At 59.3% G+C, this 57,671-nt stretch carries 49 protein-coding genes (2 of these 49 only partly in view); 23 read left to right on the forward strand and 26 right to left on the reverse strand.

From position 1 onward, the window contains the following. Positions 1-169, forward strand: partial view of an AMP-binding protein gene (locus AC07N8_RS20960; protein ID WP_483842725.1) — the end only. The gene continues 1,529 nt to the left of window position 1, outside the view; the window shows 169 of its 1,698 coding nt (coding positions 1,530-1,698); its start codon lies off the left edge, out of view; it ends in the stop codon at positions 167-169. 675 nt (positions 170-844) lie between these two features. On the opposite strand, the gene AC07N8_RS20965 is transcribed toward AC07N8_RS20960, so the two are convergent. From AC07N8_RS20965 to AC07N8_RS20975, 3 genes are all read right to left on the reverse strand, one after another. Beyond that, positions 845-1,744, reverse strand: coding sequence for a hydroxymethylglutaryl-CoA lyase (locus tag AC07N8_RS20965; RefSeq protein WP_493145350.1), 900 nt, complete (start codon positions 1,742-1,744; stop codon positions 845-847). 59 nt (positions 1,745-1,803) lie between these two features. Next, positions 1,804-2,205, reverse strand: coding sequence for a MerR family transcriptional regulator (locus AC07N8_RS20970; protein WP_027925069.1), 402 nt, complete (start codon positions 2,203-2,205; stop codon positions 1,804-1,806). A 116-nt stretch (positions 2,206-2,321) separates the two neighbouring features. After that, entirely contained in the window at positions 2,322-3,251 is a 930-nt protein-coding gene (locus AC07N8_RS20975) for a LysR family transcriptional regulator (RefSeq protein ID WP_046032527.1), read from the reverse strand. A 153-nt stretch (positions 3,252-3,404) separates the two neighbouring features. Here AC07N8_RS20975 and AC07N8_RS20980 point away from each other — a divergent pair, with 153 nt between their 5' ends. Then, on the forward strand, positions 3,405-4,634 hold the full coding sequence (locus AC07N8_RS20980) for an acyl-CoA dehydrogenase (protein ID WP_123432547.1): 1,230 nt from the start codon (positions 3,405-3,407) through the stop codon (positions 4,632-4,634). 119 nt (positions 4,635-4,753) lie between these two features. Here AC07N8_RS20980 and AC07N8_RS20985 read toward each other — a convergent pair whose 3' ends face one another. Both AC07N8_RS20985 and xthA read right to left on the reverse strand, forming a co-directional pair. Continuing rightward, entirely contained in the window at positions 4,754-6,094 is a 1,341-nt protein-coding gene (locus tag AC07N8_RS20985) for a substrate-binding domain-containing protein (RefSeq protein ID WP_493145353.1), read from the reverse strand. A gap of 142 nt (positions 6,095-6,236) precedes the next feature. After that, positions 6,237-7,049 carry an exodeoxyribonuclease III gene (xthA, locus tag AC07N8_RS20990; RefSeq protein WP_493145355.1) on the reverse strand — a complete coding sequence of 271 codons (813 nt, stop codon included), beginning with the start codon at positions 7,047-7,049 and terminating at the stop codon, positions 6,237-6,239. Between the two features lie 295 nt (positions 7,050-7,344). Between xthA and AC07N8_RS20995 the strand changes: the two genes are divergently transcribed. The 7 genes from AC07N8_RS20995 (at position 7,345) to AC07N8_RS21025 (ending at position 18,456) form a co-directional block, all read left to right on the forward strand. After that, complete coding sequence (locus AC07N8_RS20995) at positions 7,345-7,995, forward strand: GNAT family N-acetyltransferase (RefSeq protein ID WP_010458800.1); 651 nt, start codon at positions 7,345-7,347, stop codon at positions 7,993-7,995. A 66-nt stretch (positions 7,996-8,061) separates the two neighbouring features. Then, entirely contained in the window at positions 8,062-9,789 is a 1,728-nt protein-coding gene (locus AC07N8_RS21000) for an autotransporter assembly complex protein TamA (RefSeq protein ID WP_493145358.1), read from the forward strand. Continuing rightward, the gene (locus AC07N8_RS21005) at positions 9,786-13,454 is read left to right on the forward strand and encodes a translocation/assembly module TamB domain-containing protein (protein WP_493145360.1); all 3,669 of its coding nucleotides are present in this window, start codon (positions 9,786-9,788) and stop codon (positions 13,452-13,454) included. The genes AC07N8_RS21000 and AC07N8_RS21005 overlap by 4 nt, the downstream gene beginning before the upstream one ends. Positions 13,455-13,692: 238 nt before the next feature. Beyond that, a complete protein-coding gene (locus AC07N8_RS21010; protein WP_493145362.1) occupies positions 13,693-14,166 on the forward strand; it encodes a MarR family winged helix-turn-helix transcriptional regulator in 474 nt (157 codons plus the stop codon). Continuing rightward, positions 14,163-15,632 (forward strand): efflux transporter outer membrane subunit, encoded by a 1,470-nt coding sequence (locus AC07N8_RS21015; RefSeq protein WP_493145364.1) that lies wholly within the window; start codon positions 14,163-14,165, stop codon positions 15,630-15,632. Before AC07N8_RS21010 ends, AC07N8_RS21015 begins: the two co-directional genes overlap by 4 nt. Before the next feature lie 15 nt (positions 15,633-15,647). Beyond that, complete coding sequence (locus AC07N8_RS21020; protein ID WP_493145366.1) at positions 15,648-16,865, forward strand: HlyD family secretion protein; 1,218 nt, start codon at positions 15,648-15,650, stop codon at positions 16,863-16,865. Positions 16,866-16,926: 61 nt separating this feature from the next. Then, entirely contained in the window at positions 16,927-18,456 is a 1,530-nt protein-coding gene (locus AC07N8_RS21025; protein ID WP_493145368.1) for a DHA2 family efflux MFS transporter permease subunit, read from the forward strand. A gap of 126 nt (positions 18,457-18,582) precedes the next feature. Here AC07N8_RS21025 and lpxH read toward each other — a convergent pair whose 3' ends face one another. Next, positions 18,583-19,335, reverse strand: a complete 753-nt coding sequence (gene lpxH, locus AC07N8_RS21030) for a UDP-2,3-diacylglucosamine diphosphatase (protein WP_493145370.1) — start codon at positions 19,333-19,335, stop codon at positions 18,583-18,585. Then, the gene (locus AC07N8_RS21035; RefSeq protein ID WP_483842736.1) at positions 19,332-19,835 is read right to left on the reverse strand and encodes a peptidylprolyl isomerase; all 504 of its coding nucleotides are present in this window, start codon (positions 19,833-19,835) and stop codon (positions 19,332-19,334) included. The genes lpxH and AC07N8_RS21035 overlap by 4 nt, the downstream gene beginning before the upstream one ends. A gap of 248 nt (positions 19,836-20,083) precedes the next feature. Between AC07N8_RS21035 and AC07N8_RS21040 the strand changes: the two genes are divergently transcribed. Both AC07N8_RS21040 and cysS read left to right on the forward strand, forming a co-directional pair. Next, complete coding sequence (locus AC07N8_RS21040) at positions 20,084-21,784, forward strand: glutamine--tRNA ligase/YqeY domain fusion protein (protein ID WP_493145372.1); 1,701 nt, start codon at positions 20,084-20,086, stop codon at positions 21,782-21,784. 18 nt (positions 21,785-21,802) lie between these two features. Then, the gene (gene cysS, locus AC07N8_RS21045) at positions 21,803-23,185 is read left to right on the forward strand and encodes a cysteine--tRNA ligase (protein ID WP_483842738.1); all 1,383 of its coding nucleotides are present in this window, start codon (positions 21,803-21,805) and stop codon (positions 23,183-23,185) included. 202 nt (positions 23,186-23,387) lie between these two features. Here the strand turns inward: cysS and AC07N8_RS21050 are convergent, their stop codons facing one another. Beyond that, positions 23,388-25,223, reverse strand: coding sequence for a sigma-54-dependent Fis family transcriptional regulator (locus AC07N8_RS21050; RefSeq protein WP_493145374.1), 1,836 nt, complete (start codon positions 25,221-25,223; stop codon positions 23,388-23,390). Positions 25,224-25,641: 418 nt separating this feature from the next. Here AC07N8_RS21050 and AC07N8_RS21055 point away from each other — a divergent pair, with 418 nt between their 5' ends. The 6 genes from AC07N8_RS21055 to AC07N8_RS21080 are packed head-to-tail and all read left to right on the forward strand — an operon-like array spanning position 25,642 to position 31,596. Beyond that, complete coding sequence (locus AC07N8_RS21055; RefSeq protein ID WP_027925087.1) at positions 25,642-26,736, forward strand: ABC transporter ATP-binding protein; 1,095 nt, start codon at positions 25,642-25,644, stop codon at positions 26,734-26,736. Then, entirely contained in the window at positions 26,736-27,851 is a 1,116-nt protein-coding gene (locus AC07N8_RS21060; RefSeq protein ID WP_483842741.1) for an ABC transporter ATP-binding protein, read from the forward strand. The genes AC07N8_RS21055 and AC07N8_RS21060 overlap by 1 nt, the downstream gene beginning before the upstream one ends. Continuing rightward, on the forward strand, positions 27,848-28,714 hold the full coding sequence (locus AC07N8_RS21065) for a carbohydrate ABC transporter permease (RefSeq protein WP_027925089.1): 867 nt from the start codon (positions 27,848-27,850) through the stop codon (positions 28,712-28,714). The genes AC07N8_RS21060 and AC07N8_RS21065 overlap by 4 nt, the downstream gene beginning before the upstream one ends. 8 nt (positions 28,715-28,722) lie before the next feature. After that, positions 28,723-29,523 (forward strand): carbohydrate ABC transporter permease, encoded by an 801-nt coding sequence (locus tag AC07N8_RS21070; RefSeq protein ID WP_027925090.1) that lies wholly within the window; start codon positions 28,723-28,725, stop codon positions 29,521-29,523. Positions 29,524-29,533: 10 nt separating this feature from the next. Next, positions 29,534-29,806, forward strand: coding sequence for a DUF2160 domain-containing protein (locus AC07N8_RS21075; RefSeq protein WP_027925091.1), 273 nt, complete (start codon positions 29,534-29,536; stop codon positions 29,804-29,806). A 47-nt stretch (positions 29,807-29,853) separates the two neighbouring features. Then, the gene (locus AC07N8_RS21080; protein ID WP_483842742.1) at positions 29,854-31,596 is read left to right on the forward strand and encodes an ABC transporter substrate-binding protein; all 1,743 of its coding nucleotides are present in this window, start codon (positions 29,854-29,856) and stop codon (positions 31,594-31,596) included. A gap of 198 nt (positions 31,597-31,794) precedes the next feature. On the opposite strand, the gene AC07N8_RS21085 is transcribed toward AC07N8_RS21080, so the two are convergent. Together AC07N8_RS21085 and AC07N8_RS21090 are read right to left on the reverse strand one after the other, a co-directional pair. Next, the gene (locus AC07N8_RS21085; RefSeq protein ID WP_493145379.1) at positions 31,795-33,204 is read right to left on the reverse strand and encodes a heavy metal sensor histidine kinase; all 1,410 of its coding nucleotides are present in this window, start codon (positions 33,202-33,204) and stop codon (positions 31,795-31,797) included. Further along, complete coding sequence (locus AC07N8_RS21090) at positions 33,201-33,875, reverse strand: heavy metal response regulator transcription factor (RefSeq protein ID WP_493145381.1); 675 nt, start codon at positions 33,873-33,875, stop codon at positions 33,201-33,203. Before AC07N8_RS21090 ends, AC07N8_RS21085 begins: the two co-directional genes overlap by 4 nt. 479 nt (positions 33,876-34,354) lie before the next feature. On the opposite strand from AC07N8_RS21090, the gene AC07N8_RS21095 reads away from it, so the two are divergent. The 5 genes from AC07N8_RS21095 to AC07N8_RS21115 all read left to right on the forward strand — a co-directional run bounded on the left by AC07N8_RS21095 (position 34,355) and on the right by AC07N8_RS21115 (position 40,882). Then, positions 34,355-35,626, forward strand: coding sequence for a TolC family protein (locus tag AC07N8_RS21095; protein ID WP_493145383.1), 1,272 nt, complete (start codon positions 34,355-34,357; stop codon positions 35,624-35,626). 49 nt (positions 35,627-35,675) lie between these two features. Beyond that, entirely contained in the window at positions 35,676-36,875 is a 1,200-nt protein-coding gene (locus AC07N8_RS21100) for an efflux RND transporter periplasmic adaptor subunit (RefSeq protein WP_483842746.1), read from the forward strand. 52 nt (positions 36,876-36,927) lie between these two features. Continuing rightward, complete coding sequence (locus AC07N8_RS21105; protein WP_483842747.1) at positions 36,928-40,080, forward strand: CusA/CzcA family heavy metal efflux RND transporter; 3,153 nt, start codon at positions 36,928-36,930, stop codon at positions 40,078-40,080. Positions 40,081-40,281: 201 nt separating this feature from the next. Continuing rightward, positions 40,282-40,482 (forward strand): co-regulatory protein PtrA N-terminal domain-containing protein, encoded by a 201-nt coding sequence (locus tag AC07N8_RS21110; RefSeq protein WP_483842748.1) that lies wholly within the window; start codon positions 40,282-40,284, stop codon positions 40,480-40,482. A 67-nt stretch (positions 40,483-40,549) separates the two neighbouring features. Further along, complete coding sequence (locus AC07N8_RS21115; protein WP_493145386.1) at positions 40,550-40,882, forward strand: DUF2790 domain-containing protein; 333 nt, start codon at positions 40,550-40,552, stop codon at positions 40,880-40,882. A 319-nt stretch (positions 40,883-41,201) separates the two neighbouring features. Here AC07N8_RS21115 and AC07N8_RS21120 read toward each other — a convergent pair whose 3' ends face one another. From AC07N8_RS21120 to AC07N8_RS21150, 7 genes are all read right to left on the reverse strand, one after another. Next, a complete protein-coding gene (locus AC07N8_RS21120; RefSeq protein ID WP_493145388.1) occupies positions 41,202-42,527 on the reverse strand; it encodes an OprD family porin in 1,326 nt (441 codons plus the stop codon). 146 nt (positions 42,528-42,673) lie between these two features. Further along, entirely contained in the window at positions 42,674-43,552 is an 879-nt protein-coding gene (locus tag AC07N8_RS21125; protein ID WP_493145390.1) for an alpha/beta fold hydrolase, read from the reverse strand. Next, positions 43,552-44,496: a class I SAM-dependent methyltransferase gene (locus AC07N8_RS21130; protein WP_493145392.1), complete on the reverse strand. Its 945-nt coding sequence runs from the start codon at positions 44,494-44,496 to the stop codon at positions 43,552-43,554. Before AC07N8_RS21130 ends, AC07N8_RS21125 begins: the two co-directional genes overlap by 1 nt. After that, positions 44,493-45,728, reverse strand: a complete 1,236-nt coding sequence (locus AC07N8_RS21135) for a YcaO-like family protein (protein WP_493145396.1) — start codon at positions 45,726-45,728, stop codon at positions 44,493-44,495. Before AC07N8_RS21135 ends, AC07N8_RS21130 begins: the two co-directional genes overlap by 4 nt. A gap of 43 nt (positions 45,729-45,771) precedes the next feature. After that, positions 45,772-45,900 carry a hypothetical protein gene (locus AC07N8_RS21140; RefSeq protein ID WP_483842754.1) on the reverse strand — a complete coding sequence of 43 codons (129 nt, stop codon included), beginning with the start codon at positions 45,898-45,900 and terminating at the stop codon, positions 45,772-45,774. A 422-nt stretch (positions 45,901-46,322) separates the two neighbouring features. Then, on the reverse strand, positions 46,323-46,637 hold the full coding sequence (locus AC07N8_RS21145) for a helix-turn-helix domain-containing protein (protein WP_483842755.1): 315 nt from the start codon (positions 46,635-46,637) through the stop codon (positions 46,323-46,325). Beyond that, on the reverse strand, positions 46,627-46,977 hold the full coding sequence (locus AC07N8_RS21150) for a toxin (RefSeq protein ID WP_483842768.1): 351 nt from the start codon (positions 46,975-46,977) through the stop codon (positions 46,627-46,629). Before AC07N8_RS21150 ends, AC07N8_RS21145 begins: the two co-directional genes overlap by 11 nt. 593 nt (positions 46,978-47,570) lie before the next feature. Between AC07N8_RS21150 and AC07N8_RS21155 the strand changes: the two genes are divergently transcribed. Then, the gene (locus AC07N8_RS21155; protein ID WP_493145399.1) at positions 47,571-47,951 is read left to right on the forward strand and encodes a DUF6124 family protein; all 381 of its coding nucleotides are present in this window, start codon (positions 47,571-47,573) and stop codon (positions 47,949-47,951) included. Between the two features lie 85 nt (positions 47,952-48,036). Here AC07N8_RS21155 and AC07N8_RS21160 read toward each other — a convergent pair whose 3' ends face one another. The 9 genes from AC07N8_RS21160 to nuoH form a co-directional block, all read right to left on the reverse strand. Continuing rightward, positions 48,037-48,831 carry a hypothetical protein gene (locus tag AC07N8_RS21160; RefSeq protein WP_493145401.1) on the reverse strand — a complete coding sequence of 265 codons (795 nt, stop codon included), beginning with the start codon at positions 48,829-48,831 and terminating at the stop codon, positions 48,037-48,039. A gap of 108 nt (positions 48,832-48,939) precedes the next feature. After that, positions 48,940-50,277, reverse strand: a complete 1,338-nt coding sequence (locus tag AC07N8_RS21165; RefSeq protein WP_493145402.1) for a hypothetical protein — start codon at positions 50,275-50,277, stop codon at positions 48,940-48,942. A 294-nt stretch (positions 50,278-50,571) separates the two neighbouring features. Next, on the reverse strand, positions 50,572-52,035 hold the full coding sequence (gene nuoN, locus AC07N8_RS21170; protein ID WP_027925104.1) for an NADH-quinone oxidoreductase subunit NuoN: 1,464 nt from the start codon (positions 52,033-52,035) through the stop codon (positions 50,572-50,574). 7 nt (positions 52,036-52,042) lie between these two features. Then, entirely contained in the window at positions 52,043-53,575 is a 1,533-nt protein-coding gene (gene nuoM / locus AC07N8_RS21175; RefSeq protein WP_483842756.1) for an NADH-quinone oxidoreductase subunit M, read from the reverse strand. A 40-nt stretch (positions 53,576-53,615) separates the two neighbouring features. Further along, the gene (gene nuoL, locus AC07N8_RS21180; RefSeq protein ID WP_483842757.1) at positions 53,616-55,469 is read right to left on the reverse strand and encodes an NADH-quinone oxidoreductase subunit L; all 1,854 of its coding nucleotides are present in this window, start codon (positions 55,467-55,469) and stop codon (positions 53,616-53,618) included. Next, positions 55,466-55,774, reverse strand: coding sequence for an NADH-quinone oxidoreductase subunit NuoK (gene nuoK / locus AC07N8_RS21185; RefSeq protein WP_493145405.1), 309 nt, complete (start codon positions 55,772-55,774; stop codon positions 55,466-55,468). Before nuoK ends, nuoL begins: the two co-directional genes overlap by 4 nt. Before the next feature lie 2 nt (positions 55,775-55,776). Next, positions 55,777-56,280 carry an NADH-quinone oxidoreductase subunit J gene (gene nuoJ, locus AC07N8_RS21190; protein ID WP_348058466.1) on the reverse strand — a complete coding sequence of 168 codons (504 nt, stop codon included), beginning with the start codon at positions 56,278-56,280 and terminating at the stop codon, positions 55,777-55,779. A 9-nt stretch (positions 56,281-56,289) separates the two neighbouring features. Further along, positions 56,290-56,835: an NADH-quinone oxidoreductase subunit NuoI gene (gene nuoI, locus AC07N8_RS21195; RefSeq protein WP_007946418.1), complete on the reverse strand. Its 546-nt coding sequence runs from the start codon at positions 56,833-56,835 to the stop codon at positions 56,290-56,292. A gap of 12 nt (positions 56,836-56,847) precedes the next feature. Then, positions 56,848-57,671, reverse strand: partial view of an NADH-quinone oxidoreductase subunit NuoH gene (gene nuoH / locus AC07N8_RS21200; RefSeq protein WP_218439445.1) — the 3' portion only. Its footprint extends 184 nt past the window's final position; only the last 824 of its 1,008 coding nucleotides appear in the window; the start codon falls outside the window, past its right edge — the gene reads right to left on this strand; the stop codon is at positions 56,848-56,850.

Genomic DNA, 57,671 nt, shown 5'->3' on the forward strand with positions numbered 1-57,671 from the left:
CGCCACCGAGCAAGAACTGCAAGCCTGGTGCAAAGAGCGCATTGCGCACTTCAAGACGCCGCGTTACTTCAAGTTTGTGGAGGAATTTCCGATGACCGTGACCGGCAAGATCCAGAAATTCCGGATGCGCGAGATCAGTATCGAAGAACTGCGCGGTAACCAAGACTGACCACAAACCACTGTGGGAGCGAGCCTGCTCGCGAAAGCGGTAGTTCAGTCAATACATGCGTTGACTGACACGCCGCCTTCGCGAGCAGGCTCGCTCCCACATTTCTAATCGAGGAAAACCTGAATGCCAGACAGCACAAAGGGGAGCCGAAGCTCCCCTTTAATTTTGTCGTTGCGCGTGCTCTTTTTTATTATTGAGGGGCGGTCTGTTTTTGTTTTTGGTGACCGTGACCCTTTACCGCTGTTTTTGTCGATCCCCATCCGGGATCAAGAGCAAACGTATTTTTTTGAGCGCTGATCTACTTTTTCGCTGAGCGATCCAACCAGTTCGGGAGCTACCTGAAGGTAGTTTTATTGTTCTCTGCCCGGTTGCGGGTGACTCCGAAAAGCACCCTGAAAAGCACATCCTCTCCAAAAAAATCTGTTAGCTGCGTCTCTGCCGTGTTGTTTTTGTTATGTCAGAGTCGTTACGTCTTATTTTTATTAGGGCTTGCTGCTTTTTTTGTTCTTGTTATGCAGTAGAGATAGCAGAAGCCGTGCCAACTTTTAAAAATCCTTTAAAATCAATGCTTTGTGATTTTGTAGGGTTTTTCGCATCAGGGAAAACCCTGGAATCTGTTTCCGTGTTACTCGCTCGCGCCCACCTTGGCGACCGTGCGGTAACACCCCGACACACTCACTGTGCGCTGCGAGCCTTGGCCACGCGCGAACCGGTTGGACGCCCCAGCACCGTGCAAATCTGTTGGCCGGCGAGGATCAATGCATCCAGGTCGATACCGGTCTCGATGCCCAAGCCATTGAGCAGGTAAACCACGTCTTCAGTGGCAACGTTACCGCTGGCGCCCTTGGCGTACGGGCAGCCGCCGAGGCCGGCGATGGAGCTGTCGAACACCGAGATCCCTTCCAGCAGGCTGGCGTAGATGTTGGCCATGGCCTGGCCGTAGGTGTCGTGGAAGTGTCCGGCGAGTTTTTCACGGGGCACGTCGGCCGCGACCACCTCGAACATCTTGCGCGTGGCGCCAGCGGTGCCGGTGCCGATCGTGTCGCCCAGCGACACTTCGTAACAGCCCATGGCATAGAGCTCGCGCGCCACCCGGGCGACTTGCTCGGGGGCGACGTTACCTTCGTAAGGGCAACCCAGCACACAGGACACATAACCGCGAACGCTCACGCCGTGTTGTTTGGCGGCGTCCATGATCGGCACGAAACGCTCCAGGCTTTCGCTGATCGAGCAATTGATGTTGCGTTGGGAAAAGGCTTCAGACGCGGCGGCAAACACCGCGACTTCCTTGACTCCGGCGGCCATCGCATCTTCAAACCCTCGCAGGTTGGGGGCGAGTGCGCCATAGGTCACGCCGGGTTTGCGCTGGATTTGCGCGAAGACCTCAGCGGAACCGGCCATTTGCGGCACCCACTTGGGCGAGACGAAACTGCCGACTTCTATATAGCCGAGGCCGGCGGCGGTCAGGGCGTCGACCAGTTGAACCTTGTCGGCAACGCTGATCGGCTGGGCTTCGTTTTGCAGACCGTCGCGGGGGCCGACTTCGACCATGCGTACGTGGGTGGGTAGAGACATGGGAATCGACCTGTGCTGATTGTCTGAATGTTCAAAAAACCCTGTAGGAGTGTGTTGCCCTATTGAATGACCTTCTGGTTCTGGATTGTCTGTTCCAGCGCCTGAGTGCAGCGTTCCTGCGCGGTATCCAGTTCAAGCTTCATCTGCTCGATGTCGAGCATCTGCTGTTCCAGCTGTTCGCGACGCTCGGCGATCTTGCTCAACATGGTTTGCAGTTGTTTTTGATTGCCGCCGGTGGGGTCATACAGCTCGATCAGCTCGCGGCACTCGGCCAGGGAAAAGCCGATGCGCTTGCCGCGAAGGATCAGCTTCAGGCTGACTTTGTCGCGGGGCGAGTAGATACGTTCCTGGCCGCGACGCTCGGGGCTGAGCAGGCCTTGCTCTTCATAAAAGCGGATGGCCCGCGTCGTGATGTCGAGCTCGCGGGCGAGATCGGAAATGCTATAGGTCTGGCTGCTCATGGAAGCGCTCGAAAAAGGTCATGGCGCTAAGCTAATGGCAGGTTGACGTTTACGTCAAGGGGCTGGGGTCTTCTGTGTCGTTACTGGCCCCTTCGCGAGCACCTCGGTATCAAGTCCTACACCTTTTCAAGCTTCTTCTCATGCGCAGTCACCTGCTGGCACAACTCGATCATCTGCTCGCGCATCCAGCGGTTCGCCGGGTCCTGGTCGGTGCTTTCGTGCCAGTAAAGGTGAGTTTCCACCGGCGGCACGTCGTTGACCGGCAGGCTGAAGGCGTGCAAATCATTGCGACGGGCAAAGCGCTCCGGCACGGTCATGACCATGTCGGTCTGCTGCAGCACTTGCGAGGCCATCAGGTAATGCTGGGAACGCAGGGCGATCTTGCGCTGAATACCCATTTTCCCCAGTGCCAGGTCGACATGGCCCAGACCGCTGCGGCGGCTGGAAATATGGATATGGGTCAGCGACAGGTAATCATCGAGGGTAAATTTCTCTTTGCCCGCCAGCGGATGGCCCTTGCGCATGGCACACACGTAACGGTCTTCCATCAACTTGACGTGGCGCACCTGCGGATCGGTATTGAGCGGCGCATCCACGGCGAAATCGAGACGGCCAGCCGCCAGTTCCTTGGTGGTTTCGCGGCGTTTGGACAGGAAACTTTCGATGATCACCGTCGGCGCGAGGCGTCGCAGGCGCTGGAACAGCGGCGGCAGGATCACGGCTTCGGTGAGGTCAGTCATGCTGATGCGGTAGGTTTTGACCGCTTGCAGCGGGTTGAAAATGCGGCTTTCCTGCACTGACACCCGCAGCAGGGAGAGGGCGTTACGCACCGGTCCGATGATGTTCTGGGCCATGGGCGTCGGCACCATGCCTTGGGCGGTGCGCACAAACAACGGATCGTTGAACGTCTCGCGCAGGCGAGCCAGAGCGTTCGAGACCGCTGGCTGGGTAATGCCGACAATCTGCCCGGCACGGGTCAGGTTGGCTTCGGTGTAGATCGCGTCGAAGACGATGAAAAGGTTGAGGTCGACCTTGCTCAGATTCATTGCGCTGCACTCTTATTGTTGGTTCTCAATCACCCGATCATATATCGGTGATGAATGTTAATACACGCCGAGAATAGGCTAGGTAAATTATCAGCGCTGTTCTAGCATCGATACATGACCAAAAACAACCTCTGCCCAAGAAGGTAAATGCTCATGGATTTCGCTTATTCGCCCAAGGTCCAGGAACTGCGTGAGCGCGTGACTGCGTTCATGGACACTTACGTTTATCCCGCCGAAGCGGTGTTCGAGCGCCAGGTTGCCGAAGGCGATCGCTGGCAGCCGACCGCGATCATGGAAGAACTCAAACTCAAGGCCAAGGCCGAAGGCCTGTGGAATTTGTTTCTGCCTGAGTCTGAACTCGGCGCCGGCCTGACCAACCTCGAATACGCGCCGCTGGCCGAAATCATGGGCCGCTCGCTGCTGGGCCCGGAGCCGTTCAACTGCTCCGCGCCAGATACCGGCAACATGGAAGTGCTGGTGCGCTACGCCAACGAAGAACAGAAACAACGCTGGCTCGAACCGCTGTTGCGCGGCGAGATCCGCTCGGCATTCGCCATGACCGAGCCGGACGTAGCCTCTTCGGACGCCACCAACATGGCCGCACGGGCCGTGCGTGATGGCGATCAATGGGTCATCAACGGCAAAAAATGGTGGACCTCAGGCGCCTGCGATCCACGCTGCAAGATTCTGATTTTCATGGGCCTGAGCGACCCGGATGCGCCGCGCCACGCCCAGCACTCGATGATTCTGGTGCCGGTGGATACCCCGGGCGTGAAGATCGTGCGTCCGTTGCCGGTGTTCGGTTATGACGACGCGCCGCACGGCCACGCCGAAGTGCTGTTCGAAAACGTCCGCGTGCCGTACGAAAACGTCCTGCTGGGCGAAGGACGCGGCTTCGAAATCGCTCAGGGTCGTCTTGGCCCAGGCCGGATTCACCACTGCATGCGTTCGATCGGCATGGCGGAGCGGGCGCTGGAATTGATGTGCAAACGTTCGGTCAGCCGTACCGCGTTCGGCAAGCCGTTGGCACGTCTGGGCGGCAACATCGACAAGATCGCCGACTCGCGGATGGAAATCGACATGGCCCGCCTGCTGACGTTGAAAGCGGCGTACATGATGGACACCGTGGGCAACAAAGTGGCGAAGAGCGAAATCGCGCAGATCAAGGTAGTCGCGCCGAACGTGGCTCTGCGCGTTATCGACCGGGCGATCCAGATCCACGGTGGGGCAGGGGTTTCCAACGATTTCCCGCTGGCCTACATGTATGCCATGCAGCGCACCCTGCGCCTGGCCGACGGCCCGGACGAGGTGCACCGCGCAGCGATCGGCAAATTCGAGATCGGCAAGTATGTGCCGAAAGAGATGATGCGTAGCGGGCAGTAAGTCAGACCGCGTTATCGTTCATCGCGGCCAAGCCCGGGTCCTACAGGTACAGCGTGATCCCTGTGGGAGCCGAGCTTGCTCGCGATAGCGTCAGCCGATCCACCGCATCGACATTTGACTCAATACACCCAAACCTCAACCCGCCGATTCTTGATCCGCCCCTCATCCGCACTGTTCGCCGCTACCGGCATTTCCGCGCCAAAGCCACGAATCTCGCGAAACACCACGCCGCTTTTCACCAGTTCCCGCCGCACCGCCATCGCCCTCAGCTTCGACAGCAGATCGGCGCGGGCCGGGTCGCTCTTGGCATCGCCAAACCCGACCAGCGTGACGTCACGATTGGTTTTGCCATGCTGCTTTATATAGTCGAGCACCCGCGTCAGGTCCTGCTGCGCCTTGTTGTCGAGCGTCGCGCTGCCTTCTTCAAAACGGAAATTCACCGACAGCCGCTGCGCATGACGACTGAGTGCCTGATAGCCCTCGGGCATCAACGCATTCGGTATGACCGTGATGGCCTGGACCGTCTGGGCGATAAAACCGTTGGCCGCGACAATCGCCTGGCCTTTGCTGCTTTGCGCGAACACCGCCAAGGCCTCGGCCCAAGGATTTTTCCCATGCGGCGGCAGGTAGAAAAACAGTCGGCGCGACAACGGATAATCTTCCGTGGCGATCAGGCTGTTCAGCGGCAGCATCGCCTGGGATTGGCCATCGACGATTGCCACGGCTTTGGCCTGGCGCACGTAGGGCAGGCCGATGAAACCGATACCTTGCGGGTCGAGGCTGACGGCATCGGACAATTGTTCGCTGGATTCGAAGCGTTTCGCGGCGCTGTTCAGGGTTTTCCCACGACGGCTGAGGACTAATTCCTTGAACGTGTCGTAAGTGCCCGACTGGTCATCCCGCGCATATAAATGAATCGCGCCACCGTTGCCGCCGAGTTCTTCCCAGGTTCTGGCTTCGCCACTGAAAATTCGCGCCAGTTGTTCGGTGTTGAGCTGGTTCAGTGGGTTCTGCGGGTGAAGGATGATGGCGAGGCCATCGATGGCGATGACTTGTTCGGCGTCGGGGCTTTTGAAGTCGCCCAAGGGTTCGAGGTCCACCACTTCGCTGTCCTTGATCGGACGCGAGGAGGCGGCGAGGTCGGCCGTGGCATTTTTCAGCGCGGTGAAACCGGTGCTGGAACCATGCGCCGCCACTTCCACCACGACGCGACGGCCCTGTGGCGTTTCGCCGACGATGCGCAATTCGTTCGCGGTGTCCGGTGCTTCGCTGTGAACCTTGAGCAGGCCCTGTTCGCGCAACAGCCCTTCGACCAACGCCGGGCCCAATGCCGCACCGATGGTGTTGGAGCCCTGAATGCGCAGCACCGGGCCATTGGCGGGTGTCGGTAAATCAGCGGCCGCTGCCGTCAAGGGCAGGCCGGCGCACAGCATCCATAGAAACAAAACGCGCAGCGTCATGCCCGCACCTTAAAAAACCAAAGAAAGTGCGGGGAGAATAAGTCAGTAAGATTTCCGAAAGATGACAGTTGTTTATAACTGTGGGAGCGAGCCGTGGCGAGGGGGCTCACTCCTACAGGGGAATTGTGTTTAGTTTTGGAAATCAGCTCAATTCAAGCCAGATCGGCGCATGATCGGAGGGTTTTTCCATTCCACGCAGGTCGTAATCCACGCCCGCATCCTTGACTCGTGGCAACAAGCCATGAGACGCCATGATCACGTCGATGCGCAGCCCGCGCTTGGGTTCGTCTTCAAAGCCGCGGCTACGGTAGTCGAACCAGCTGAAACGGTCGGTCACGTCCGGGTTCAGGTGACGGAAACTGTCCACCAGGCCCCAGTTTTTCAGGCGGGCCATCCACTCGCGTTCTTCCGGCAGGAAGCTGCACTTGCCGGTTTTCAGCCAGCGTTTCATGTTGTCCGGCCCGATGCCGATGTCGCAGTCTTCCGGGGAAATATTCACGTCACCCATGACGACCACCGGCTGATCGTTGCTGAACTGGCTTTCCAGCAGTTGCTGCAGGTCGCTGTAGAAACGTTGCTTGGCCGGGAACTTGGTCGGGTGGTCGCGGCTTTCGCCCTGTGGGAAATAGCCGTTCATGATCGTCACCGGCACGCCATTGGCGTCGGCGAACGTGCCCCAGATGAAGCGGCGCTGAGCGTCTTCTTCATCGGTGGCGAAGCCTTTGTGCAGGGCCAGTGGTTCTTTGCGCGAGAGCAGGGCGACGCCGTAATGGCCTTTCTGCCCATGAAAATAAACGTGATAGCCCAGCGCCTGAACCTCAGCCAGCGGGAACTGGTCGTCGTGAACCTTGGTTTCCTGGAGGCCGATGACGTCTGGCTGGTGTTTTTCGATCAGCGCCGCCAGCTGATGCGGGCGAGCGCGCAGCCCGTTGATGTTGAAGGAGACGATCTTCATGGTCGGCAGTCCTGGCAAAAGGGCGATGCTAGCTGACATGTAGGAATCGGGCCAGTGTGGGGTGAGGGGATTCGTGTCCGGCGGTAGGTCTTTCATCGCCAATGCGGGCCTCATCGTCGGAACGCCGCCCGGAGCAAGCTCACTCCTCCAGTGCCAGTCTGGTCTATACCTTTGTGGGAGCCTGCTGGTGATCGCGCCAATACTGATATCGATCAGTAGGGAACTGTGTCAGCACCGATAGGCTCGTACCAAGAAGAGCACAGCCATTTGAGCTGTACCGGGGAGATCAACCGTTATGCCTGAAACCTCGACCGCAATCGCCGACATTCACATGCTCGACAGCGGCTATGCCCATGAAGCGCGCTCCCTGCTGTACCACGCCTACCGGCACGAACCGACCTTCGGTTACCTGTTCGAGGCCGAACGTCCCGGTTATGAACATCGTGTGCGGGCCACTGTGCGTGAATTGGTCAAACAGCATTTCCTTCAGGATTTGCCAGCCATCGGCCTGCTGGTCAACGACCGGTTGATCGGCATCGCACTGATTGCGCCGCCGCAACGACGCCTGGGTATCACTGAAAGTTGGGCCTGGCGTTTGCGCATGGTGCTCAGCGCCGGTTTTCGCTGCACCCGTCGCTACCTCGATTACCACGCCGCCGTCGCGGCCTGCGTGCCGAGTGATTCGGTTCATGTGCTGCCGCTGTTGGGGATTCACCCGCAGTTCCAGGGCAAACACTTCGGCGAACAACTGCTGCAAGCGGTGCATAACTGGTGCGCAGTCGATGAAACCTCCCAGGGCGTGATCCTCGACACGGGGAATCCTCGCTATCTGGAGTTCTATAAGCGTCAAGGTTATGAGGAAATCGGCGAGGTTGCCGTAGGACCGATTCGCGAACACGTGTTTTTTCACGCCAATCCGCAGGTGCTGCAAACCGCAACGGCATAATCCGTAGAACTTTAACGCCAAGCGAGGCTCTATCACGCTCCCAAGCTCGTGATAGCATCCGCGCCTATGAAATTTCCAGGACGAATTACCAGTGGCGCGTTGATGCTGATCACCAGCTGCGCGGCGCTGGCGCAAAGTGAATTGGATGTGCGGATAAAACCGTCCAACGATGAACTGAAAGCCAATATAGAGGGCTATATCGGCAACCTCGGCGATCGTGACGAAGAAGCGTTGTTGCGCTTCAGTCGTGGCGCCGAGGAACAAGCGCGCAAGGCCGCCCAGGCCTTGGGTTATTACCAGCCGCAGATCGACAGCGATGTGAAGGGTGGCAAGACGCCGCGCCTGGTGGTCAATATCGACCCCGGCGAGCCCGTACACCTGCGCAATGTCATGATTCGCGTCGACGGCCCGGCGGCTTCCCTCAAATCTTTTCGTGTGCCCCAAGGCGCGTCGCTGAAAACCGGCGCGGTGCTCAATCATGGTCATTACGAAGACGCCAAGCGCCTGATCCAGAATCAGGCCTCGCGCTTCGGTTTTTTCAGTGGTCACTTCACCAGTCAGAAATTATCGGTGGACCCGCGTGCCGGCGTGGCTGATATCGAACTGATCTACGACAGCGGCCCGCGCTATGCCCTGGGCAAAGTCAGTTTCGAAGGCGACACACCGTTCGACGAAGACCTGCTGCAACGCATGGTGCCGTTCAAGGAAGGCGCCCCTTACGACTCCGAACTCATTGCCGAACTCAACCAGGCGCTGCAATCGAGTGGTTATTTCGAAGGCGTACGCGTCGATGCGGCACCGACGGCGTCCAAGAACGACGTGATCCCGGTGGACGTTAAACTCGAAACGCGCAAGCCGCGAACCATGGGCCTGGGCCTGGGGTATTCCACGGACGTCGGTCCCCGGGTCAAGGCCAACTGGACCCGACACTGGGTCAATCCGCAGGGGCACAGTTATGGCTGGGAAGCCGAGTTGTCGGCGCCGCGGCAAAACGTCGGGCTGTTCTACGACATCCCGCTGGACCCGCCGCTGACCGACAAACTGCGCTTTGCCGGTGGTTACCAGAACGAAGACATTGCCGGCACCGACACCCACAGCAAGCTGCTGACCATCGGCCCGGAATGGCACAGCAAATTGCCCAGTGGCTGGCAGCGCGTGGTGTCGTTGAAATGGCAGCGCGAGGATTACTCCCTGGGTGACGACTCGGGTTTGAGTACATTGCTGATGCCCGGCGTCAGCTATTCCTACCTGAAAAGCGACAACCGCATCGACCCGCACAACGGCTATCGCCTGCAATTCGAGTCCAAAGTGGCAAAAGAAGGCCTCGGTTCAGACAGCAATTTGCTATACGGCACCGCATTGGTGAAAGGCTTGACCACGGTCTTCGACAAACATCGCTTTCTCGGCCGGGTGCAGGTGGGCGGCAGCGCCACCAACGGCTTCAGTTCCGTCCCGCCGTCGCTGCGGTTTTTCGCCGGTGGCGATCAGAGCGTGCGCGGTTACGACTATCAAAGCCTGTCCCCGGAGAACTCCGAGGGCGACCGCATCGGCGGCCGCTACATGGTCGCGGCCAGCGCCGAATACCAATATTCCATCGCCGAGAAGTGGCGGGTCGCGACCTTCGTCGACCAGGGCAACTCTTTTAATACACTCGAACTGCCGAACCTCAAGACCGGTGTCGGCATCGGCGTGCGTTGGGTCTCACCGGTGGGGCCGATCCGCCTCGACCTGGCCCACGCGCTGGACGATGACGGCGGCATTCGGCTGCACTTTTCCATGGGGCCTGAGCTGTGAATCGTGGTTTGAAAATAACGCTGCTGGCGATTCTGGCGCTGCTGATGCTGGCGGTCCTGAGCATCGTCTCGGTGCTGGGCACGGCCACGGGCAGTCGCTGGGCGTTGGGCTTCGTGCCGGGTTTGACCGTCGAGAATTTCCAGGGGCGTTTGGGCGGGCAGTGGAGCGCCGATCATGTGCTGTGGCAGCAAGACACCAGCCGCGTTGAGCTGAGCAAGGTGATTTTCGCCTGGTCGCCGCTGTGCCTGACCCGCATGGCGTTGTGCCTTGAGCAGGTGAAGGCCGATCAAGTCAGCCTGCAATTTCCACCCGGTGCCGAAGAAGCAAGCAGTGGGCCGATCAGCCTTCCGGATCTGAAGTTACCCTTGGCCATCGAGCTGGGTGATGTGCAGATCGGCAGCCTGCTGTTCAACGGCAGCGAGCAGCTCAAAGGCCTGCAACTGGCGGCGCACTGGACCGTGCAAGGGTTGCAGATCGACTCGGTGAAGTTGCAACGCGATGACCTGAGCCTGAACCTCTCCGGCCTGCTGCAACCCACCGGTAACTGGCCGCTCAAGGTTGAAGGTCAACTGACCCTGCAAACCCCCGCGCCCTGGACACTGGCGCTGAAGGTTGACGGCGACCTGCTGAAAACCCTGAACCTGAAAGCCGACAGCAGCGGTTACCTGAACGGGAAATTGACCGGCGAGCTGCAACCACTGGCGGACAACCTGCCGGCCAAGGTACGCATCACCGCCGACGGCTTCAAACCCGCCGCCGACCTGCCAGACACCCTGCAACTCAATCAACTGGAACTCACCGGCGACGGCGACCTGAAAAACGGTTACCAATTGTTCGGCCACGCCACGCTGCCCGCCGAACAAGGCCCGGTTGCGTTGCTGCTGCAAGGCAAGGTCGACGCCAAGGGCGCGCAGATCGCCGCCCTCGACCTCACCGCCAACGACAAGCAAAGCCTCAAGCTCAGCGGCACCCTCGATTGGAGCAAAGGCCTGAGCGCCGACGCGAAAATCGCCTGGCTGGACTTCCCGTGGCACCGCCTCTATCCGCTGATCGACGAGCCGGAAGTGGCGTTGCGCAGCTTCAACGGTGACATCTCCTACACCGATGGCAAATACCTCGGCAGCTTCCAGGCAGCGGCGGATGGCCCGGCCGGCGCTTTCACCCTGAACAGTCCGTTCAGCGGTGATCTGACGAAAATCTACCTGCAACAAATCCAGCTACAGGCCGGGCAGGGCAAGGCCGAAGGGCACCTTAACCTGCAATTCGCCGAGGGCATCGCGTGGGACACCGCGCTCGACCTGTCAGCGATCAACCCGGCGTACTGGGTGGCTGAATTGCCGGGCATGCTGGCCGGACCATTGCGCAGCAAAGGCGAGATGAAGAATGAAAAACTCAGCCTCACTGCCGACCTCGACCTGAAAGGCAAACTGCGCGGGCAACCCGCCGTGATCCAGGCCAAGGCAGATGGCGGCGGCGAGCAATGGAACCTCAACGCGCTGCAAATCCGCCTCGGCGACAACAGCATCAATGGCAAGGGCAGCCTGCAACAGAAACTTGCCGGTCAGATCGACATCAAGATGCCGCGTCTGGCCCAGCTCTGGCCGCAACTGCGCGGGCAACTGAACGGCCGCATCGATGTCGCCGGCACGCTCAAGGCGCCGCAAGGCAAGCTCGGGCTGCAAGGCACGCAACTGGCGTTCGACGACAATCGCCTGCAAAGCCTCAACCTCGACGCGACGCTCGACAGCGCGCAACGGGCGAAAATCGACCTCAAGGGCAGCGGCATCCAGGCCGGTGACACCTCACTGGGCACGCTGACCGCCAGCGGCCAGGGCGACATCAAAAACCAGAAACTCAGCCTCGACCTGCAAGGCCCGCAGCTGAAACTGGCGCTCGGTCTCGACGGTGCGCTGGACAAAGGCAACTGGCGCGGTCGCCTGGCCAGCGGCGATATCCAGACCGGTGGGCAGGGCTGGAGGCTGCAAGGTCCGGCGAAACTGGAGCGGCTGGCGGACGGCAAAATCAACCTTGGCGCCCATTGCTGGAATTCCGGCCCGGCCAGCCTGTGCGGTGAAGACCAGCGTTTAATGCCGGAGCCGAAGCTGCGTTTCCACCTCAAGCAATTCCCGATTGAAAGCCTGGCGCAGTGGCTGCCGAAGGATTTCGCCTGGAAGGGCAGCCTCAACGCCGACCTGCAACTGGACCTGCCGTCCAGCGGCCCGAACGGACAGATCAGCATCGATGCCAGCGGCGGCACGTTGCGCATGAAGGAGAAGGACCAGTGGCTGGACTTCCCGTACCAGACGCTGAAACTCACCAGCAAACTCACGCCGAAACGCATCGACACCGACCTCAACTTCGTCGGCGGCAAGCTCGGCGAACTGATGGTGCAGGCGCAAATCAACCCGTTGCCGAAAAACAAACCGCTCACCGGTTCATTCCGTTTGAGCGGGCTGGACCTGTCGGTGGCGCGGCCGTTCGTGCCGATGGTCGAGAAGCTCACCGGGCGCTTGAATGGCAGCGGCACGATTTCCGGTGGCCTGTTGGCGCCGCAGGTCAACGGCAGCCTGCTGCTCAGCGACGGCGAAGTCTCCGGGGCTGAACTGCCGATGGAACTCCAAGCCTTGCAGCTGCGAGCGGTGATTGCCGGTGAAACCGTGCAATTGAATGGCGACTGGAAAAGCGGCAAGACCGGGCAGGGCACCCTTAACGGCAACATCGCCTGGGGACAGGCGCTGGTGGTGGACCTGGCGCTCAAGGGCTCGCAGTTACCGGTTACCGTCGAGCCGTACGCCAAGCTGGAAGTCGCGCCGGACCTGAAAATCTCGATGAAGGGCGACGAGTTGGCGATCGCCGGCAAAGTGCAGGTGCCCAGAGGTGAGATCACCATTCGCGAATTGCCACCTTCCACGGTAAAGATCTCCGATGACGTGGTGATCGTCGGCCAGCAGACCGAAGAAGGCAAACCGCCGTTGGCCATGAAAATGGACATTGATGTGGTGGTCGGCGAAGACAAGCTGAGCTTTGCCGGGTTTGGCCTGACCGCGAATGTGCAGGGGCATGTGCACATCGGCGACAACCTGGACACACGCGGCGAGCTGTGGCTCAACGACGGGCGTTATCGCGCCTACGGCCAGCGCCTGACTGTGCGCCGGGCGCGCTTGTTGTTTGCCGGTCCGCTCGATCAGCCGTACCTGGACGTCGAGGCCATTCGCCAGACTGACGACGTGATCGCCGGTATTCGCCTGAGCGGCAGTGCCGAGCAGCCGACCACGCAGATCTTCTCCGAACCGGCCATGAGCCAGGAACAGGCCTTGTCCTATCTGGTGCTGGGGCGTCCGCTGAGCAGCAACGGCGAAGACAACAACATGCTGGCCCAGGCAGCGCTTGGTTTGGGCTTGATGGGCAGTTCCGGGGTGACCGGCGGGTTGGCGAAGAATTTGGGGATTCAGGATTTCCAACTGGACACCCAGGGCAGCGGAAACACCACCGCCGTCGTGGCCAGCGGCAACATCTCCGAGAAACTCAGTTTGCGTTATGGCGTGGGCGTGTTTGAACCGGCCAACACCATTGCCCTGCGCTACAAGCTGAGCAAGAAGGTCTACCTCGAAGCGGCGAGCGGCGTGGCGAGTTCGCTGGACATCTTCTACAAGCGGGATTTCTAGACCCGTTTCCTTTCACGACACCGAGTCGCCCCCTTCGCGAGCAGGCTCGCTCCCACAGGTGTCACACCGAACCTGTGGGAGCGAGCCTGCTCGCGAAGGCGTCAGTGTGCCCGACGCAAATACCCGACACCATCGGTCAACTAATTACCAAGCAACCTAACTATTGCGTTGACATTGGCTGCCTAGGCAGTAACATCTCGTCATACATTCACTGCCTAGGCAGTTATTAGGTGAGCAAATGAAACATTTCACCCCGGACGATTTCGAAAACTGCCACCTCGGCCTCCTGCTCGGGCGTGCCGCGCTGCTCAAGGACCGGATCATCGACACGCACATGGAACCCCACGGCATCACCGCCGCGCAGTTCAAGGTGATGATCATCGTGGCCCAGTACGGCGTCGATACCCCGGCCGAATTGTGCCGTCACCTGTCGCTGGACAGCGGCTCGATGACCCGCATGCTCGATCGTCTGGAACAGAAAGGTTTGCTCATCCGTCAACGCTCCGAGGCGGATCGCCGCCAGGTTCAACTGGTGCTGACCGCCGAAGGCCAGAGCCTCGCCGACCGTCTGCCGCACATTGGCGCCGACGCCATGAACGAGTTGGCCGGCGCCATCAGCCCCGATGAGTTGAAAACCCTGGAACACATCCTCAAGAAAATCCTGATAGCCGCCGGTGATTCGATCACCCTGCTGCGGGTAGGTGACAAATGAACAGTAAAACCCTGCGCACCGGGCTGAGCCTGGTCCTGGCCGCCATGACCCTGGCCGGTTGCGCCAGCTACAGCGGCTTGACCACCGAAGGCAAAAGCCTCGATGCGAAAACCCTCAAGGCCGGTCAGTCCCTCAGCGGCGTAGCCCTGTCGCCGGCGGCCTGGCCGAAAAACGACTGGTGGAAAAGCCTCGGCGACCCGCAGCTCGACGGTCTGATCCGCGAAGCCCTGCACGACAGCCCCGACATGCAAATCGCCGACGCCCGCGCGCATCAGGCCAGTGCCGCTGCCTACGCCGCCGACGCCGCGCGCATGCCGACCCTCGATGCCAGCGCCGGTGTCAGCCGTTCGCGTTTGTCCCGCGACCAGGACCCGACCGGGCAGGGCGGCACTTACGCCACCGTGCGCAACATCGGCGCCAGCTTCAATTACAACTTCGACCTGTGGGGCGGTCAGCGTGACGCCTGGGAAGCCGCGTTGGGCCAGGCTCGCGCCGCCGAAGTCGATCAACAGGCCGCGCAGTTGACCCTGTCCGCCGACGTCGCCCGCGCCTACAGCGATTTGGGGCAGGCGCACATCGTCTACGACCTGGCCAATGAAGACCTCAAACGAACCAGGCAAATGCTCGACTTGGGCCAACGTCGCCTGAGCTCGGGCATCGACAGCCAATACCAGTTCCAGCAGACCCAAAGCCTGGAAGCCACGTCCGAAGCCAGCCTGATCGACGCCGAGAAACGCCTGAACAGCGCAAAAATCGCCCTGGCGGTGCTGCTCGGCAAAGGCCCGGACCGCGGCAACGAAATCGCCCGACCGAAGATCCTTCAGGCCAGCGCTGTGGCTTTGCCATCGGTGCTGCCCGCCGAATTGCTCGGTCGTCGTCCCGACCTGGTGGCCGCGCGCTGGCGGGTCGAGGCCGCGAGCAAGAACATCGCCGCCGGCAAAACCCAGTTCTATCCCAACCTGAACCTCAGCGCCGCGGCCGGTGCCGAATCGTTGTTGGGGGATGCAATGTTTGGTTCGGCGAGCCGTTTTTTCAACATCGCCCCGACCATTTCTGTGCCGATTTTCGACGGTGGCCGCTTGCGCGCCGACCTCGATTCGCGCGACGCCGATTACGACCTCGCGGTGGCGCAGTACAACAAAAGCCTGGTGAAAGCGCTCGGCGATGTCAGCGACACCATTAATCAGCTGCGGGATATCGGTCGGCAGATCGGTGCGCAGCAGCATGCCACCGACATTGCCCAGGATTCCTACAACACCGTGGTCCAGCGGTACGGTTCCGGCATCGGCAACTACCTGGACGTGCTCAGCATCGAGCAGCAATTGCTCCAGGCCCAGCGTCAGCTGGCCAACCTGAATGCCGAGCAGATCGACCTGTCGATCCAATTGATGCAAGCGCTGGGCGGCGGTTTTCAGGGCGAAACCCTGACCGCAGCCAACGCCCTCCCAGCCACGCAGCACAACTAATTCAAGGTATTTGTCATGGCCACTGTCGATACACCTGCTGCTCCAACCAACACAGCGCCGGAGAACGCTCAAGACACGAGCAATCCGCGTAAACGCAAAGTCATGCTGGTCGCGCTGGCCATCCTGGTCGTCCTCGCCGGAGTCGGCGTCTGGGGTTATCACGAACTCTACGGGCGCTGGAACGAAAGCACCGATGACGCCTATGTGAACGGCAACGTGGTGGAAATCACCCCGCTGGTCACCGGCACCGTGGTCAGCATCGGCGCCGATGACGGTGACCTGGTCCACGAAGGTCAGGTGCTGATCAACTTCGACCCGAATGACGCCGAAGTCGGCCTGCAAAGTGCACAGGCCAATCTGGCGCGCACCGTGCGCCAGGTACGCGGTTTGTACAGTAACGTCGACGGTATGAAAGCCCAGGTCAACGCGCAGCAGGCTGAAGTGCAAAAGGCCCAGGACAACTTCAATCGCCGGAAAAACCTCGCCGCCGGCGGTGCGATTTCCCAGGAAGAGCTGTCCCACGCTCGCGACGACCTGACCTCGGCGCAAAACGCCCTGGCCAACGCCAAGCAGCAATTGAAAACCACCAGTGCGCTGGTCGATGACACCGTGGTCTCGTCGCACCCGGACGTGATGTCGGCGGCCGCGCAACTGCGTCAGGCCTACCTGAACAACTCACGCAGCACCTTGATTGCACCGGTCACCGGTTATGTGGCCAAGCGTTCCGTGCAGTTGGGTCAAAGGGTACAGCCGGGCACTGCGCTGATGGCGGTGATTCCGCTGGATCAGCTGTGGATCGATGCCAACTTCAAGGAAACCCAGCTGCGTGACATGCGCATCGGTCAGCCGGTGGACATCCAGGCCGACCTGTACGGCAGCGACGTGAAATTCAGCGGCACCATCGACAGCCTCGGCGCCGGTACCGGCAGCGCATTTGCCCTGTTGCCGGCACAGAACGCTACCGGTAACTGGATCAAGATCGTCCAGCGCGTGCCGGTGCGGATCCACATCAACGCCGAAGAACTGGCCAAGCACCCGTTGCGCGTGGGGCTGTCGACGCAGGTCGACGTGAACCTGCACGACCAGAGCGGCCCGGTGCTGGCGCAACAGCCGCCACAAAAGGCCTCGTTCAGCACCAACGTCTACGACCGTCAGTTGGCTGAAGCCGACGCGATGATCACTCAGTTGATCCACGACAACAGCGCTGCGGTCAGCAAGACCGCGCAACGCTGATCCACAAGGTCAGCTGCGTCTGTAACAGGCGCGGCGCCAATCAGGTTTCAAAGGATTAGCGATGAGCAATAACGCCTCTTTCACGCCGCCCAGCCTGTTGCTCAGCACCATCGGCCTGTCGCTGGCGACCTTTATGCAAGTGCTCGACACCACCATCGCCAACGTGGCGCTGCCGACCATTTCCGGCAACCTGGGCGTGAGTTCGGAGCAGGGCACGTGGGTGATTACATCCTTTGCCGTGAGCAACGCCATTGCGCTGCCGCTGACCGGTTGGCTCAGCCGCCGCTTCGGTGAAGTGAAGCTGTTTCTCTGGGCCACGGTGCTGTTTGTGCTGGCCTCGTTTCTCTGCGGCATCTCGACTTCGATGCCGGAACTGATCGGTTTTCGGGTGCTGCAAGGCCTGGTGGCCGGTCCGTTGTACCCGATGACCCAGACGCTGCTGATCGCGGTCTATCCCCCCGCGAGGCGCGGCATGGCCCTGGCGTTGCTGGCGATGGTCACGGTGGTGGCGCCCATTGCCGGCCCGATTCTCGGTGGCTGGATTACCGACAGTTATAGCTGGCCGTGGATTTTCTTCATCAACGTGCCCATCGGCATCTTCGCGGTGATGGTGGTGCGCCAGCAACTCAAGGCACGCCCGGTGGAAACCAGCCGCCAACCGATGGATTACGTGGGGCTGATCACGTTGATCATTGGCGTCGGTGCGTTGCAGATTATCCTCGACAAGGGCAATGACCTGGATTGGTTCGAGTCGAATTTCATCCTGATTAGCTCCGCCATTTCCGTGATAGCGCTGGCGGTGTTCATCATCTGGGAAATGACCGATAAGCACCCGGTGGTGAACCTGAGGCTGTTCGCCTACCGCAACTTCCGTATCGGCACGTTGGTGCTGGTTCTCGGTTACGCCGGGTTCTTCGGCATCAACCTGATCCTGCCGCAATGGCTGCAAACCCAGATGGGCTACACCGCGACATGGGCGGGGTTGGCAGTTGCACCGATCGGGATTCTGCCGGTGCTGATGTCGCCGTTTGTCGGCAAGTACGCGCACAAGTTCGACCTGCGTCTGCTGGCCGGTCTGGCGTTCCTGGCCATTGGCCTGAGCTGCTTCATGCGTGCCGGGTTTAACAATGAAGTGGACTTCCAGCACATCGCCCTGGTGCAACTGTTCATGGGCATTGGCGTGGCGCTGTTCTTCATGCCGACCCTGAGCATCTTGATGTCGGACCTGCCACCGAGCCAGATCGCCGATGGTGCGGGCCTGGCGACCTTCCTGCGGACCCTCGGCGGTAGTTTTGCGGCATCGTTGACCACCTGGATCTGGATTCGCCGGGCGGATCAGCACCATGCGTATCTGAGCGAAAGCATCACCACGTTCGACCCGGCCACCCGCGATGCACTGAACACCTTGGGCGGGGCGGGTAACCCGGCCTATGCGCAGCTCGACCATGTGCTGACCAGTCAGGCGTACATGCTCTCCACCGTGGATTACTTCACGTTGCTGGGGTGGGGATTCATGGGGTTGATATTGATTGTGTGGCTGGCAAAACCGCCGTTTGCAGCGAAAGCGGGGCCGGCTGCTTCCGGTCACTGACCCAAACACAAAACCCTGTGGGAGCGAGCCTGCTCGCGAAAGCATCCTGTCAGTCAATATCTATATCAACTGACACACCGCATTCGCGAGCAGGCTCGCTCCCACAATGGGATCTGTGGTGGCCTGTCAGTTCGTGGGGGCTGCCAGTTGCGCTGGCGGCGTGAAATCGAAGGGCGCAAGCGCAAACCCGTTCTCATCCACCTGCAACGCCCAGCCCTGGCGATCCCAATCCCCCAGCACAATGCGTTTGGCCGCTTGTTCGCCCAGCTGCAATTTGTGGATGGCCGGGCGGTGGGTATGGCCGTGGATCAAGGTTTTCACGCCATATTCCTGCATGATCCGCGGAATTTCCTCCGGCGTGACATCCACAATGTCATTGGCCTTCATCCGCGTTTGCGCACGGCTTTCACTGCGCAGCTTGCGCGCCAGCTTGTGCCGGGTGCGCAGTGGCAAATTCCGCAGGATGAACAGGCTGATCGGGTTGCGCAGGTAGCGACGCAGCTTCATATAGGCTTCGTCGCGGGTGCAGAGGCTGTCGCCGTGCATCAATAGCACCGGCTCACCGTAAAACTGTACGACACTCGGGTCCTTCAACAACGTGCAGCCGGCCTGTTTACAGAAGGCCTGGCCGAGCATGAAGTCGCGATTGCCGTGCATCAGGAAAATGGCCGTGCCGCTGTCGCTCAATTCGCGCAGGGCCTGGCAGATGGAACGCTGGAAGGGCGTCATGGCGTCGTCGCCAATCCACGCTTCGAAAAAGTCGCCCAGAATGTACAACGCACTCGCCGAGCGGGCGCGTCCGGCGAGCAAATCCAGAAACGCCCGGGTAATGTCCGGGCGCTCCTCTTCCAGATGCAAATCTGAAATCAGCAGTATCACTCAATGATCTCGGCTTTCTCGATGATCACGTCGTCTGCTGGTACGTCCTGGTGGCCGGACTTCATGGTGGTGGAAACACCTTTGATCTTGTCGACCACTTCTTGGCCTGCAACGACTTTGGCGAATACGGCGTAGCCCCAGCCCTGAGTGGTCTTGGCGCTGTGGTTCAGGAAGCTGTTGTCAGCCACGTTGATGAAGAACTGGGCGGAAGCCGAATGCGGCTCCATGGTGCGGGCCATGGCAACGCTGTACTTCACGTTCGGCAGGCCGTTGTCGGCTTCGTTCTGGATGCTTGGGCGCTTGTCTTTCTTTTCTTTCATGCCTGGCTCGAAACCGCCGCCCTGGATCATGAAGTTACCGATGACACGGTGGAAAACGGTGTTTTCGTAGTGACCGGCTTTAACGTACTCGATGAAGTTGGCCACGGTGATCGGGGCTTTTTCAGCGTTCAGTTCCAGGACGATGTCGCCATGGTTGGTGGTCAGTTTGACTTGGGTCATGATCGGTACTCTTTCTAGGAATTCGTGGGTTTCGGGCTATTACAGCCCCCAACCGGTCTGGCCAGTAACAGCCAAGGTGCGCAGTTTAGCGTGCCGGGCGCGAATTTCGAGGCTGTTTTTCATTTATGGCCTATTAAATACGACCGTTTGCAGGCGCGCTCTGTCAGGTGCTTGACAGCATCGGCTATGATAGCGGCTTTGTTTTACTTGGCCTTCTCCGGCCGCGCACTTGTACGTTCAAGGATCCTATGAGCAAGCCCACTGTCGACCCTACCTCGAATGCCAAGACCGGCCCTGCCGTGCCGGTCAATTTCCTGCGCCCGATCATCCAGGCGGACCTGGACTCGGGTAAGCACACGCAGATCGTCACCCGTTTCCCGCCTGAGCCCAATGGCTACCTGCACATCGGTCACGCCAAGTCGATCTGTGTGAACTTCGGCCTGGCCCAGGAATTCGGCGGCGTTACCCACCTGCGTTTCGACGACACCAACCCGGCCAAGGAAGACCAGGAATACATCGACGCGATCGAAAGCGACATCAAATGGCTGGGCTTTGAATGGTCCGGCGAAGTGCGCTACGCCTCGCAGTATTTCGACCAGTTGCACGACTGGGCCGTTGAACTGATCAAGGCCGGCAAGGCCTACGTCGACGACCTGAGCCCGGAACAGGCCAAGGAATACCGTGGCAGCCTGACCGAGCCGGGCAAGAACAGCCCGTTCCGTGATCGCTCCGTGGAAGAAAACCTCGACTGGTTCGCCCGCATGAAGGCCGGCGAATTCCAGGACGGCGCACGCGTGCTGCGAGCCAAGATCGACATGGCCTCGCCGAACATGAACCTGCGCGACCCGATCATGTATCGCATCCGTCACGCGCATCACCACCAGACCGGTGACAAGTGGTGCATTTACCCGAACTACGACTTCACCCACGGTCAGTCGGACGCCATCGAAGGCATCACCCACTCGATCTGCACCCTGGAATTCGAAAGCCACCGTCCGCTGTACGACTGGTTCCTGGACGCGCTGCCAGTGCCGGCGCACCCGCGTCAGTACGAATTCAGCCGCCTGAACCTGAACTACACGATCACCAGCAAGCGCAAGCTCAAGCAACTGGTCGATGAAAAGCACGTGTTCGGTTGGGACGATCCGCGCATGTCGACGCTGTCGGGCTTCCGCCGCCGTGGCTACACGCCTGCGTCGATCCGCAACTTCTGCGACATGGTCGGCACCAACCGTTCTGACGGCGTCGTCGATTTCGGCATGCTCGAGTTCAGCATCCGTCAGGATCTGGACGCGAACGCCCCGCGCGCCATGTGCGTGCTGCGTCCGTTGAAGGTGGTAATCACCAACTATCCGGAAGACCAGGTCGAGAACCTCGAACTGCCGCGTCATCCGCAGAAAGAAGAACTGGGCGTGCGCAAGCTGCCGTTCGCCCGTGAAATCTACATCGACCACGATGACTTCATGGAAGAGCCGCCAAAAGGCTACAAGCGCCTGGAACCCAACGGCGAAGTGCGTCTGCGTGGCAGCTACGTGATCCGCGCCGACGAAGCGATCAAGGACGCCGATGGCAACATCGTTGAACTGCGTTGCTCGTACGACCCGGAAACCCTCGGCAAGAACCCTGAAGGCCGCAAGGTCAAAGGCGTGGTGCACTGGGTGCCGGCCGCTGCCAGCGTCGAGTGCGAAGTACGTCTGTACGATCGCCTGTTCCGTTCGGCCAACCCTGAAAAGGCTGAAGACAGCGCCAGCTTCCTGGACAACATCAACCCTGACTCGCTGCAGGTACTCACCGGTTGTCGTGCTGAACCCTCGCTGGGCAACGCACAGCCGGAAGACCGTTTCCAGTTCGAGCGCGAAGGTTACTTCGTCGCGGATATCAAGGACTCGAAACCGGGCGCTCCGGTATTCAACCGTACCGTGACCCTGCGTGATTCGTGGGGCCAGTGATTCAAGGAAGTTTTTAAAGTGCTAACGATCTACAACACGCTCACCAAGAGCAAAGAAGTCTTCAAGCCGCTGGATGGCAACAATGTGCGCATGTACGTCTGCGGGATGACCGTGTACGACTACTGCCACATTGGCCATGGCCGCAGCATGGTCGCATTCGACCTGGTGACCCGCTGGTTGCGCTTCAGCGGTTATAACCTGACGTATGTGCGCAACATCACCGACATTGAAGACAAGATCATCAATCGTGCCCGCGAGAACGGCGAGCCGTACGATGCGCTGACCGAACGCATGATCGCTGCGATGCACGAGGACGAGGCGCGCCTCAACATCCTCAAACCGGACATGGAGCCGCGTGCCACGGATCACATTCCGGGTATGTTGAGCATGATCCAGACCCTGATCGACAAGGGTTACGCCTACGCCCCGGGCAATGGCGACGTGTACTACCGCGTCGCCAAGTTCATGGGCTACGGCAAGCTGTCGCGCAAGAAGATCGAAGACCTGCGCATCGGCGCACGCATCGAAGTCGACGAGTCCAAACAGGACCCGCTGGACTTCGTGCTGTGGAAGGGCGCCAAGCCGGGCGAGCCGAGCTGGCCTTCGCCGTGGGGCGACGGTCGTCCGGGCTGGCACATCGAGTGCTCGGTGATGTCGACCTGCTGCCTGGGTGAGACTTTCGACATTCATGGCGGCGGCAGCGACCTCGAGTTCCCGCACCACGAAAATGAAATCGCCCAGAGCGAAGCGGCCACCGGCAAGACCTACGCCAACGCGTGGATGCATTGCGGCATGATTCGTATCAATGGCGAGAAGATGTCCAAGTCCTTGAACAACTTCTTCACCATTCGTGACGTGCTGGAAAAGTACCACCCGGAAGTCGTGCGTTACCTGCTGGTGTCGAGCCACTACCGCAGCGCGATCAACTACTCGGAAGACAACCTCAAGGACGCCAAGGGCGCCCTAGAGCGTTTCTATCACGCGCTCAAAGGCCTGCCGAACGTGGCACCGGCCGGCGGCGAAGCCTTCGTCGAGCGCTTCACTCAGGTGATGAACGACGACTTCGGCACGCCGGAAGCCTGCGCCGTGCTGTTCGAAATGGTGCGCGAGATCAACCGTCTGCGCGAGAGCGATCTCAATGCGGCGGCGGGTCTGGCGGCGCGTCTGAAAGAACTGGCGAGCGTGTTGGGCGTGTTGCAGCTTGAGGCTGATGACTTCTTGCAGGCCGGCGCTGAAGGGCGGGTGGATGCCGCTGAAGTTGATGCGTTGATCGCTGCGCGTCTGGCGGCTCGTGCCGGTAAAGACTGGGCCGAATCCGACCGCATCCGCGACCAGCTCACCGCCATGGGCGTGGTGCTGGAAGACGGGAAGGGCGGCACGACCTGGCGTTTGGCTGACTGATTGGGTTATCCGCTACAAAACAAAAACCCGCCTTGTGCGGGTTTTTGTTTATGTGCAGGGTTTTAGGTTTGTGGTGACAGGGCTGATGCCTTCGCGAGCAGGCTCGCTCCCACAGTCGATCTTCGGCACGACACAAATCCCCTGTGGGAGCGAGCCTGCTCGCGAAGGTCTCAAGCCAACCACAGCCAGTACAGTTCACTCATCACTCAGCCTGGCGCAATCGCTTATAGAGGGTATTGCGGCTAACCCCCAACCGCCGGGCCAGATGCGAAATATTCCCCCCAGCCGCGCGCAACTGCCGATTCAAATCCTCGACATCATTCAAATCCACCGCCAGCGTTTCAGGCGAATCCACCGGTTCCATCTCCAGATCGACAAAAAAATCATCCGGCAAATGCTCCGGCCGTACCGGCTGCTCTTCGGCCATGGCCAGCGCCACCTGCATCACGCTGCTGACCTGACGCAAATTCCCCGGCCACGGATGACGGCCGAACAGCTCCAGCACTTCACGGCTCAACCCGGCCCATTGCGATGGCTCCCGGTGCTGCTCCCACAAACGTTTGAACAAGGCCTGCTTGTCACTGCGTTCGCGCAGGGGCGGTAATTCCAGGGTCAAGCCGCCGATCCGGTAATACAGGTCTTCGCGAAACCGACCGAGTTGCACTTGCTCACGCAACGCACGGTTGGTCGCTGAAATAATCCGGATATCGACCGGGAACAGCTCGCTGCTGCCCACCGGTTGCACGCAACGTTCCTGCAATACCCTCAACAACCGGGCTTGAGTCGGCAGCGGCATGTCGCCGATTTCATCAAGGAACAGGGTGCCCTTATCCGCCTTACGGATCAGTCCGATGCTGCCTTTCTGGTTGGCGCCGGTGAATGCGCCTTTCTCGTAGCCAAATAACTCGGATTCCACCAGTTCGGCGGGGATCGCTGCACAGTTGACGGCAATGAACGGTTGTTTGCTGCGCGAGCTGGCCTGGTGCAAGGCTTTGACGAAGACTTCCTTGCCGACCCCGGTTTCGCCGTGAATCAACAGCGGAATGTCTTTCTCCAGCAGGCGTTCAGCCTGACGCACGGCTTTTTCCACGCGGCTGTCGCCGAAGTGCAGGGTGTTGAGGCTGATCGTTTCGGGAGCCGCCACGACCACTGGCTCCGCAAACAGCCGCGGTTGAATCGGCACCTGTTTCGGCCGCCTCAGCAGGCACTGGAAGCGGTTGCGCCCCGAGGCTTGCAGGGCGAACGGCAAACCGTCGGGCTGGTTCAGTAATTCCAGCAGCGACACCTTGAACAGGCTTTCGACGCTGACCCGCGACAGGCTGATGCCCAGCAGATTGTCGGCGCGGCGGTTGGCGGACAGTACCTGGCCGGTCTCGTCGAAGATCAACAACCCGGCCCACTGGCTGTCGAGGTTGTTCAACCCGGTGTTGAAGGTCAGTTGAAAATGTTGGCCATGGAACAGGTTGAGAATCAGCCGGTTTTCCACGGTCTGGCTCATCATCTTGACCATGCCGAGGGTGTGGGACGGTGGCAGGTAGCTGTCGCTGGACACGTCCAGCACCGCGATCACCTTGCGCTCGGCATCGAAAATCGGCGCGGCGGAACCGGTCATGAAGCGGTTGGCTTTCAGAAAGTGTTCATCGTGTTCGATGTGCACGGCCTGCTCGCAGGCGAGGGCGGTGCCGATGGCGTTGGTGCCGCTGCAACGCTCCATCCAGCTGGCGCCGGCGCTGAAACCACGGGTCAGGCTCGGCTCGATAAAGCGCTGGGTGCCCCACGACGTCAGGACTTGGCCTTGATTGTCGGCGAGCATGATCAGGCAATTGGAATTGCTCAGGATGTTTTCGTAATACGGCAGGACTTCCTGATGCGTGGTCTGCACCAGGGAGTGCTGGCTCTCCAGCAATTGGGCGATGCCTTCGGCCGGCAGTTGATCGAATGCCGGGGCGCTCTGGTGGTTGAGGCCGAAGGCGCGGCAACGCTTCCAGGAGTCCTGAATGACGGCGTCGTGGGAGAGCGGCGAGGCGGGTGCGGCCATGGCAGTCGATCTCTGAGCAAGCTTTTATTGTTTTTATGATTGGTTTTGCTGCACAAACCCCGGGGTGGCGACGAACTCCATGTGGGAGCGAGCCTGCTCGCGAATGCGATACAACATTCAACATTTATATCGACTGACACACCGCCTTCGCGAGCAGGCTCGCTCCCACAGGTTTAGCGACGTTGCGCATCTGCGGGTGGGGCAAAAACATCCGTAGAGTGTTGTTCACGATTGTTCATTGTCAACCGCCGGATTGTTCAGTTGTTCAGTTCAGGCTGTTCATTTTTGTTCAGCAACGAAAGCGTTCACCCTGCTCATACAAAGATTTTCAAGTCGGATCAATGGCTTGCAATTTCTGGCACGAAACTCGCTCTGTAGCTCCGGTCGCTTGACTCCAAATAATAAAAAAGGCCGAGCCATGTCATTAACCCTGGAGCACGTCAGCCGCACCGTCGAGGGCCAGACCTGGATCGACGATGCCTGCCTGAGTTTTGAACCCGGATCCTTCAACGTTTTGCTCGGTCGCACGCTGTCCGGCAAAACCAGTCTGATGCGCCTGATGGCCGGGCTGGACAAGCCCGACAGCGGCCGCATCCTCATGAACGGCGTCGACGTCACCCAGCGCCCGGTGCGCCTGCGCAACGTGTCGATGGTCTATCAGCAGTTCATCAATTACCCGACCATGACCGTCTTCGAGAACATTGCCTCGCCGTTGCGCCAGGGCGGTGTGTCCAACGAACTGATCCAGAGCAAAGTGCTGGAAACCGCGAAGATGCTGCGCATCGAGAAGTTCCTCCAGCGCCATCCCCTTGAACTCTCCGGCGGCCAGCAACAGCGCACGGCCATGGCCCGCGCACTGGTCAAGGACGCCGAGCTGATCCTGTTCGACGAGCCGCTGGTCAACCTCGATTACAAGCTGCGCGAAGAACTGCGCCAGGAAATGCGCGAGCTGTTCAAGGCGCGACACACCATCGCCATCTACGCCACCACCGAACCCAACGAAGCCCTGGCACTGGGCGGCACCACGACCATTCTTCACGAAGGTCGGGTGATCCAGAGCGGCAAGTCGTCCGAGGTCTATCACCAGCCGCAAAGCGTGCTCGCGGCAGAGCTGTTCTCCGAGCCGCCGATCAACCTGATGCCGGGACGGATTGCCGGCAACGAAGTCAGCTTCGCCAACTTCGTGCACTTCCCGTTGAACGTGGATTTGCGGCCGGTTGGCGAGGGCGAGTTCCGCTTTGGCGTGCGGCCAAGCCACATTTCGCTGGTGCCGAGCAACGACGATGACCTGGAACTGGCCGTGACCGTCGAGGTCGCCGAGATCAGCGGTTCGGAAACTTTCCTGCACGTGCGCAACGAGCATTTCCTGTTGGTGCTGCACTTGCCTGGTGTTCACGAATACGACGTCGACGCGCCGATCCGCATCTATATCCCGACCCATAAACTGTTTGTGTTCGATGCGCAGGGACGTCTGGTCCAGGCGCCCGGTCGCCGTATTGCGAGGGTTGCCTGATGGCTGAAATCCGTTTGCAGAACCTCGCCCACAGTTACACCAAAACCCCGTCCGGCCCCGAGGATTACGCGATCCGCGAGATGGACCACATCTGGGAGCAGGGCGGCGCCTATGCGTTGCTTGGGCCTTCGGGGTGCGGCAAGTCGACCTTGCTCAACATCATTTCCGGGCTGCTCAGCCCCTCGCAGGGGCATGTGTTGTTCGACGGCAAAGCGGTCAACGACCTGACGCCGGAGAAGCGCAACATTGCCCAGGTTTTTCAATTCCCGGTGGTCTACGACACCATGACCGTGTTCGATAACCTGGCGTTTCCGCTGCGTAATCAGGGCATGGCCGAGGCGAGAATTCACACCAAGGTGCAGGAAATTGCCGAGGTCCTTGACCTGCAGGCACTGCTGAGCAAAAAGGCCAGCAACCTCACCGCCGACGAAAAGCAGAAAGTCTCCATGGGCCGTGGGCTGGTGCGTGATGACGTCTCGGCGATCCTGTTCGATGAACCGCTGACCGTGATCGACCCGCACCTGAAGTGGAAGCTGCGACGCAAGCTCAAGCAGATCCACGAGCAGTTCAACATCACCATGGTCTACGTCACCCACGATCAGCTGGAGGCTTCGACCTTCGCCGACAAGATCGCGGTGATGTACGGAGGGCAGATCGTGCAATTCGGCACGCCGCGAGAACTGTTCGAACGGCCGAGCCACACCTTTGTCGGCTACTTCATTGGCAGCCCGGGGATGAACCTGATCGAGGTCACGCCGCAACCGGGAGGCGTGGGGTTCGCCTCGACGCACCTGCCGCTGTCCGAGGCGCAACAGCAGCGCATCGCCGAGTCCGAGTGGAAAACCCTGAAAGTCGGTATCCGCCCGGAGTTCGTCCACGTGTGGGAAGAACCCTTTGATGACGCAATGCAGGCACAGGTCGTACACATCGAAGACCTTGGCACCTACAAAATCTTGACCCTGAACCTCGACGGCGCGCCGCTGAAAGTGCGCCTGGCCGAAGACAAACCGGTGCCGGAAGGCACGGCGTACATCAGTTTTCCGGCGCAGTGGTTGATGGTCTATGCCGATGAATATCTGCTGCCAGCGCAAGCCAATAACGGAGTGCAGCCATGAACAAGGTGCAAAACAACAAGGCCTGGTGGCTGGTGTTGCCGGTGTTCCTGCTGGTGGCCTTCAGTGCGGTGATCCCGATGATGACGGTGGTCAACTATTCGGTGCAGGATATCTTCGACCAGTCCAGCCGCTACTTCGTCGGCGCCGACTGGTACAAGCAAGTGCTGCTCGATCCGCGCCTGCATGACTCTCTTTTGCGGCAGTTCATCTACTCCGCTTGCGTGCTGTTGATCGAAATCCCGCTGGGCATCGCCATCGCCCTGACCATGCCGACCAAGGGGCGCTGGTCGTCGCTGGTGCTGATCATCCTGGCCATTCCGCTGCTGATTCCCTGGAACGTGGTCGGCACCATCTGGCAGATTTTCGGCCGCGCCGACATCGGCCTGTTGGGTTCGAGCCTGAATGCGATGGGCATCAACTATAACTATGCATCGAACACCATGGACGCCTGGGTCACGGTGCTGGTGATGGACGTGTGGCACTGGACGTCGCTGGTGGCGTTGCTGTGTTTCTCCGGGTTGCGAGCGATTCCGGACGTGTATTACCAGGCGGCACGGATTGATCGGGCCTCGGCCTGGGCAGTGTTCCGGCACATTCAGTTGCCCAAGCTGAAAAGCGTGCTGCTGATCGCGGTGATGCTGCGCTTCATGGACAGTTTCATGATCTACACCGAGCCGTTCGTGCTGACCGGTGGCGGGCCGGGGAATGCCACGACGTTCCTCAGTCAGACGTTGACCCAGATGGCCGTAGGGCAATTCGACCTGGGACCGGCAGCGGCGTTTTCGCTGGTGTACTTCCTGATCATCCTGTTGGTGTCCTGGCTGTTCTACACCGCCATGACTCACTCTGACGCCAACCGCTGAGGCCCATCATGAGCAAGAGAAAACTCATCCCGCTGCTGATCTACATCCTGTTCCTGCTGGTGCCGATCTACTGGTTGCTGAACATGTCGTTCAAGAGCAACACCGAAATCCTCGGCGGCCTGACGCTGTTTCCCTCGGACTTCACCTTGCATAACTACAAGGTGATTTTCACCGATCCGAGCTGGTATACCGGTTATCTCAACTCGCTGTACTACGTGAGCCTGAACACGGTGATTTCCCTGAGCGTGGCGCTGCCGGCGGCGTATGCGTTTTCGCGCTATCGCTTCCTCGGCGACAAGCACCTGTTCTTCTGGCTGCTGACCAATCGCATGGCGCCACCGGCAGTGTTCCTGCTGCCGTTCTTCCAGCTGTATTCCTCAATTGGATTGTTCGACACGCACATCGCCGTGGCCTTGGCTCATTGCCTGTTTAACGTGCCGTTGGCGGTGTGGATTCTTGAAGGCTTCATGTCCGGTGTTCCGAAGGAAATCGACGAAACCGCCTACATCGACGGCTACAGTTTTCCCAAGTTTTTCGTGAAGATTTTCATCCCGCTGATCGGCTCCGGGATCGGTGTCACGGCGTTTTTCTGCTTCATGTTTTCCTGGGTCGAGTTGCTCTTGGCGCGCACGCTGACGTCGGTCAACGCCAAGCCGATTGCGGCGGTGATGACGCGTACCGTCTCGGCGTCCGGCATCGATTGGGGCGTGCTGGCGGCGGCGGGGGTGTTGACCATCCTGCCGGGCATGCTGGTGATCTGGTTTGTTCGCAACCACGTGGCCAAGGGCTTTGCCCTCGGCCGGGTATGAGGAGCTGATGATGGAATGGATGAGTTGGACGGTCCCCACCGCGGCGTTCTTCATTGTCATTGGCCTGATTCTGGTGGGCATGACGACCTGGGAGTTGCGTTCGCCGAGCATTCTTCGGCGGGGTTTGTTGCCGATTGCCACCACCCGTGGCGATCGGCTGTTTATCGGTCTTCTCGGCAGCGCCTACCTGCATTTGCTGGTAATCGGCGTGACCGACTGGAGCATCTGGGTAGCGTCCGCGTTGTCCCTGGTGTGGCTGTTGGCTGTGATGCGTTGGGGCTAGTCGAATCGCTCGGCAATGTTGCTCCGAAAATCAAACAGGAGGTCTCTATGTTCGACAAAAACAATAAGCTGCGACATAGCATTTCATTGGCAGCCATGCTGGCACTCAGTGGGTTGAGCGCTGCGGCCTGGGCCGACGCCTATGAAGACGCTGCGAAGAAATGGATTGGCGCCGAGTTCAAACCGTCCACCCTGACGGCCGACCAGCAGCTCGCGGAATTGAAGTGGTTCATCAAGGCGGCCGAGCCGTTTCGCGGGATGGACATCAAAGTCGTATCGGAAACCCTGACTACCCACGAATACGAGTCCAAGGTGCTGGCCAAGGCCTTTACCGAGATCACCGGGATCAAGGTGACCCACGACTTGCTGCAAGAAGGCGACGTGGTGGAAAAACTGCAGACCGTGATGCAGTCGGACAAGAGCATCTATGACGGCTGGGTCAACGACTCGGACCTGATCGGTACGCACTTTCGCTATGGCAAGACCGAGTCGATCACCGACTTGATGGCCAACGAAGGCAAGGCGTATACCTCGCCAACCCTGGACATCAAGGACTTCATCGGCATTTCCTTCACCACCGCGCCGGACGGCAAGATCTATCAGCTGCCTGACCAGCAGTTCGCCAACCTGTACTGGTTCCGCGCCGACTGGTTTGAACGTGCGGACCTGAAAGCCAAGTTCAAGGAGAAGTACGGCTACGAATTGGGCGTGCCGGTGAACTGGTCGGCCTATGAAGACATCGCCAAATTCTTCAGCGAAGACGTCAAGGAAATCGACGGCAAGCGGGTTTACGGGCACATGGACTACGGCAAGAAAGACCCGTCGCTGGGCTGGCGCTTCACCGATGCCTGGTTCTCCATGGCCGGTGGTGGCGACAAAGGCCTGCCGAACGGTTTGCCGGTGGACGAGTGGGGCATTCGCGTCGAGGATTGCCACCCGGTGGGTTCCAGCGTGACCCGCGGTGGCGACACCAACGGCCCGGCGGCAGTCTTTGCCACCCAGAAATACGTCGACTGGCTCAAAGCCTATGCACCACCGGAAGCGGCGGGCATGACCTTCTCCGAGTCGGGGCCGGTACCGTCTCAGGGCAACATCGCCCAACAGATCTTCTGGTACACCGCGTTCACCGCCGACATGACCAAACCGGGCCTGCCGGTGGTCAACGCCGATGGCACGCCGAAGTGGCGCATGGCGCCATCGCCGCGTGGTCCGTATTGGGAAGAGGGCATGAAACTCGGGTATCAGGACGTGGGTTCGTGGACGTTCATGAAGTCCACGCCTGAGAAACAGAAACTGGCGGCGTGGCTGTATGCGCAGTTTGTGACCTCGAAAACCGTGTCGCTGAAGAAAACCATCGTCGGCCTGACGCCGATCCGCGAGTCGGACATCAACTCGCAAGCGATGACCGACCTGGCACCGAAACTCGGTGGTCTGGTCGAGTTCTACCGCAGCCCGGCGCGTGTGCAATGGACCCCGACCGGGACCAACGTGCCGGACTATCCGCGTCTGGCGCAACTGTGGTGGAGCCACATCGCCGAAGCGGCGAGCGGCGAGAAAACCCCGCAAGAGGCATTGGACGGTCTGGCCAAGGATCAGGACGCGATCATGTCCCGTCTGGAACGCTCGAAAGCGCAAACCACTTGCGCCCCGAAAATGAACCCCGAGCGCGATGCGCAATACTGGTTCGATCAACCGGGCGCACCGAAGCCTAAGCTGGCGAACGAGAAGCCGAAAGGCGAAACCGTGAACTACAACGAACTGCTGAAATCGTGGGCGGATGCGCGTAAGTAAGCCTCTTTACTGAGCAAAACGAACGGCACCGAAAGGTGCCGTTTTTGTTTGTGCCTGATAAACCGCTATCGAGAGCAGGCTCACTCCCACATTGGGCCGAGGTGACATCCGATTTTGTGTACGACACAAATCCCCTGTGGGAGCGAGCCTGCTCGCGAAGGCGGCGGCCCCGACAGCGAAAATCTCAAGCCTGATACCTCAGGGCGCCACACCCTCAATCGCAGGAAACTCCAACCGAAACACCGTCATCACTCCCGGCAGGCTCTTAACCTCTGCCACACCCTGATGCAGGCTCATGATCGAGCGCACGATGGCCAGGCCCAGTCCGGTGCTGCCCTGGGCGCGGCAGCGGCTGCTGTCGACGCGGTAAAAACGGTCGAAAAGATGCGGCAGATGCTGCGCTTCGATGCCCGCGCCGGGGTTGCTGACCAGCAGGGAAACCTGCGTCGCGCCTTGTTCAATCAATAGCGAAACCGTTTGCCCGGCCGGGCAGTGGCGCAGGGCGTTGGACAGCAGGTTCGAGATCGCCCGCTGGATCATCAACCGGTCGCCCGTCACCCGGGCACTGCCCACCACCGTCAAATGAACCTGCTTGTCCTGTGCGGACAGGGAAAACAGGTCGGCGACTTTCAGGGCTTCATCTTCCAGCGCAATCAGCTCGAAAGGCGTCAGCGCCGCCGGGTGGCTGACCTGCGCCAGAAACAGCATGTCCGAGACAATCCGCGCAAGGCGATCCAGTTCTTCGGTACACGACACCAACACGTCTTTGTACTCATCCGTCGTGCGTTCACGAGAGAGTGTCACCTGTGCCTTGCCCATCAGGTTGTTGATCGGCGAGCGCAGCTCGTGGGCCAGATCATCGGAGAACTGCGACAACTGCTGCACGCCGCTGTCGAGGCGATGCAGCATGAAATTGATGCCCTGCGCCAGTTCACTGAGTTCCTGCGGCATGTTCACCACCGAGAGTCGATGGTCGAGGTCTTGCGTCGACACCATCTCCGCCACTTTGCGAAACTCGCGCATCGGTGCCAGGCCACGCTGCACGGCCGCCCAGGCACAGAGGCCGATGAGGATCAGCAGCAACGGCAGCGCCATCAGCGTCGTGCGCAGATAGGCACTGAGCAACGCCTGATCGTGGGCATTGTCCATCGACAGCAGTACCGGGACGCTGGTGCCGTCCTTCAGGCGGATCAATCGGGAGGCCGTCAGAAACTTTATGCCTTGGGCGTCGGTGCTGGCGGAGTAAGCCAACTGATCGGTGGCCCTGCGCACGGCCTTCAGTTCGACGCGCGGATCGGCCATGCCGCTGCCGGACTTCAACAGCGGTGAACGCAGGTTCGAGCGGTCGTAAATTGTCAGCGTCAGGTTGTCATGGCCCATGACCTGATCGAGCAGAATGTGTGGTTTTCCACTGACTTCATTGGCATCGATGTACATCGACAGGCTGTGTTCCACCTGCGCCATTTTCTTTTCCAGACTGTCCCGGGAGAGCGAATTCAGCTCATGGGTCAGGGCGAAATACGCGAAGATCGCCAGAAACACCACCAACAATGCCCCGAGAATACTCACCGTCAGACCGAGGCGCAGCGACAGGCTCACCGGCTTCATTCCCGCGCCTCCAGCACATAGCCGACACCGCGCAGGGTATGGATCAACTTGTTGTCGAAGGGGTCGTCGATTTTCGCCCGCAAGCGCCGGATCGAGACTTCGACCACGTTGGTGTCGCAGTCGAAGTTCATGTCCCACACCAGCGAAATGATCTGGGTGCGGGTGAGCACCTCGCCGGACTGGCGCATCAACAGATGCAGCAGCGCGAACTCCTTGGTGGTCAGGTCGATGCGTTGTTCGCCGCGAAAGGCGCGGTGGCGCCCCGGGTCGAGTTCCAGGTCGGCGACTTTGAGCACCTGTGGCACCGGGATGTTTTCGCTGCGGCGCATCAAGGTGCGTACCCGCGCCAACAATTCCGGAAACTCGAACGGCTTGACCAGATAGTCATCGGCACCCAGGTCCAGGCCACGAATCTTGTCGGCCAGCCGACCGCGCGCGGTCAACATCATCACCCGGGTGGAGCGGGTACGACGCAGTTGTTCAAGTACGCCCCAGCCGTCCAGTTCGGGCAGATTCACGTCCAGGATCACCAGGTCATAAACCTGTTGTTGGGCCAGATGCAGTCCATCGGCACCCGTTGCCGCGTGGTCAACGATATAACCACTTTCCGTCAGTCCCTGATGTAAGTATTCGGCACTTTTAAGCTCGTCCTCGACGATAAGGATTCGCATGATCAATCACCACTTCTATTTAACGGATATGTAACTAAGTTGGTCGGGAAAGTTGTTGTTTTTGTAAGGGCTCCGGACGGGATTCAATAACGGCTAACTGTGTGGGGTCTGTATTTTCTTTCAGCGGTTCTCCGTGTCAAGGCGTGCAAGGTAAAGGTTGTAGTGGCTACAGGGTCAACCGAAAACGTCGGTGCTGAGCCTTTAAACCGGCCATCTGCGACGGCTTGTCGCAGTGGGTGCGGCAAAAAGTTCATCCGTCGCATGAGAACTGAATTCGGACAAGTACTGTTCGGCGGATAACCACAGAGCATTTGTTTCTATGTATTGCGATTCTGGGTTTGTACTTCACATGCTAGAGCAAAACAACTTGTCGGCGCCGTGTATAACGGATTTGTAATGTTCCAGTCACCTTGTCGATAAGTTCAAAACATTACCGTGGCCGCATCGAAGTTTCTTGATTTAAAGAAGGAAGTACTCCATTGCCCGGTTTAAGAGAACTGACGGCGCGATCACGCCTGAAAAAAACGCGACGGGTGGTGAGTGCCACCTGTTTTTTATTGTTGGCCGGTCCTGGTTTCGCAGCGGTCTCGCCCGGCTCGACGCTGACGCTGGATCAGGCCCTGCAAACGGCATTCGCCGGTAACCCCGACCTGGCGGCAGCGCAGTGGGAAATCGGCATCGCCCAAGGGGATCGACAGCAGGCCGGTCTGATACCCAACCCTGAAGTGTCGTGGGAGGCCGAAGACACCCGGCGCGAATCGCGTACCACCACGGTGATGCTCAGCCAGCCGATTGAACTGGGCGGCAAGCGCGGCGCACGTATCGAAGTTGCCAGCCGTGCGCAGGACGCCGCCGGCATCGAGCTGGAACGCCAGCGCAATGCCTTGCGCGCCGATGTGATCCAGGCGTTTACCGGCGCACAGACTGCCCAGCAGCGGTTGCAGTTGTCCCGTCAGTCGCTGCAACTGGCCGAGCACGGTGTGCGCGTGGCGCAAGGGCGTATCGAGGCGGGCAAATCGTCACCGGTCGAAGGCACGCGGGCGCAGGTGCAACTGTCGGAAGTGCGCCTGGAGTTGAGCCGGTCCGAACGCGACCAGAGCAATGCCTATCAGCAATTGGCGCAGGTCATGGGCTCACCGTTGCCGACCTCGGTCAATGTGCAGGCCGCACCTCAAGGCATGCTGGCCGTACCGCCGCCGACCCGGTTGCTCGAGCGCCTGAACGAAACCGCCGAGCTGCGGTTGGCCACATTGCAGATCGATCAGCGCGAGGCTTCTTTGGGGCTGGAGAAAGCGCAGCGAATGCCGGATCTGACTGTCAGTGTCGGCAGCCAGTACAGCGAAACGGAGCGCGAGCGGGTGAACGTGGTGGGGCTGTCGATGCCGATTCCGCTGTTCAACCGCAATCAAGGCAACGTCCTGGCCGCGGCGCGGCGCGCTGATCAGGCGCGGGACCTGCGCAATGCCACCGAGCTGCGCTTGCGCACGCAAATCCAGACCACCCTGGAGCAATGGCAGACCGCCAACGGCGAGGTCAAAGCGCTCAACCAGACCATCCTGCCCGCCGCGCAAAGTGCTGTGGACAGCGCCACCCGCGGGTTCGAAATGGGCAAGTTCGGCTTCCTCGACGTGCTCGATGCCCAGCGCACCCTGATCAGCGCCCGCACCCAGTACATACAGGCCGTTGCCGAGGCGACGGACGCGCGGGTGCGCATCGAACGGATTTTTGGCGATCTCGCCGTCAGCCCTTGAATTTCACCTTTTACCTGACTGCGCGATGGCCTGACGCAGAGGAGTTTCCATGGATAAAAAACTGATCGTTGTCGCTGCGGCGACGTTGGCACTGGGCATTGGCATCGGTTCGATGTGGACGGGTAATTCCACCATCGACGCCCATGCCGATGAGGCGGCGGAGCATGCCGACCACGCTGAAGCAGGCGCCACTGCCAACGGCGAGCATGCCGAAGGCGAAGAAGGGCACCTGACGTTGAGCGCCGAGCAGATTGCTATAGCGGGCATTCAATTGGCCGAAGCCGGGGCGCAGAACATCAGCCTCGGTTTGTCGTTTCCCGGCGAAGTGCGCTTCGACGAGGACCGTACCGCCCACATCGTGCCGCGCGTGCCGGGAGTGGTCGAGTCGGTGTCGGTCAATCTCGGGCAGCCGGTGAAAAAGGGGCAGTTGCTGGCGGTGATCGCCAGTCAGCAGATCTCCGATCAGCGCAGCGAACAAGCTGCCGCACAGCGACGCCTGACCTTGGCGCGTACCACTTACGAGCGAGAAAAGCAGTTGTGGCAGGACAAGATTTCCGCCGAACAGGATTTCCTTCAGGCTCGCCAGGCGCTGGAGGAAGCCGAAATCGCCCTGAACAATGCCCGGCAGAAAATCAGCGTGCTCAGCGGCAGCGTGGTCGCCACCGGCGGCAATCGCTATGAATTGCGCGCGCCATTCGACGGCGTGGTAGTGGAAAAACACCTGACGCCGGGGGAGGTGGTTGACGAAACCACGGCGGCTTTCACGCTTTCGGATCTGTCGCGGGTGTGGGTGACCTTCGGCGTGTCGCCCAAGGACCTGAACAAGGTGCAAGTGGGCAAAACAGTCACCGTCAGCGCCCCGGAACTGAACGCCGAAGTCGTCGGCACCGTGGCTTACGTCGGCAGCTTGCTCGGCGAACAGACGCGCACCGCGACGGTTCGCGTGACCCTGGAAAACCCGCAAGGCTCGTGGCGTCCGGGGCTGTTCGTCGCTGCCCGGGTCGCCACCGACAGCCGCCAGGCCAAGGTCGCCGTTCCCGAAACCGCGATCCAGACGGTCGAGGACAAACCCACGGTGTTCGTGCGCACCGACGATGGCTTCAAGGCGCAAGCGGTGGAGTTGGGCAGTCGCGCGGCCGGCCAGGTGGAAATCACCCAAGGGCTGGAGCCTGGCGCGCAAGTCGCTGCTGCCGGCAGCTTCGTCCTCAAATCGGAACTGGGCAAAGCCTCGGCAGAGCACGCTCACTAAAACCGCTCACTGAAGACTCCCACCGATACGCCCCCTCGACGAGAAGGTTCTCATGTTCGAACGCCTGATCCAGTTTGCCATCGAGCAGCGCATCATTGTGCTGCTCGCCGTTTTGCTCATGGCCGGCCTCGGCATCGCCAGTTATCAAAAACTGCCGATCGACGCCGTGCCGGATATCACCAACGTCCAGGTGCAAATCAACACCGGCGCCGCCGGGTTCTCGCCGCTGGAAACCGAGCAGCGCATCACCTTTCCGATTGAAACCGCGATGGCCGGTTTGCCGGCGCTGGAGCAGACGCGTTCGCTGTCGCGTTCCGGTCTGTCGCAGGTCACGGTGATCTTCAAGGACGGCACCGACCTGTTCTTCGCCCGGCAACTGGTCAACGAGCGCTTGCAGATCGCCAAGGAGCAATTGCCCGAGGGCGCGGAGGCGGTGATGGGACCGATTTCCACCGGCCTCGGCGAGATTTTCCTGTGGACGGTGGAAGCGCAGGACGGTGCGCTGAAGGACGACGGCACGCCGTACACACCCACCGATCTGCGGGTGATTCAGGACTGGATCATCAAGCCGCAATTGCGCAACGTCCAGGGGGTCGCCGAGATCAACACCATCGGCGGTTTCGCCAAGGAATACCAGATCGCACCCGACCCGAAACGGTTGGCGGCATATAAGTTGACCCTCACCGATCTGGTCACGGCGCTGGAGCGCAATAACGCCAACGTCGGCGCCGGTTACATCGAGCGCAGCGGCGAGCAGTTGCTGATTCGTGCGCCGGGGCAGGTGGCTAGCACCGAGGACATCGCCAACATTGTCATGGCCAACGTCGACGGCACGCCGATCCGGGTGAAGAACGTCGCGACCGTGGAAATCGGCCGCGAACTGCGCAGTGGTGCCGCCACCGAAAACGGCCGCGAAGTGGTGCTGGGCACGGTGTTCATGCTGATCGGTGAAAACAGCCGCACCGTCTCGCAAGCGGTTGCCGGCAAGCTCGAACAGATCAATAAATCCTTGCCCAAAGGCGTGATCGCGGTGCCGGTGTACGACCGCACGCACCTGGTCGACAAAGCCATTGCCACGGTGAAGAAGAACCTGGTGGAAGGCGCGATTCTGGTGATCGCGATTCTGTTCCTGTTTCTCGGCAACATCCGTGCGGCGCTGATTACCGCGATGGTGATTCCGCTCTCGATGCTCTTCACCTTCACCGGCATGTTCAGCAACAAGGTCAGTGCCAACCTGATGAGCCTCGGCGCGCTGGACTTCGGGATCATCGTCGACGGCGCCGTGGTGATCGTCGAAAACACCCTGCGACGGCTGGCCCATGCGCAGCAGCATCACGGGCGACTGCTGACCCGTTCCGAACGGTTTCACGAAGTGTTTGCAGCCGCCAAAGAAGCGCGGCGTCCGCTGATTTTCGGCCAGTTGATCATCATGGTCGTGTACCTGCCGATCTTCGCCTTGAGCGGTGTCGAAGGGAAAATGTTCCACCCGATGGCGTTCACGGTGGTCATCGCGCTGTTGGGGGCCATGTTGTTGTCGGTGACGTTTGTTCCGGCGGCCATTGCGCTGTTCGTGACCGGCAAGGTCAAGGAAGAGGAGGGTGCGGTCATGCGCGGCGCGCGCCAGATTTATGCGCCGGCGTTGGCCTGGGTAATGAGCCATCGGGCGCTGGCCGTGGGGATGGCACTGGGCGTGATTGCGCTCAGCGGCGTGATGACCAGTCGCATGGGCAGCGAGTTTGTGCCCAGCCTCAGTGAAGGCGACTTTGCCCTGCAAGCCCTGCGCGTGCCGGGCACCAGCCTGACCCAGTCGGTCGACATGCAACAGCGTCTGGAAACCCTGATCCTCGACAAGGTGCCCGAAGTCGAGCGCGTGTTCGCCCGCACCGGCACCGCCGAAATCGCCTCCGACCCGATGCCGCCAAACATCTCCGACAGCTACGTGATGCTCAAGCCGAAAGAGCAGTGGCCGGACCCGGACAAGTCCCGCGAAACCCTGATGGCCGAACTGCAACAAGCCGCCGCGACGTTGCCGGGCAGCAACTATGAACTGTCGCAGCCGATCCAGTTGCGCTTCAACGAGCTGATCTCCGGCGTGCGCAGCGACGTGGCGGTCAAGGTGTTCGGCGACGACATGGACGTGCTCAACGCCACGGCGGCGAAGGTCGCCGCAGCCCTGCAGAAGGTCGATGGCGCTTCCGAGGTCAAGGTTGAACAAACCACCGGCCTGCCGGTGCTGACCATCAACATCGACCGCGACAAGGCCGCGCGTTATGGCCTCAACGTGGGCGATGTGCAAGACACCATTGCGGTGGCGGTCGGCGGGCGCAAGGCCGGGACGCTGTACGAAGGCGACCGGCGTTTCGACATGGTGGTGCGCCTGTCCGATGCCATGCGCCAGGACATCGATGGCCTGTCGGCGCTGCTGATTCCGGTACCGGCGCCGGTCAATGGCGCTGCCGGCCAGATTGGCTTCATCGCGCTCAAGGACGTCGCCAGCCTCGACCTGGTACTCGGGCCCAATCAGGTCAGCCGCGAAAACGGCAAGCGACTGGTGATTGTCAGCGCCAACGTGCGTGGGCGCGACATTGGTTCGTTCGTTAAAGAGGCCGGCGAAGTGATCGAGCGCGATGTCCAGGTTCCGGCGGGCTACTGGACCAGTTGGGGCGGGCAGTTCGAGCAGTTGCAGTCGGCGGCCAGGCGCTTGCAGATCGTGGTGCCGGTGGCGCTGCTGTTGGTGTTCGGCTTGTTGTTCATGATGTTCAACAACCTCAAGGACGGGCTGCTGGTGTTTACCGGGATTCCGTTTGCCTTGACCGGTGGAGTCATGGCGTTGTGGCTGCGGGACATCCCGCTGTCGATCTCGGCAGGTGTCGGATTCATTGCGCTGTCGGGGGTGGCGGTGCTCAACGGCCTGGTAATGATCTCGTTCATCCGCAATTTGCGCGAGGAGGGGCGTTCGCTGTCCGATGCGATCAACGTAGGGGCGCTCACGCGGTTGCGGCCGGTGTTGATGACGGCGCTGGTGGCGTCCCTGGGCTTTATTCCAATGGCGCTGGCAACCGGCACCGGGGCGGAGGTGCAGCGTCCGCTGGCGACGGTGGTGATCGGCGGGATTGTGTCCTCGACCATCCTCACGTTGCTGATCTTGCCGGCGCTGTATCAGCTCGCCCATCGACGAGACGAAGACACTGTCCCAACCCAATAGGTGATCCCATGTGGGAGCGAGCCTGCTCGCGAAGGCGGACTGTCTGTCGGTAATGATTCTGACTGATGCACCGCTTTCGCGAGCAGGCTCGCTCCCACCCTTTTTTCTGGCACATAACGGATATGTAATGTGCGCGCCACCGTCACGAAAGGTTCGGATTGTTACCTTGATCCCGTTAGTTAATTAAACGAGGAATCAAAGATGAAACTTGTACAGGTGGGTGCGTTTGCAGCGGCATTGGTGATGTCTTCTGTGGTCATGGCGGCCGGTGGCGGCGACAAGACATTCGCAAGAATGATGGCGGCCAAAGACCGATCCGTAGAACTGTTCGTCGCCAAGGAGCAGGCCCGCGACCCGGTCGTCGTCAATGAAAAGAAGGACGATAAGACTAAAAATTTGTAAGCGTGCCGCACTTGGACAAGCCCGTCATCGAATTCCGGTGGTGGGCTTTTTTATGAAGGTAATGAACATGAAATTGATCAAGGTGATGACATTCGCCGGCGTGATGGCGATGTCCCTGAATGTAATGGCTGAGGGCGGCGGTGATCGTACGTTTGAACGTGCGCTCAGCGCCAATTCCAAAGCCATGGAGCAGTACGCCGCCAACCAGGGTAAAGCTGCGCCGGTGGTGAAGGATTATGCGTACGGGATGAAGCTGGACGTGGTGAAAGTGGTCAGCGTGGTGCGCCCGCAAGCGGCTTGCGCTGCGGTGCCGGCCGCAATGACTTATGAAGACTCCAAGGGCCAGCTCAACACTATCCGATACACCGTGGCTGGGGATTGTCGTCAGCGTGGTGGGTGAGCCTTGCAGTGCGTATTTCAATTCGCGGGGCGTGCCCGCGATAGCGGTGGGTCAGTCGATGAAGAGGCTGAATGGGCCGGCCTCTTCGCGAGCAGGCTCGCTCCCACAGTATTTCTGGGGTGCCTGCTGACTCTGCGTACACCGCTAGATCCTGTGGGAGCCGGGCTTGCCCGCGATAGCGGTAGGCCAGTCAAAGAAGATGCTGAATGAGCCCACCAAACCCGGGCACAAAAAAAGGCGTCCAAAAGGACGCCAAAAAATTCACCTCTTACCAAAGGAGCCAGGAGCTTCTAAAGGTGAATGCGTATAACCCGTGAAGTCAGAGAATCGCCAGCGGGTACTCGATAATCACCCGCACTTCATCCAGATCCGATTCATACGCGGTAGCGCGGGTATTGGCCTGGCGAAGGCGCAACGACAGGTCTTTCAGCGAGCCCGTCTGCACCACGTATTTGACTTCGATGTCGCGTTCCCAGCGCTTCTGGTCGGTCAGCGGATTGCCCTCGGCATCGCGGCGCATGTACACGGCGTTGGCGTTGGAATAGTCGGCGTCGGTGCCACGGGCGTAGCGGGTCATGAACGACAATCCCGGCACGCCAAAGGTCGTCATGTCGAGGTCGTAACGCACCATCCACGAACGTTCTTTCGGCGAGTTGAAGTCGCTGTACTGGATGGAGTTGTCGAGGAAGATCGAGTCGGACTGGCGCAGGTAGTCGAAGTCGTCATTACCGTTGTTGCGCTGGTGCGACAACGCCACGGAATGCGCGCCGAGTTTCACGCCGACCCGACCGCTCCAGATGTTGTTGTCGAACTGGCCGAGCAACTGTTTGCCTTCATCGACCGCCTTGTAATAGTTAAGGCCGCCAAACAACGACAGGTCGTCCGACAGCGGATACGTCCACGCGGTGCCGGCGTAATACTGATTCCAGGCATCCTTGAGACGGCTGGAATACAGGCTGAAGCGGAGGTTCTTGTTCAGCGCATAGTCGCCGCCTCCGTAGGCGATCCACGGCGAATTGACCGGACCGGCGTAAAACGTCGCGAAGTTTTCGCGCAGGTCGCTGGACACTGGTTGACTCATCGCATGCAGGCGTCCGCCCTGAACCGACAATCCCTCGAGGCTGGTGTTGGTCGCCGTGACGCCCCGAAAGCTTTCCGGCAGCAATCGAGAGTCACCTGCCGCGACGACCGGGGTGGCGGGGAACACATCACCGACCTTGACCACCGTATCGAAGGCGCGGATTTTGGCGGCGCCACCGACCTTGGTGTATTCATCCGGCGCTTCGCCTTCACTGTTGACCGGCAGCACGTCGAACGAACTGCGACCACCGTTGCGGCCGTCACCGGTATCGAGCTTCAGGCCAATCATGGCAAACGCATCAACACCAACCCCGACGGTGCCTTGGGTAAACCCGGACTCGAACTTGCTGATGATGGCCTGGGCCCAGGCCTCGGAATAACCATTGCCGGTAGGGCTCGACTGGCCATGACGGTAATCACGATTGAAGTAGAAGTTGCGGTTGAGCATCGTCAGGCTGCTGCCTTCGATAAACCCCTCGGCTTTATCCTCCGCCAGGACCATGGACGGCCCTGAGCCGACCACTACAGCCAAAGCGGCCATCGACATTTTTGTATTGTTAACCATCAATCACTCCTTGGGATCGGCAGAACGGGAACGTGCTTCGGCGTGGGTTTTATTGTTCGACGGGCATAGTCCCGCCGGCATGGTCGCCGGGTGACATCGTTGCAAGCTGCGGATAACGTCAAGGTGATGAGGGAATTACAATTTCGTCATGTCGGAGTTGCCTGCGCATAAGCGCGTTTCAACGACAGGCGCACGGTTTTTAATACCGGCAACTCGAACGCGTTGTGCCCGGCGTGTAGCAGGCGGCAGTGAATGGGCTGGCGCTCGCGCAACCAGCGCAGGCTGGCCAGGCCGAAGGTGTCTTTGATGCCTTGTATCGCCAGGGTGTCGGCGTTGAGCGAGAGGTTTTCGTCTTCCACGCTGAAGAAGTACCGGTTGACGTGGTAGTGCAATTCCAGACGGATACTGCGCACGGCTTCGTCGTCAACGAAGTCTTCGAGTGCGCCAGGGGGCATCGATTGTCCGTTCACATGCAACGCCGCCCGCGACCAGTGAAGCGCCGCATGACGCTGCTGTATTGAACAGCCGTTGTTCAGGGCTTGGTAAATCGCCGCGGCACTGGCGGCGCAGGTTCCATCGGGCATTGCCGACAAGCCGTCACTCAAGGCTTTATCGTAGGCAGTTACATTGGCCGCAAACGGCACGAACACAGAGACCAGCGTGGTTTTCAGAACAGCCTCGGGATAACGTTGCTGGTATTGGATAGCCAGCCAGCTCCCCCAGGAGACACCGAACAAGCTGATTTTTTCGAAGCCCAGGTGCCGGCGCAGGGCGTCGATGTCTTCGACGCAAAGCCAGGTGTTGTTGTGCTGGAGTTCGCCTTGGGGAATGGAGCGTCCGCAGCCACGCTGGTCGAACAGAATGATGTCGAAACAGCGCTCATCGAAAAACTCCAGGTGATGGCGGTTGCTGCGACCACCCGGTCCGCCATGCAGGAAAAATATCGGTTCGCTACCTGGGGTACCGTATCGCTCCCAATAGAGATGATGGCCGTCGTCTGTCGGGTAGTAGCCATTCCTGACCATCAGAGGGGCTTCCTCAGCCTGTAGAACTGAAACAGTTCTGTGTGGCCAGGACGGGCCGCAACGCAGGACATCAGCTCAAGTTTGAGCAACTGCGCCATGTAAGGCACGGCGATCAGCACCGGCGTATGGCCGAAAAGAAGAATTGTGCCTCCCGGCTTAACGCAGGCCGCCAAATCGTGGAACGCTTTGCGTGCGTCCGTGCGCGTCATCACTTCGGCATTCAGGAAACGCAGTATCAGCACATCGCATTTGATGCCGGCAGTTGCGATGTCGCGGGCGTCGGCAAAGTAGAACCGGACGGGTGACGTGCCGTGACGCTGTTTGGCATGTTCGATCATCGAAGCTGAGCGATCAGAGCCCAGACACTGACGGTCAGGGAGCTCGGCGGCCAGATGCGCGATGAATTCACCCGTCGAACACGCCGGGTCAAGGATCACCGAGTCGGGATCTGACAGGGTCTTGAGCAGGCATGCACAATGCTCGCGAAAGTGTGTTTCGTCGGCATTCAACTGTGTGGCGAGGGACTCGTTGCACTGCCAATAATCGGGCGGGCATACAGATTCAAGACCGCTGTCATCCATGGCCGGAAACGGGAAGCGCACTTCGCCGTCAGATTGCACCAATGCGTTGGCAAACGCCGTTTCCTTCTCCTGCAAAGACGCCGCGCGGAAATAGATCACTGCGCCTTGATTGCCCCAATGCCATTCAGCCAACGGTCCGAGCAGCATCCAGGGCTTGAGCAGGCTGCTGATGTACCAGCCGTCAGTGGCGTGCTGTTGCAGGACTTTGCGACCGATCCAATCGCTGCCGTTCACGCGCAAAACGAACAGATGATGCAGGCCCGGGCCGAAGGGTTCGATGTGGACATCGAGTTCGCCTGGCATAGCCTTGCGATCGGTGAAGGAATGAGTGAGGTGCTGCTCTCGACGGAAGGCAGCGGTCATGCTGCCACTTCCTGATGCTTTTGCAGGCGCCGTCCGCGTGCCTGCGGGATCACCACATTGCCGCTGGATACCACGAAAAACCGTTCCAGCCCCGGAATGACCACATTCACCAGCGTGGTCCCCAGTGGGGTCTGATGCAGCCGGTGTACCCCCAGCGTGCGCCCATGCCGCTGCAGGTCTTCGGCCAGCAGATTGATTTGCTCCGCCAACGGACGCTCATTGACTGCGTCGGGTAACTGCACCGTGAGTTGCTTGCACAGGGTCAGCAGTGGATACAGATCGAATTGCAGGCAGCGAAGCAGGCGCGGAAATGGGCTCAAGTGCCGTTGCGCGTTACTCAGGAAATACTGCAGTTCCGGTTCCGAGGCGGTGTGATGCAACTGGACGAGTTCGGTCAACGCCCGCCACGCGCCATGTCGGGGGCTGATCGAACAACCGCTCCCGAACACGTTGGGATGGACGGCAGGTTCGGTAGAGAACGCCAGGAACGTGTGTGGCAGGAATTCGGTGCTGATGTCGATCAAGGCGATTTCTGCTCCGATCTCAGTCTCGGCATCCCGCCATAATCGGCCCAGTTCTTCGTCATCCGCCACTCGAGCGACCCGGCGCAGCGCCGGCTGGTTTTCGTAGTAGAAATGCTCCAGCAGAAACAATGAGACTGCATCGCGTTCGATGCATTCATTGGCTGCATGCAAGACGGCTTCGTTGTAACTGGCGCCAATAGCCGTTCCGCTGTTAGATGCGTAACGTCGTAATACGCCATAGTGTGTTGTGTCTTGTTTCAGTGGGCTGGATGAGTATCCGGGCGAGCATAAAGCAACCGGGTAATAAAATGAAGTGTGTTTGAAAACATCCGTATAAGTTCTGCAGGCTGTCAATGTGTCGTCTTGTTCGATGAGGGGAGAAAGAACAGAGTCGTCGATAAATAGTGTCGAGTCAGAAAAGTAACGCGGGTGTATGCAGTCAATATCGGACGTATTGAAATGATCGCTTAAATAATGCTCCAGTGTTTCGTACAGCGCTCCAACATGGGCGTGAGGGTGATAACCCTTGCCCGCCCCACGAGCGATGCCGCGCTGGTTGCCGGAACTGGCGGAAACCTGCACCGCGACGATCTGTTGGCCCATTACGCGGGGCTCGGCGTGAAGTCCCAAACTCTCCAGTTCCGCGTAAATCCGCTGTTCGGCCTGTGCAAGGGTGAGGTCTCGTTCTGCAGGTGTGAAACTGTCCATGGTTTGCTCCTTGAAAAACGGGGGGCATTGCCCCCCGTTTTTTTTAAACGGCTTCCAGTTCGGCCTGTTCAGTCTCGGTCAATTGCAGTTCTTCAATTTGCTCTGCAGTAGGGCCGTCCTGTTGTTCAAGGTCGATTACTTTGTTGGCGTTCCAGCTGACCAAATAACCCATGATTAAATCCTCTTGTTTTTAGTTGGATGTGCGTTGTTGAGCACGGATCAAATATATAAGTCATGGGTTAAGGGCGTCAAAAATGTCAGAAAGTGTCGAAAGCGTATTGAAGTAACATCGAAATACGTACACAACAATTGTTGGGTTGACTAAATAGTGCGTGGCGCCGTGGTGCGCTTTGGCAGTAACGACATTACAAAACAACTGGGTGTTCGGGATTTTTCGTTTCCACTTGTGGGAAGTTTCAACAGGAGGCTGAGGCAAAATCTCAATAGTTGTGTTGATCGTGATCTTTAACCTTTTACTTGGCGAATACTCCTACAAAATTTGTGAGGGGAAAATCGAGCGTCGCCCAAACCAAGGTTCTGGGCCTTCGAAAAATGCAATAACGGCACCCGACTGTGCCGTTTTGCCTCGACGGTTCAGTTCAAGGCTGCGAGTTGTTCGATCGTCTGCGGAAAGCGTTCCACCAGACGGATCAGCGTCGTGGCTTGGGCATTGGGTATTGCCCGTCCCTGTTCCCAGTTCTCGAGGGTTCGTGTGTTGGTGCGCAGATACATGGCGAACACGGAACGGGAGAGGTTGAGCTGTTGGCGGATGGCTACCACTTCCTCGGCGGTGATGGGCACCAGTTTTGGCAGCTGAACCTTGTGGGTTCGCAATGTAATCTTGCCTTGGCGCTCATCGGCCAGGGCTTCGAGGCCATCCATCAGTTCGGAAAAAATGTCACGTTTCATAGTGGGATCTCGTGTTGATTTCTCTTGCTAGCATTTGTCTGAAGATTTTTTTCTGGGAGGGCGACAGGTCGTCCTGCTCGTTTTTGTCGTACACGGTGAATAACCAGAATTGATCGAAGCCTGACCACCAGTAATAAATCACCCGCAATCCGCTGCGCTTGCCCTTGCTTCGGCGTTGATCGCAGAAGCGGATTTTGCGCAGCCCTCCGGTGCCCTCGATGAGATCACCCGCTTGCGGATTCCTCAGTAACTCCAGCTGAAAGCTACGAAACAGATCGTCATCCAGATAATCGTCTCGGTGTTTCTGAAACATAGGTAATTCGATAAAAAGAGCATCCATGTTCTGTACGCTATCTACGTATAGTGTTGTCTCGATAATCGAATCGGTCAAGGCATCGAAGCCATCCTTTTCGCTCCCGCTTTGAACGGTAGACCCCGGTCGTAAAAACACCTGTAGGACAAGTCGACCAGTGCGGTGAGAGCATTCGATAAAAGGGAGGGGATACTTGGCAGTAGGACTGACGCGGGGGCAGCAGGCTTCGTCTACACCGCTAAATCTGTGGGAGCAGGTCTTATAATTCCGTGCACCACAGTTCGTATTTCTATTCTGAATGTTTAAGTGTTTAGTGGAATTAGCTGAACCTTCCCACAGTGTTTTCAGGTTGTCCGTCGGACGTCCGTTCTCTAGCCTGTGAGCGTCGCTGCCAATTCAGCGATCGGGATTGGAACCCCGGAACCCCGAAAGCGCAAAAGTGGCTTTCATGACGTATGCTTGCGCACCTTGATGGTGTGCACTCCGTTATGGCGGCTGTGCGCGGGAGACTTCGAGTCTGTCGGGTTTTTCGGTGGCCCGGGTTCCAACCTGCGTACAGCTGCCACCCCTTCGATTGGAACCGAATGGGTCAGCTCCATAGCCACACACCGGAGTTACTTATGAAAAAGCCAACACCCAACCCTCCCAAAGCAGACTCCGTTGCGGACGCCGACTCAACATCCCCTTACGCCTCCGTCGACACCCGAAAACTCCATGAAGCCGCCGACCGCGCGCTCGACTACTATCTGAATCCCACCGCCAACATCATGGCCGCGCCATACACCCCCAACGAAATGTTCTTCGTCAACCCCAAAGCCGATACCGAATCGTTGCTGGCCAATGCCTGTGAATCCTTGGCATCGGCCACGATCATGCTCGGCGACTTAGCTGCGCTGCTGGAAGGCACGCATCGCAGAACACTGCTGGGGATTTCGCAGGTAGTGATGTTGGGCGAACTGGCGGTGAACAAGGCGTTGGATAACGTCGACCCCGCTGGCTGATCAGCGAGACTGAGCAGACACAAAAAAACGCGGCGCCAGAAGGGCCGCGTTTTTATTGAAAGGCTGACAATCGGTCTCGCTGCTGTCAGGCAAATACCCCAAAGAGGGCTCCGCCGAGATAGATCACGCAATAACCTAGAAAAGAATAGCCAAGTATTCGAGCGGGAATGATGACCCAGCGTCGCACGGGTAATGGGAAGCGAGCAATCTCGTTCATTGCATCAGGATCACTTCCCGACAAAAAATCATGGTCCAGTAAAAGAATGATCGAGATGTGGGACAAGCGGGACAAACGGCCATAAGCGCTGTTTCCCAACACCCGTCGATTGCGAGCGACGAAGTACGACTTTGTCAGGAAGGATTCAATCTCAGCCAGTTTGAAAAAACTGACGTATGTCCGTACAAACAGGGCAATCAATGCCATGACGACACAGGCGATCAATGCGGCCATACATAGCAATTTCAGGTCGCTTGCCGGTTCGGAAACTGTCTTGAATATCCGCTCGAGCCCGAACAAAAGCAAAAGTAGACAGGTTCCAGTCAGTGCGATCCGCATGAGGTATCGCGGAAACTTCACCCATTTTTTGAGGTGCTCCGGAAAGATCTCAGCCTCCATGACCGCGTACCGATCCAGCATCTGAAAATAGGTGATTCGACCTGTTAGTGCGCTTATCTGCCGAACCCTTTTCATTCGTCCCAACGGGCCGTTTCCAAAAGTTTTCCGATTAATGCCCACGAGATGAGATGCAATGAAGTGGCCTTCCATTTGATCAAGCCGGAAATAGGCGGCAAACAACACGATTGCCTCGCTGAGGAGAATAAGTAGCAGTACAGCCCCCGATGAGAGGAGGTAAATGAGGTCAAGATGCTGGGCGATCACGGGCGATCCTTAGTGTTGTCCCAACGATCCCAGGACCATCAGCGGCAAAGACGTAGTCCAACATAAAAAGTGGATTGCCGGGGAAGTCGTTAATTTGGTCGAAGGGCATTATTTACTCGCCTCGTACAGTTTTTCACCGATGAATTCTCCTGCTTGGCCACCGCCGTCTCCCATTTGTGCGGCGAGCAGGCCGCTTACAACCAACATGCAAACGACTCCTCCTGTCCCAGCGGTTCCTACTCCAATCGCGGCGCATGTCATTGGCGCAAGAGTTGGCGCCAGTCGGCCCGCTATTGCTCCGCCTAGGATGTTTCCAGACAGTTTCGACCCCTCTACGAATTTCGCCTGACGACATTCTTCCTCGCGACCGGTGCGGCAGGTTTCGTAAATCTTCGTCGCCGCAGAGCCCGCTCCCAGCCCAATCGCAACATAACCGCCTGCCTTCATATATTTTGAAGCTCGCGCCACACCCTCGATATTTGTTGCGTAGCCAGGCAATTGATTCGGTGCTCCAGCCTTGTTCCAGTTGTGCACGATCCTTCGCGTGGACAAGCCTAGTGCTCGTTTCAGTTTGGGATGATCTGATAGTCCCGTAGCTTTACGAACCAAAGGTTCTAAACCAGCATCCAGTTTTTTCATAAGTCTTTTACGTTTCGCAAAAAAGTCCGGGGAATTCAGGTGGCCATATTGGCGGTGCTGCTCCACGTGTAATCGCTCAAGTTCTATCAGTGTGTTTTTTAGCGTGTCCATATGCTGACCTACCATGGAGGATGCAACACCCAACGCTCCGGAAGAAACTCCCAAAAACGGCTCAATCACCTCATGGTGCTCAACCATGAATGATGCCTCTTCATCCGTCAGATCTTTCGGCGCTTTATTCACCTTTTCCGCAGCCGCCATCATCTGCGCCTCTTCGCGTCGGCACATATAGTTGCGCGAGTCGCTAAAGATGACCATTTGCCCCGGTTTTACCTGTTCATCGAGATGGCGATTGAGCGACCGGAACTCTCTGCGCAGCACATCGCTGGGTGTGACTTCGTACAGCGAGCGCTCCAACGCTTCGAGAGTCACAGGTTTCTGAACGATGTGAAAACCGGATTCCACCGGATGAGGCAGGGTGTAGGCGTGTTCTTCTACCAGATGCTGGGCCGGTGGTGGCTCGGGTTTGGGTTTAAATGCGTTCCAGGACGCTCCGCCGTTGTCTGTAACGACTCGTGGTTTCACCACTACCCAGTCGCCGTTCCTGACAGCCTCGATCAGTTTTCGCTGGTTGGCTCCTTGCATGTAGTTGGATCGATTGAGGCCCATTGCGTTTAGCAAGTCGTCGAAGCCAGGTAGTTCATCCGGGCGGTTCAGCGCCTGTCGAAAGTCTTCCATCGCGTGGTAAGGGTCGAGTAGTTGGTTACGTTGGCCATGGAGTTCGCTTTTGGGGATGAGTCTAGTCACGTCCGTGTCCCGATTCGTAAAACGGTGGACTTTGGCGAGCAGCCTCAAGTTTGAATGCCGGGTGATTCCGTTTTAGGTGTAGGGGAAGTCCGATTATCCGCGTACCTCAGGTCAAGCATTAAAGGGCACCCCCGTAGGACTCCAAAAGATTTAGCTTTCCCATAGGAGCGGACAATCCCGCCTGAGCTTTCTGGAATTGCACAAGGAGGGCAGGGCAGCCGCAACACATCCCACAAACGCAAAAACGGCACCCGAAGGTGCCGTTTCTGTTTTCTACCAAATGTCGCTAAGCGATCAACCCGCCAACCCGGCCTGTTGAACCAGGACCAGCAATGGCTGCGGGTAAACGCCGAGGAAGAACGCCACCAGAGCGATCGCCAGCAGCATCACGCCACCTGCACGTTGTTCCCAATGCAGTTGCGCATCGTGGCGACGCAGGTTCGGTTCGATCAGGTACAGGGTGACCATCACACGCAGGTAGTAGAAAACGCCGATGGCGCTGCCCAGTACCAGGGAACCGACCAGCCACCATTGATGCGACTCGACACCGGTCGCGATGATGTAGAACTTGCCGATGAAGCCCGCGGTCAGCGGGATACCGGCCAGGGACAGCATCATCACGGTCAGTACGGCGGTCAGGTACGGACGGCGCCAGAACAGGCCGCGGTATTCGTACAGGGCATCCGCGTCACGGCCGTTGTACGGCGAGGACATCAGGGTGATCACGCCGAACGCGCCGAGGCTGGTGATCACGTAAGTGACCAGGTACACGCCGATGGCTTCCACGGCCAGACCTTTGCTCGCCACCAGGGCGATCAGCAGGTAGCCGAAGTGGGCGATGGACGAGTAACCCAGCAGACGCTTGAGGTTGCTTTGGGTCAGTGCCAGCAGGTTACCGAACAGGATCGACGCGATGGCGATGATGGTCAGTACGTCGCTCAGCACACCGCTGCTTGCCGCTGGGGAGATCTGGAACAGACGCACCATCACCGCGAACACAGCGACTTTGGAAGCGGTTGCCAGGAACGCTGCCACCGGTGCCGGAGCACCTTCGTACACGTCCGGGGTCCAGAGGTGGAACGGTACCAGCGACAGCTTGAATGCCAGACCGATCAGCATCATGCCCAGGCCCAGTTGCGCCAGCGAGCTTGGCAGGCCAGTGGCAGCCAGTGCTTGACCGATACCCACGAAGCTCAGCGAACCCGAGTCGGCGTACAGCAGTGCCATACCGAACAACAGGAACGCAGAACCGGCGGCCGACAGCACCATGTACTTGATACCGGCTTCCAGCGAACGCTTGTTGAAGAAGGCGTAAGCCACCAGACCGTAGACCGGCACCGACAGCAGTTCCAGACCGATGAACAAACCGGCCAGGTGTTGCGCGCTGACCAGAACCAGGCCACCGGCGGCGGACATCAGGATCAGCAGGTACAGTTCTTCACGGTTGCCCGGGTAACCCGAACCGCCATCGCCGAGGTAGGCGTGGGCGAGGGTCACACAAGCAAGGGTGGCGACCAGGATCAGCGCCATGTACAAGCAGGCGAAGCTATCGATTTGCAACAGCGGGGTCACGGCCAATGGCGCGACTTTCAGGGCTGGCAGGATCGACAGCAATGCCAGGTTCAGGCCCGCCACGGAAATCAGGAAGGTCTGAGAGTGGTTGCGGCGCCAGGCAATCGCCAGCATCACCACGATGATCGTGGCGCTGGTGATCAACAACGGCGCTAGCGCGATAAAGTGTTGAGTCGTGAATTCCATAGCGCTCTTACCGGGCCGAAGCGAGTTGAGTGAAGGCGGAGCCGAGCCACTGCTGCACGCCATGCATCGTCGCGGCAGAGGTATCGAGGAACGGTTGCGGGTACACGCCGATGTAAATCAGCAGCGCCGCCAGACCGACCACCATGATCAGTTCGCGACCATCCATGCCATGCAACACCGCGTCCGACTTGGACGGGCCGAAGTAGGCACGGTGGATCATGATCAGCGAGTAGACCGAACCGAACACCAGGCCCGACGTTGCGATCGCGGTGATCCACGGCGCAGCGGCGAAGGTGCCGATCAGGATCAGGAACTCACCGACGAAGTTACCGGTGCCCGGCAAGCCCAGGGACGCGGCTGCGAAGAACAGGCTGATGGCCGGCAGGTAAGCGATCTTCGACCACAGGCCACCCATTTCACGCATGTCGCGGGTGTGGGTGCGTTCGTACAACTGACCGCTGAGGATAAAGAGTGCCGCCGCCGACAGACCGTGCGCCAGCATCTGCATTACCGCGCCCTGCAGCGCCAGTTGGCTGCCGGAGTAGATGCCGATCAACACGAAGCCCATGTGGGAAACGGAGGAGTAGGCGATCAGACGCTTGATGTCGGTTTGGGCGAAGGCCAGGAACGCACCGTAGAAGATCCCGATCAGACCCAGGGTCATGGCAAACGGCGCGAACTCGGCCGAGGCATTCGGGAACAGCGGCAGGGCGAAACGCAGCAGGCCGTAAGCCGCTGTCTTCAACAAGATACCGGCCAGGTCGACCGAACCTGCTGTTGGCGCCTGGGCGTGAGCGTCAGGCAACCACGAGTGGAACGGTACGACCGGCAGCTTCACCGCGAAGGCGATGAAGAAGCCGAGCATCAGGATGTACTCGGTGGTGAGCGACATCTTGGTTTTCAGCAGGTCGGCGTAGTTGAACGTGATCACGCCGGTGCTGTTGAAGTTGACCAGCACCAGACCCAGGATCGCCACCAACATGATCAGGCCGGACGCCTGAGTGAAGATGAAGAACTTGGTCGCCGCGTAGATCCGGGTTTTCTTGCCGTCCGAAGAACTGTGACCCCAGAGCGCGATGAGGAAGTACATCGGCACCAGCATCATTTCCCAGAAGAAGAAGAACATGAACAGGTCGAGGGCGAGGAACACGCCGACGACACCGCCCAGGATCCACATCAGGTTCAGGTGGAAGAAGCCAACGTGACGTTGAATCTCTTTCCACGAGCACAGTACCGAGAGGATACCCAGCAGACCGGTCAGCAGGATCATCAGCAGCGACAGGCCGTCGAGGGCCAGGTGCACGCTGATGCCGAAGCGCTGGATCCAGATGTGCTTGAACTCAAGCGCCCAGGTCGGATCGGCGCCAGGCGCCGGTGCAAATGAGTAATTACCGTGGGCCCACAGCCAGAGGCCGAGTGCGAGTTCCAGGGTCATGGTCAACAGCGCAATCCAGCGGGGGAGGGTGGCGCCGAAGCGCTCACCCATCCAGCACAGCAGGCCGCCGATGAAGGGGATCAGGATTAGCCAAGGCAGAATCATGACGGGCTCAATTCCTTTCGCAAGTTCGCAAGGTTCATATTCAGACCGCTACCAGCACGATGGCGCCGATGACCAGCACGGAGCCGGCTGCCATCGAGGCTGCGTACCAACGCAGTTGACCGGTTTCGGTACGGCTCAGGGCGGTGTGACCACCTTTGGCCATACGCGGGATCAGACCGATGGTCTGGTCGAGCGGGTCTCTGCGCAGTGCGTGGCTGATCGCCAGGTAAGGCTTGACGAACAGTTTGTCGTAGATCCAGTCGAAGCCCCAGGCAGCAAACCACCAGGCCGAAAGGAAGCGGCCGATGCCGCTGTTGGCGATGGCAGTGACGAAACGACGCTTGCCCAGGAACAGCAACGCGGCCAGCAGGATACCGGCCAGGGCGATGGCGCCCGAAGCGATTTCCAGACTGTGCTTGGCTTCGCCGCCGGCATGCCCGACGCTTTCCGGCAACACACCGTGCAGCGGTGGAACGATCATCGCGCCGATGAAGGTCGACAGCACGATCAGCACCGACAGTGGCAGCCAGTGAGCGATACCGTGACCGGCGTGCGCTTCGGTCTTCGCTTCACCGTGGAACGCGATGAAGATCAGGCGGAAGGTGTACAGCGAGGTCATGAACGCGCCGACCAGACCGGCGTACAGCAGACCGTGGTTGCCGCTGGCAAACGCTTCCCAGAGGATTTCGTCCTTGGAGTAGAAACCGGCGGTGACCAGTGGCAGGGCAGACAGGGCCGCGCCGCCGACGATGAAGCTGGTGTAGGCCAGCGGCAGTTTCTTCCACAGGCCGCCCATCTTGAAGATGTTCTGCTCGTGGTGGCAGGCAACGATCACCGCACCGGAGGCAAGGAACAGCAGCGCCTTGAAGAAGGCGTGGGTCATCAGGTGGAAGATCGCGCCTTCCCATGCGCCAACGCCCAGCGCCAGGAACATGTAGCCGATCTGGCTCATGGTCGAGTAGGCGAGGATACGTTTGATGTCGGTCTGCACCAGTGCCGCGAAACCGGCGAGCACCAGGGTCACGCCGCCGACGATGCCGACGAGGTGCAGGATGTCCGGCGCCAACGCAAACAGGCCGTGGGTACGGGCAATCAGGTAAACGCCTGCGGTCACCATGGTTGCGGCGTGGATCAGTGCCGAAACCGGAGTAGGACCGGCCATCGCATCCGCCAGCCAGGTTTGCAGCGGCAGTTGCGCGGATTTACCGACAGCGCCGCCCAGCAGCATCAGGGTCGCCAGAACGATCCAGAAGTCGCCGACCTTGAAGTGCTCAGGTGCCTTGACCAGCAGTTCCTGGATGTTCAGCGTGCCCAACTGTTGGAACAGGATGAACAGGCCGATGGCCATGAACACGTCGCCGATACGGGTGACGATGAAGGCCTTGAGTGCCGCGTTACCGTTGTTGCGGTTGCTGTAGTAGAAACCGATCAACAGGTACGAGCACAGGCCCACGCCTTCCCAGCCGAAGTACAGGAACAACAGGTTATCGCCCAGGACCAGGAACAGCATGCTGGCGATAAACAGGTTGGTGTAGGCGAAGAAGCGCGAATAACCGGCTTCACCGCGCATGTACCAGGACGCGAACAGGTGGATCAGGAAGCCGACACCGACGACCACACCGAGCATGGTGACCGACAAGCCATCCAGGTACAGCGCGAAGTTCGGCGTAAAGCCTTCAACCGCCATCCACTGCCACAACACCTGGGTGTAGTGACCGCCCTCGGGCGGGGCGACGTTGAATTGCCAGATCACGTAAGCCGTGACGATGGCCGACAGACCGATGGAACCGACGCCGATCAGCGCCGACAGGTTTTCCGAGAAGCGGCCGCGTGAGAACGCCAGCAGCAGGAAACCTATGAGAGGGAATACGAAAGTCAGATAGAGAAGATTCATCCGCGCATCTCGCTGGCAGCGTCGATATCGAGAGTGTGGAAGCGGCGATACAGCTGCAACAGAATCGCCAGGCCAATACTGGCCTCGGCGGCTGCCAGGCTGATCACCAGGATGAACATGATCTGTCCATCCGGTTGCGCCCAGCGGCTACCGGCAACGATGAACGCCAGTGCGGAGGCATTCATCATGATCTCCAGGCTCATCAGCACGAAAAGGATGTTGCGGCGGACCATCAGGCCAACCAGACCGAGGCAGAACAGGATGCCGGCGACCGCCAGACCATGCTCCATAGGGATAGCAGGCATCGTCATTGCTCCTTGGCTTCGTTGCGGCCCAAGTGGAACGCCGTGACGGCTGCGGCGAGCAGCAACATCGAGGCGAGTTCGACCACCAGCAGGTACGGGCCAAACAGGCTGATGCCCACGGCCTTGGCGTCTACGGTGGTGTGGCCGATGGCCTGGCCGCTGGAATGGCTGAACAGCACGTACAGCAGTTCAACCAGCAGCAGGGCGCCGAGGGCGACCGGGCCGAGCCAGATGCCGGGCTTGAGCCAGACGCGCTCTTGCTGGACCGAGGCCGGGCCCAGGTTCAGCATCATCACCACGAACACGAACAGCACCATGATGGCGCCAGCGTAGGCGATCACTTCCAGGACACCGGCAAACGGTGCGCCGAGGGCGAAGAACGTCATGGCCACGGCGATCAGCGAAATGATCAGGTAGAGCAGGGCGTGCACAGGGTTGGTGTTGGTGATCACGCGAAGCGTGGACACCACAGCGATACCCGATGCGAAATAGAAAGCGAATTCCATCTTTCTTCCTTAAGGCAGCAAGCTCTTCACGTTGATCGGCTGGGCTTCGTTCTGCGCGGAGCCTTTCGGCTTCCCGGCAATCGCCATACCTGCAACACGATAGAAGTTGTAATCAGGGTTTTTGCCGGGGCCGGAGATCAGCAGATCTTCTTTCTCGTACACCAGGTCCTGACGTTTGAACTCGGCCATCTCGAAATCCGGTGTCAGCTGGATTGCGGTGGTCGGGCAGGCTTCCTCGCAGAGGCCGCAAAAGATGCAGCGCGAGAAGTTGATGCGGAAGAAGTCCGGGTACCAGCGACCGTCTTCGGTTTCAGCTTTCTGCAGCGAGATGCAGCCAACCGGGCACGCCACGGCGCACAGGTTGCAGGCTACACAACGCTCTTCGCCATCAGGGTCGCGGGTCAGGACGATACGGCCACGGTAGCGCGGCGGCAGGTACACGGCTTCTTCCGGGTACTGCAGCGTGTCGCGCTTGCGGAAGGCGTGGCCGAAGATCATCACCAGGCTGCGAAGCTGGGTGAAGAAGCCATGCACGATGTCAAATATGTACTTCATGATTCTCTATCCTCACTGAGCCGCGACGGCGGGCGTGTTGAGCAACACGATCGCAGCGGTCACCAGCATGTTGACGAGGGTCAGCGGCAGGCAGAACTTCCAGCTGAAATCCATCACTTGGTCATACCGTGGGCGCGGAATAGAAGCGCGCAGCAGGATGAAGATCATGATGAAGAACGCGGTTTTCAGTGCAAACCAGATGAACGGGATCTGCGGCAGAATGCCGAACGGACCGTGCCAGCCACCGAAGAACAAGGTCACCAGCAGCGCTGAAATCAGCACGATGCCGATGTACTCACCGACGAAGAACATGCCCCATTTCATGCCGGCGTATTCAATGTGGTAACCGTCGGCCAGTTCCTGTTCCGCTTCCGGCTGGTCGAACGGGTGACGGTGAGTCACGGCGACGCCAGCAATGAAGAAGGTCAGGAAACCGAAGATCTGCGGAATGATGAACCACAGGTGCTGGGCCTGGTAATCAACGATGTCGCGCATGTTGAACGAGCCGACCTGGATCACGATGCCCATCAGCGACAGGCCCATGAACACTTCGTACGACACGGTTTGTGCCGAGGCCCGCAAGCTGCCCAACAGGGCAAACTTGTTGTTACTCGACCAACCGGCGAACAACACCGCATAGACCGACAGACCGGCCATGGCGAAGAAGAACAGGATGCCGATGTTCAGGTCCGCCACGCCCCAGGTCGGGGTGATCGGGATGATCGCGAAGGCAATCAGCAGGGCGCTCATGGCCACGACCGGTGCCAACGTGAAGATCATCTTGTCGGCGAACGGTGGGGTCCAGTCTTCCTTGAAGAACATCTTGATCATGTCGG

The organism is Pseudomonas sp. GW821-FHT10C09, from assembly GCF_059415465.1.

Coding starts and splice junctions, on each gene's coding strand:
- AC07N8_RS21035 (WP_483842736.1), bottom strand. CDS start 19,835: ATGACCCAAGTCAAACTGACCACCAACCATGGCGACATCGTCCTGGAA.
- AC07N8_RS21085 (WP_493145379.1), bottom strand. CDS start 33,204: ATGAAGCCGGTGAGCCTGTCGCTGCGCCTCGGTCTGACGGTGAGTATT.
- AC07N8_RS21115 (WP_493145386.1), top strand. CDS start 40,550: ATGAAATTGATCAAGGTGATGACATTCGCCGGCGTGATGGCGATGTCC.
- AC07N8_RS21070 (WP_027925090.1), top strand. CDS start 28,723: ATGAGCAAGAGAAAACTCATCCCGCTGCTGATCTACATCCTGTTCCTG.
- AC07N8_RS21090 (WP_493145381.1), bottom strand. CDS start 33,875: ATGCGAATCCTTATCGTCGAGGACGAGCTTAAAAGTGCCGAATACTTA.
- AC07N8_RS21120 (WP_493145388.1), bottom strand. CDS start 42,527: ATGGTTAACAATACAAAAATGTCGATGGCCGCTTTGGCTGTAGTGGTC.
- AC07N8_RS21125 (WP_493145390.1), bottom strand. CDS start 43,552: ATGGTCAGGAATGGCTACTACCCGACAGACGACGGCCATCATCTCTAT.
- AC07N8_RS20995 (WP_010458800.1), top strand. CDS start 7,345: ATGCCTGAAACCTCGACCGCAATCGCCGACATTCACATGCTCGACAGC.
- AC07N8_RS21065 (WP_027925089.1), top strand. CDS start 27,848: ATGAACAAGGTGCAAAACAACAAGGCCTGGTGGCTGGTGTTGCCGGTG.
- AC07N8_RS21145 (WP_483842755.1), bottom strand. CDS start 46,637: ATGAAACGTGACATTTTTTCCGAACTGATGGATGGCCTCGAAGCCCTG.
- nuoI (WP_007946418.1), bottom strand. CDS start 56,835: ATGAAGTACATATTTGACATCGTGCATGGCTTCTTCACCCAGCTTCGC.
- nuoN (WP_027925104.1), bottom strand. CDS start 52,035: ATGGAATTCACGACTCAACACTTTATCGCGCTAGCGCCGTTGTTGATC.
- AC07N8_RS21020 (WP_493145366.1), top strand. CDS start 15,648: ATGGCCACTGTCGATACACCTGCTGCTCCAACCAACACAGCGCCGGAG.
- AC07N8_RS21080 (WP_483842742.1), top strand. CDS start 29,854: ATGTTCGACAAAAACAATAAGCTGCGACATAGCATTTCATTGGCAGCC.
- nuoM (WP_483842756.1), bottom strand. CDS start 53,575: ATGATTCTGCCTTGGCTAATCCTGATCCCCTTCATCGGCGGCCTGCTG.
- AC07N8_RS20985 (WP_493145353.1), bottom strand. CDS start 6,094: ATGACGCTGCGCGTTTTGTTTCTATGGATGCTGTGCGCCGGCCTGCCC.
- AC07N8_RS20975 (WP_046032527.1), bottom strand. CDS start 3,251: ATGAATCTGAGCAAGGTCGACCTCAACCTTTTCATCGTCTTCGACGCG.
- AC07N8_RS21075 (WP_027925091.1), top strand. CDS start 29,534: ATGGAATGGATGAGTTGGACGGTCCCCACCGCGGCGTTCTTCATTGTC.
- AC07N8_RS21015 (WP_493145364.1), top strand. CDS start 14,163: ATGAACAGTAAAACCCTGCGCACCGGGCTGAGCCTGGTCCTGGCCGCC.
- AC07N8_RS20980 (WP_123432547.1), top strand. CDS start 3,405: ATGGATTTCGCTTATTCGCCCAAGGTCCAGGAACTGCGTGAGCGCGTG.
- nuoL (WP_483842757.1), bottom strand. CDS start 55,469: ATGAATCTTCTCTATCTGACTTTCGTATTCCCTCTCATAGGTTTCCTG.
- nuoJ (WP_348058466.1), bottom strand. CDS start 56,280: ATGGAATTCGCTTTCTATTTCGCATCGGGTATCGCTGTGGTGTCCACG.
- AC07N8_RS21010 (WP_493145362.1), top strand. CDS start 13,693: ATGAAACATTTCACCCCGGACGATTTCGAAAACTGCCACCTCGGCCTC.
- nuoK (WP_493145405.1), bottom strand. CDS start 55,774: ATGCCTGCTATCCCTATGGAGCATGGTCTGGCGGTCGCCGGCATCCTG.
- AC07N8_RS21000 (WP_493145358.1), top strand. CDS start 8,062: ATGAAATTTCCAGGACGAATTACCAGTGGCGCGTTGATGCTGATCACC.
- AC07N8_RS21110 (WP_483842748.1), top strand. CDS start 40,282: ATGAAACTTGTACAGGTGGGTGCGTTTGCAGCGGCATTGGTGATGTCT.
- AC07N8_RS21050 (WP_493145374.1), bottom strand. CDS start 25,223: ATGGCCGCACCCGCCTCGCCGCTCTCCCACGACGCCGTCATTCAGGAC.
- AC07N8_RS21135 (WP_493145396.1), bottom strand. CDS start 45,728: ATGGACAGTTTCACACCTGCAGAACGAGACCTCACCCTTGCACAGGCC.
- AC07N8_RS20970 (WP_027925069.1), bottom strand. CDS start 2,205: ATGAGCAGCCAGACCTATAGCATTTCCGATCTCGCCCGCGAGCTCGAC.
- AC07N8_RS21060 (WP_483842741.1), top strand. CDS start 26,736: ATGGCTGAAATCCGTTTGCAGAACCTCGCCCACAGTTACACCAAAACC.
- AC07N8_RS20965 (WP_493145350.1), bottom strand. CDS start 1,744: ATGTCTCTACCCACCCACGTACGCATGGTCGAAGTCGGCCCCCGCGAC.
- AC07N8_RS21040 (WP_493145372.1), top strand. CDS start 20,084: ATGAGCAAGCCCACTGTCGACCCTACCTCGAATGCCAAGACCGGCCCT.
- AC07N8_RS21150 (WP_483842768.1), bottom strand. CDS start 46,977: ATGGATGCTCTTTTTATCGAATTACCTATGTTTCAGAAACACCGAGAC.
- AC07N8_RS21100 (WP_483842746.1), top strand. CDS start 35,676: ATGGATAAAAAACTGATCGTTGTCGCTGCGGCGACGTTGGCACTGGGC.
- AC07N8_RS21055 (WP_027925087.1), top strand. CDS start 25,642: ATGTCATTAACCCTGGAGCACGTCAGCCGCACCGTCGAGGGCCAGACC.
- AC07N8_RS21025 (WP_493145368.1), top strand. CDS start 16,927: ATGAGCAATAACGCCTCTTTCACGCCGCCCAGCCTGTTGCTCAGCACC.
- AC07N8_RS21105 (WP_483842747.1), top strand. CDS start 36,928: ATGTTCGAACGCCTGATCCAGTTTGCCATCGAGCAGCGCATCATTGTG.
- AC07N8_RS21140 (WP_483842754.1), bottom strand. CDS start 45,900: ATGGGTTATTTGGTCAGCTGGAACGCCAACAAAGTAATCGACCTTGAA.
- AC07N8_RS21130 (WP_493145392.1), bottom strand. CDS start 44,496: ATGACCGCTGCCTTCCGTCGAGAGCAGCACCTCACTCATTCCTTCACC.
- AC07N8_RS21155 (WP_493145399.1), top strand. CDS start 47,571: ATGAAAAAGCCAACACCCAACCCTCCCAAAGCAGACTCCGTTGCGGAC.
- xthA (WP_493145355.1), bottom strand. CDS start 7,049: ATGAAGATCGTCTCCTTCAACATCAACGGGCTGCGCGCTCGCCCGCAT.